Below are 43,079 nucleotides of genomic sequence, written 5' to 3'. Positions count from 1 at the left end.
AATATTATTTTTAAATTGATGGATTGTTTTGCATACCTTTGAGGCTGGTAAATTGACCTACATTCTTTCTTTTAAAGGCGCAAAAAATGCCCTTTCGGACATTTTTTCTATTTTTGTTCTTGTTTATACTTTTCGAGTTCAGCTTTATTAGCCCAGACATAGTGTCCCGGACGAATCTCTGCCATTTCTGGTTTATCAACTGAATAATCGTGCTGTTCAGGATCATAGACCTTCAACACTTTTTTACGCTCCAAGATTGGGTCTGGTATTGGAACAGCCGAGAGCAAGGATTGTGTATAGGGGTGGACAGGATGGTTGAACAATTCCTCTGTCTCTGCCACTTCTACAATGACACCTTTGTAAATCACGGCGATACGATCAGAAATAAAACGAACTACCGAAAGGTCATGGGCAATAAACAGGTAGGTCAAGCCAAGCTCTTTTTGAAATTTTTTCAAAAGATTCAAAACCTGAGCCCGAACAGATACGTCCAAGGCAGAAATCGGCTCATCAGCAATAACGAAGTCTGGTTGCATGACCAAAGCACGAGCAATCCCGATCCGTTGACGCTGTCCACCAGAGAATTCGTGAGGATAGCGAGTTAAATGCTCAGCCAACAAGCCAACTTCATTGATGATATCTTTGACTTTTCTTTGACGGTCTTCTTCACTATCAAACAAATGGTAATTATAGAGACCCTCAGATATGATATAGTCAACCGTTGCACGTTCATTCAGACTGGCAGCCGGGTCTTGGAAAATCATCTGAATCTTGCGAATCAAGTCCGCTTCTTCTGCTTTTGACTTTTTACCATTAATCTTTTTGCCTTCATAGAAGATATCTCCTGCACTGGTATCATTAAGGCCGATAATAGCTCGACCAATAGTAGTCTTACCAGAGCCTGATTCTCCTACAAGAGAGAAAGTTTCTCCCTTGTTAATGAAGAAATTTGCGTTTTTTACTGCTACAAATTTCTTACTTCCTTCGCCGAAGGAAATTTCTAAATCTTTAATTTCAACTAATTTTTCAGTCATTTCCTTCCTCCTAAGCTTCTAATTGATTGAAGCCCATTTTCGAACGAATTTTTTCATGTAGGTTTTCGATAATCTCTGGTTTATCAACCTTAGGCGCATCTTCGTGCAGCAACCAAGTCTTAGCCCAATGAGTATCTGAGACCTTGAAAGCCGGTGCTTCTTCTTCAAAGTCAATTGACATGGCATAGTCAGAACGCAAAGCAAAGGCATCCCCTTTGATTGGTGAATAAAGTGACGGTGGAGTACCAGGAATCGAGTAGAGCGCACCATTCGCATCTGCCAACTGAGGTAAACTGGATAGCAAACTCCATGTATAAGGATGTTTTGGCTCGTAGAAGATTTCTTCAACTGTACCGTATTCTACAATTTCACCGGCATACATGACCGCAACCTTATCTGCAATACTAGCCACAACACCAAGGTCGTGCGTAATAAAGATGGTTGTGAAATGATATTCTTGCTGCAAGGATTTGAGCAAGTCAATGATCTGCGCTTGAATCGTTACATCAAGGGCCGTTGTCGGCTCATCACAGATAAGAATATCAGGACGGCAAGCCAAGGCAATAGCAATAACAATCCGCTGACGCATACCACCTGAGTATTGGAAAGGATATTCTTCGAAACGTTTTTCCGCATCTGGAATCCCGACCTTACTCATATAGTCAATGGCCATTTTTTTAGCTTCTTTAGCTGATTTCCCTTGGTGCTTGATTATGACTTCTGTAATTTGGCTTCCAATCGTATTAATGGGATCCAAGCTCGTCATCGGATCTTGGAAAATAGTCGCAATTTTTGCACCGCGAATTGGCTCCCAATCCTTATTACTACGAAGAGTTGTCAAATCTTTGCCGCGGTAGTCAATAGTTCCTTTGGCCACACGGCCATTTTCTTCTAACATACCAGTAAAGGTCTTGGTCAAGACAGACTTTCCTGAGCCTGATTCACCAACAATAGCCAGTACTTCACCTTCAATCAAGTCCAGAGAGACTCCGCGAATGGCTGTTAAAACTCGGTCGCGAACATCAAATTCCACGACAATATCGCGAGCAGTCAATATTACATTTTCATTCTTTGTCATATTTACTCCTATCTATGTGTACGTGGATCGCTGGCGTCGGCTAAGTTTTGACCAACTACGAAGAAGGTAAGAGATACCAAAATCAGAGTTGTGAGTGGAATCCAAAAGAGGTAGGCATTCGTCGTCACATTTTGAGAATAATCTGAAATCAGGCGTCCCAAACTTGGCACTGTTACAGGAAGACCTAATCCAAAGAAGGACAGAAAGGCTTCGTAAGAGATAAAGCTTGGCAACATCTGTGAAGTGGTAGTCACGATAACAGATACCAACTGCGGCATAATATTCTTCGTAACAATCTTTAGAGTCGGTGTACCAAGGGTACGAGAGGCAAGGTTGTATTCCAAATCCCGATAGCGCATAATCTGCACACGGATAGTGTAGGCAATACCGACCCAACCAGTAATCGTCATGGCAAAAATAAGATTCCAGAAACCAGCACCGATAGAGTAGGTCAAGACAATGACAATCAAGAGGGCTGGGATATTTGAAATGATATTGTAGATTTCCATCATGACACGGTCAACTGTTTTGGAAATTCCCCAGATACCGCCGATGATGACTCCGATGGCCAGATTAATAACCGTCGCAATAATCGAAATAAGAATAGAGTTACGAGCACCAAACCAAACACCATCAAAGAGAGACTTACCATTACTATCCGTTCCAAACCAGTATTGAGAACTTGGTTTGATGTAACGCATGCTAAAGTCGTTTACCTTGCTCACGTCATTAAAGTCGAAGTTTGAAAACATAGGATAAATGAAGCTCATGAGAATAATGGCAATCAGAATCCCCAGCATGGTAATGGTTGATTTCTTTTTCAGAAATTGACGCATGACTGATTTCCAGTAAGAATAGGCTGGAGCATCAATCGTTTCAGAGGCAAAATCGTCACGTTTGACAAATTGGAATTTGCTTTTATCAATTGTAGCCATTATTTACCTCCTTTTGATGTTAACTTAATACGTGGGTCCAGTACAGTCATCAGAATGTCACCCAGCAAGAGAGCAAAGATAGACAGACATGTGAAGATGAATACAAGACCAACAACCATAGAGTTATTGGATGCCTTAACAGAATCAATCAGCATCTTACCCATACCAGGAAAGGCAAAGACAGTTTCTGTCAGAGTCGCACCTGCAATAACACCAACGATAGAAGCTGGGATACTAGATACCAGCGGCACCATAGCGTTTTTAAAGATGTGCTTGTTAGAAATTTCTTTTTCAGAGAGTCCCTTAGCACGCGCAAAGCGGACAAAGTCCTGAGACTGCAAGTCAATCATATACCGGCGAATCCAAACAGCTGTCCAAGGAGCACTCAAAAGGCCTAGGATAACAGCTGGCAAGACATAAGAACGCCAATCTCCCGCTCCCAAGATTGGGAAGGAGTCTGGAAGACCGACAGCAGAGCCAGCCAAACGGACGATGTAGACCAAGGCGATGGTTGGCAGTGACATCATAAAGGTCAAGCCCGCTGTAGAAATGCTATCAAACCATGTGTTTTTGAGTCGAGCCATGTAAGAACCGAGTGGAATAGCAATCAGATAAGACAGAGCCACACCAATCAAACCGATAATGGCTGAGCTGGTAATCATGGATGGATTTTGATAGTTGCTTTGAGTCGCCGTATAGGCATCTCCCTTACCAAACTTAGCAATGTCCTGTGAATCGGCTTTGCTTGGCGTCTTATAGGTACGAGAATAGATATTTACAGACGATGTCTTTTTACCTGTTGGGAATTGAACTTCGGAAGACTTAGTTTGTCCTTGCCCTTGTGTAATAACCTGCAGAACAGGGATATTGGCATAGGTTGGATAAGAATTCCCTAAATTAAAGGTGATAAAGTTCTGGTGGACAAATGGGAACTGACCATTAAAGTAAAGCAAATATTTATGCTTGGTACCAGAACCCACAAGAGACCAGCCAACAGATGGATCATTTTCAAACCGGATATAACGCTCTAGGTTTGGATTTTCCTCATCTTGGATAACATTTGGATGGTCAATTTGAATCAAATTAGCATAGAACTCAAAGACACGTTCATACACAGGTACTTCACGTACAGCGTAGAATTCTCCGCTCAGTGGAAATTTCTGCAATTTCCAGCCATTACCGAGTTTATCAATATACTTCTGATAAATCTTCTCGTTTGCTTCAGTAGCTTCTGTGGTAACAGAAGAATCTTCCTTGCTGGCTTTCTCCTGCAGTTCCTTTGTATCATAATAGTCAATGTAGCCCATCCGCTCAAAGATAGTGTTTTCATAGTTAGTCTTTTTATCTTTATTGGTCGCTATCTTATTATAGTTAGGATCCTGCTTGAAAATCAACCTTCTTGGCACCATAGTATAGATAATGGCATAAGTCAGGGTCGTCACCAAGAAAATCGACACAATTGAGCGTAAGATACGCATAAAAATATATTTTTTCATTTATCGTTTCCTTTAAATTCCAAAAGAACTTTCTCCTCTATTAGAGAAAGTTCTCTTAGCAAGCTTATTTCACGTGGTCTGCTAATTCTTCTTGAGCTTTTTTATTAGATTCCGCACGTTCTTTATTCCATTTTTCCTGAGCGCTATTATAATCTTTTGTCGTTACAGGCTCATCCTGCAATTTCATGTATTTATAACTTGCTGCTTCACGCGCCTTAGCACCAGACCAAGCAAACGGTGCTGAGAAAGGCACTACCTTAGTCAAGGTTGGACGACCTGTTCTAGAAGTTACCGGAATCAACAAAGCACTATCAGTCAGCCAAGCCTGAGCAGCCGCATATTTTTCATAACGCTTGTTCAAATCTTGCTTTTCTGCACCAGCTTCGTCAACCAGCTTGGTATATTCATCCAAACCAACTTGTTTCGCTGCGGCATTATCTGTGCCATCAAATCCTAAGAAGGTCTTGGTGTTTTCACCACCAGGTTTGATAACATCAAGATAGGTAGATGGATCTTGATAGTCCGGAGACCAGCCGACATTATCTGAAATATCCCAGTCCTCTTCAGCAGCAGAAGGAGCAAACAAGGTAATGTTAGTCACTTCATCCTTAGACAATTGGTGAACATCAATCACAACATTATCTGTTCCCAAAGTCTTCTCAATGGATTGCTTGAGGGATTGAACGCGCTGTACTTTAGAAGTAGCTGTTTGATCAACCGGAATGTCCAGATGAATTGGGAATTCCACTCCATCAGCTTTCAAAGCTTCTTTTGCTTTAGCGAATTCAGCCTTTGCTTTGTTCTCGTTATAGAGACCATCTTGACCATCTGAGAAGTCAACGTCTTTCCATTCGTCGCCATAAGTTACTACTTTTTCCTTAACTAAGTCACCGAAGGACTTGTCACCAGCCTGCACAAATGTAGGTGGGATGTAAAGGTTACGAAGAAGTTTGTCTGCTCCGTCCTTACCATTAATCTGAGATGCATAGGACTCACGATTGAAGGCAAAGGTCAAAGCCTGACGGAAGTCCTTGTTAAGCAAGGCTTTCTTAGTTGAAGTCTTTTGAACTTCTGATGTCTTAGCCGTATGATTATAAGACTGGCGATCAATGTTAGTACCTACTAAGAAAGTTGAGGCATCTTGAGGTGTATAGACGATATTATCTTTAAAGTCTTTTTCAACCTTTTCATAAGTCGCACTAGTTGGGAAAAGTCTGGCTGTTGTCAATGCGCCTTGGCTGAACTGCTCAGCAGGTTTTCCTTGATCTTGTCCATCATAGAAAGAGAGTTTAACTGCATCTACGTGAACATTTTCTTTGTCCCAATAATTAGGATTCTTCTCAAATTGGATTTCAGATTTTGAAGTCAATGATTTGAGCAAGAAAGGTCCGTTGTAAAGCAAGCTTGTTGGATCAGTTGCTTGAGCGAACTTATCACCTTGGTTTTCCAAAAAGTCTTTGTTTACTGGGTAGAGAATTCCCATTGTAGTCTTAGAGTTCCAGAAACTTTCTGGCTCATTAAGAGTATACTCAACGGTATGATCATCAACTGCTTTGATTCCTACTTCTGAGAAATCAATCTTCCCAGAAATATAGTCCTTAAGCCCTTTTACAGAATCCTGAACCAAGTAGATTGTTTCAGATTTATTGTCTGCCGCATACTTAAGACCTGTGACAAAGTCTTCTGCTGTCACATCTGCGTACTCTTCACCTTCAGAAGTATACCACTTAGCATCTTTGCGAAGCTTGTATGTATAGGTCTTCCCATCTGGTGATACAGTCCATTCCTCTGCCATTGAAGGAACTAAGTTTCCATATTGGTCGTTTTCTAAAAGACCGTCAATGACATTTGCTGTCAAGTCTGTTGTAGCAGCTTTACTTGAAGTGAGATAGTTCAAGTTTTCAGGATCTGTCTCGTAGATATAATTAAAGGTGTTAGAACTGCCTGATTTTGTGTTTGGCTTAGAGCCTGAGCAAGCTGCAAGAAAGCCAGCCGCAAGAAGAGTTACTCCTGCTAACGCAAGGACTTTGCTTTGTTTCATATGGGTTTCTCCATCTTTTAGATTTTTAGATTTAATTAAGATTATAGCATAGATAGTACTAAAAGTAAAATAAATTTTCAGAATATTAAGTTAGCTCACTAACACCCTCAGATGTTTATGTAATCAGACTTCCTGCATGTCTGTCATCTAGGATTAGACAACATTAGCCTCGCCCATTCCGCCTCTAAAATCATCAAAAATCCCACTGTAGCTACAATGGGATTTTCTTTCTTTATTTAATATGTTCTGCGAGTTCTGCTTGAGCTTTTTTATTGGATTCTTCCTTTTCTTTTGCCCATTTTTCACGCGCTTTTTCATATTCTTTAGTCGTTATTGGTTTATCTTGGATTTCAACATATTTAAAGCTGTATTCACCCTTGTTTCCAGTCCAAGCAAATGGTCCTGAGAACGGAACAACCTTACGGACACTTGGTGTTGCACCAGATGACCATGCCGGCATCAACAGGGCACTGTCTGTCAGCCAAGCTTGAGCTGCTGCATATTTTTCGTAACGTTTGTTAATATCCTCGTTTTCTGAAGCAGCGTCTTCCAAGAGTTTATCATACTCTTCAAAACCAGCCTCTTTAGCTGCCGCATTGTCTGTACCAGGATCAAATCCAAAGTAGCCGTCAACATTCTCACCAGTCTTAGAGCCAGTGATTTCCAAATAAGAAGATGGATCGTTATAATCTGGGCTCCAGCCAAGATTATTATTCAAGTCCCAGTCTTCTTGAGATGCCGAGGTCGCAAAGTAGGTGATGTTATTCAACTCATCATCTGTCATCTGCTGAATATCAATCACTACATTGTCAGAGCCAAGGTTGGCTTCAATAGACTGCTTCAGTGACTGAACACTCTTAACGCCATTGGTATCTGCTGAGCTAACCGGAATATCCAGATGGATTGGGAATTCCACTCCTTCTGCCTGCAGCGCTTCTTTAGCTTTGGCAAATTCTGCCTTAGCTTTTTCTGGGTTATAAAGACCATCCTGAGCGTCGTCTAATTTGACTCCCTTCCACTCATCACCATAGCTAGCCAGATTTTCTTCTACAATGCTGCCGAACTCTTTACCATTAGCTTGAACAAAGGTTGGCGGAACAAAGGTATTACGAAGTTGCTTGTCTGCTGCCTCTTCGCCATTGGTTTGTGCAGAATAGGCAGTACGGTCAAAGGCAAAAAGCAGAGCCTGACGGAAATCTTTATTGAGCAGTGCTTTCTTAGTGGAAGATTTCTGTGCATCCGTTGTCTTGGAGGTATGCTCGTAAGACTGACGGTCAATATTAGTTGTAACGACGAAGGTTCCTGAACCTTGAGGCGTGTAGACGATATTATCGCCATACTGTTTCTTCACACTGGCAAAGTTGGAGCTATTTGGGAAAAGACGAGCAATGGTGTAGTTACCGTCAGAGAAGCCACGCACCAGAGATTCTGTATCTTGACCATCATAGTAAGAGAATTTGACAGTGTCAATTTTTACCTTTTCCTTATCCCAATAGTTTGGATTCTTCTCTAAGCTAATTTGAGATTTCGAAGTGATAGATTTCAAGATAAACGGACCGTTATAGAGGACACTGGTCGGATCCGTTCCCTGAGCAAACTTGTCACCTTTTGATTTCAGGAATTCTTCGTTAATTGGGAAAAGAATCCCCATGGTTGTCTTAGAATTCCAGAAACTTTCTGGCTGATTCAAAGTATACTGAACAGTAGAATCATCCACCGCCTTAACACCAACTTGGGAGAAGTCAGTTATTTTACCATTGACATAGTCGTCCAAGCCTTTAATAGATTTTTGAACGATATAGAGACCATCAGACTTGCTGTCAGCAGCATGCTTTAGACTGGTCACAAAGTCCTTAGCAGTCACATCTGCATACTCTTCACCATCAGAAGTATACCATTTCACTCCCTCACGAAGCTTATAAGTATAGGTCAGACCATCCTTTGAAACGGTCCAATCTTCCGCTAGAGAAGGCACTAAGTTACCATACTTATCGCTTTCTAGCAAACCATCCACTACATTAGCCATAATCTCATTGGTTGCCCGTTTATTGGACACTGTGTAATCCAGCGTATCTGGATCTGCGGTATAAACATAGCTATAGTTTTTCCCAGATGAATTGGAGCCACCAAACGAACAGGCAGCCAAAATTCCTGCAGAGAGAATGACAAGCCCAGTCGCAGCAGCTAACTTAGATGTTTTCATAAACTTCCTCCAGTTTTCATTAAGATTACTTTCATTATAGCACTTCTGCGACAGGATGTAAACGCTTCAATGCAATGGAGGCCGATATAAAAAAAGAGAGAACAAAAATGTTCTCTCAACTAAATAACTTAATTCAGGACAGCCACAATGAGACAAACTTTTGCTGTTCAAAACCTTATTTGATATGTTTTTCTAGCCCTTCTTGGGCTTTTTTATTGGATGCTTCCTTTTCTTTTTCCCATTTCTTAAGAGCTGCTTCATAATCTTTGGCTGTCACAATATCATTTTGGAGCTCCATGTTCTTAAAGACATAGGCATCTCCTTTAATTCCGACATAAGAGTAAGACTTGGTAAATGGCACAACCTTCTGAACGACTGGTGAACCACCACCAGAAACACTAGGAATAACAATGGAGCTATCCGTCAACCAAGCCTGAGCTGCTGCGTACTTGGTGTAACGAGCATCTGTATCTTGTTTTTCTTGATCAGCTTCATCCAGCAAAGCCTTGTATTCATTCAAGCCAACCTTATTTGCCACATCAGCATTTTTCCCTTTTTCTATACCAATATTATCTGCAGCATCACCTGTTTCAGGGTTAAAGATATTCAGATAAGTTGATGGATCTTGGTAGTCTGCTGACCAGCCAGACATGTTGAGATCGTAGTCTTTCTGAGCTGCTGTTTCTGCAAAGTAGGCAGAGTTATCAAAGTCATCTGTAGACATTTGCTGAACATCAATGACGACATTGTCCTGACCGAGTGCTGCTTCAACAGACTGTTTGAAAGAGTTAGTCCGCTGCACTAAGACTTTGTCAGTCTGATCCACAGGGATATCGATATGAATCGGGAATTCAACACCTTCTGCTTGCAAGGCTTCCTTAGCCTTAGCAAACTCAGCCTTGGCCTTGTCAGCATTGTAGATGCTGTCTTGGGCATCTGTCAGTTTGACACCGCTCCACTCATCACCGTATGTAGGAAGTTTGCTCTCTACTACATCTGAAAAGTCTTTGCCATCAACCTGCACGAAGCTAGGAGGAACAAGTAAGCTACGGATGAGTTTAGTCGCCCCATCTTTACCATTCATCTGAGCTCCAAAAGATGTCCGGTCAAAGGCAAAGTTGATTGCCTGACGGAAGTCTTTATTTTGAATAGCCGCTGTAGTTGATGCCTTTTGAGCATCTGATGTCTTAGACGAATGATTATAAGTCTTACGATTCAGATTGAAAGCAAAATAGAAACTAGTTGAATTCTGCGGTGAGAAGATAATATTATCTTTGTATTGCTTTTCTACAGAAGCGTAGTTAGAGCTCGTAGGGTAAAGCCGTGCTTGAGAATAAGCCCCGTCTGAGAAGTTGCGGATCAAGGATTCCTGATCCGAACCATCAAAATAAGTCAGTTTTATATTTTCAACCTTGACATTGTCCTTATCCCAATAGTTCAGGTTTTTAGCATATTCAATGACAGACTTAGAAGTGAATGCTTTCAGAACATAAGGGCCATTATAAAGAATAGAGGAAGGTTTTACGGTCCCAAAATCTTTGCCTTGTGACTTTAAGAAATCCTCATTGATTGGGAACAGAATCCCCATAGTAGTTTTAGAGTTCCAATAACTTTCTGGCTGGTTAAGAGTATACTCAACCGTATAGTCATCGACAGCCTTGACACCGACGGTTGAAAAGTCATTTGACTCACCCTTGACATAGGCATCCAAGCCTTTGATAGAGCTTTGGACGATTGGAAGAGCTTCTGATTTTTCATCTGCCGCATGCTTCAAACCAGTGACAAAGTCTTGAGCTTTAACCTCTGAGTATTCTTCACCGTCTGATGTATACCATTTAGCATCTTTGCGAAGCTTATAGGTATAGGTCAGACCGTCCTTTGAAACAGTCCAGTCTTCCGCAATAGATGGAACCAGATTGCCATATTCATCATTTTCTAAAAGGCCATCCACCAAGTTTGCAATAACATCAGAAGTAGTAGCTCGATTTGAATTGACATAGTCCAAAGTATCAGGGTCATTCGAATAGACATAAGAATAGGTATTGCTTGCGTTGGAATTTCCACAAGCAGCTAAGATTAGTGTTGACACGACTGTTAGTCCAGCAATGGCCAACCATTTTGATTTTTTCATGAGCATTCTCCTTCTCAATTTATATTGTATTATTATACAATATTTTTTTATAAAAACAAACGCTTTATGTAAAAAAATAATAATTTTCTATTTTTCAGTCCGTTTAACTGTGTTTTTTCAAATATTTTTCTATTTTGTGAGATTTTGTGAAAGATGCTTTTATAAAAAATCTTTTAAAAGAGATTGCTCTACTTTTCTTTACATTTATTTTGTAATCTTTTATTATCCTTGATTTATAAAAGAAAAGAGAATTTTATGATACAATGGTTATATCTTGTTTTAGGGGAAAGAAATGAAACGATTATTCCTATGTTTACTAGTTTTGGTCGGAATGACCGCCAGCAAGGTTGCAGCAGATGATTTCAACATTGCCGCTAAGAGTGCAATGGCTGTGGACGCTACTTCTGGAAAGATTCTCTACGAAAAAGATGCTAATACTCCAATCGAAGTCGGCTCCATCACCAATCTTTTGACCGTCTATCTGGTCTATGAAGCCATTGACAGAGGAGACCTGACTGCCGATACCTATGTTGATATCTCAGACTACGCCTACAATCTAACATCTAATCCAAATATCAGCAATGTCCCTTTGGAAGCCAAACGTTACAAAGTCAAAGACTTGATTGCCGCTTCCTTGATGTCCAGCTCCAACAGTGCCACGATTGCCTTGGCTGAGAAGGTTGGAGGCAGCGAAGAAAATTTCGTCGAAATGATGAAGGCTAAGCTTAAAGAATGGGGAATCAAAGATGCTACTATTGTGAACTCCACAGGGCTGAATACTCTTCTTCTAGAATACGCAACTGAAGAAACAGAGTATAGCGCCTCAGCTAGCACATCTAAAAAAAGCAAGGACACTGAAAATAAATTCAGTGCCTACGACTTGGCTGTTATCAGCCGGCATCTGATTATGGACTTCCCTCAAGTGACAGACATCACTTCCAAGTCCACAGCTAAAATTGCAGGGACGAGTCTGGAAAATTATAACTTCATGTTGGAAAACCAGTCCAACTTCCGCTCAGGTGTAGACGGACTCAAAGCCGGCAGTTCGGATAAGGGTGGCTCTTCCTTTGTTGCGACGACTACTGAAAATGGCATCCGCATGATTACAGTTGTGCTGGACGTTGAGCAAACTGACGGCGACCCCTACGCACGCTTTGTAGCCACAGCGTCTTTAATGAACTATGTTTCGCAAAACTTCACCCAGACGACTATTGTGGCTGAGGGGGAGGCCTACAATAAAAGCAAGTCAACCGTTATTGACGGCAAGCAAAAGACCGTTCCAGCCGTTGCCAGAAAGGATTTCACCATCATTGAGCGCATCGCCAATCAGGCTGAGCACAAGGTGGAATTTTCCACCAACGAAAAAGGCTTCCAAGCTCCGCTGAAAAAAAATACTGAGCTCGGAACCTTGACCTATACCGACCCTGAGCCAATCGGCCAAGGTTATCTGGAAAACAAAGCGCCTTCTGTCACGATGGTGGCAGGCCAAGAGGTAGAAAAAAGTATCTTCTTCAAGGTCTGGTGGAATGACTTTGTCCGCTATGTTAACGAGAAATTATAAAAACAACCGCGAATCAAATGATTCGCGGTTGTTTTATATGTTTTGATTAAGAAGAAAACAATTAAATTTCGAAGTAGGGCAAAGCACTATCACTGTCTAACGGATGTGTTGGAATTGCCTCTTCCAAGACAGCCCACCAACCAGCTGCTAATTCTTGAAAAGTGAGACTCGATTCTGGTGAAACAGTCATAATCTTACGACCAAACCAAGCCATCGTTTGAGTTTCAAACTGAAGCATAGCATAATCAATTAAAGGAACACCTGCATCTTTATACTCAGAATTAACCGCACGCGCTACTTCTGGCGCTTGAGGAATAAGCTGATTCTCAAGCTTTTTCAGTACATCCGAATCCATTTCTCTCCACGATATTAGTTTCCCATCAACTTGATAATATAGTTCGAATGTTTCCTGTCCCTGTTTAAAATTAACAAGAACAAAAGCACGCTCCACCTTATCGGGTCCACCCGCTGCCTTAACAGCATTTATCAAAATATTTTGTTCCATTTGAAACCAGTAGTTGTCCGCCTCTTCTTCAAGAATAGGAGCAAAGGATTGGTTCAATTCCTCTATCATCGCCTCCCCCTTATTAACTTCTTCTACCTTACCAAATAAACGGTTTAAAAACCCCATTCTAACCTCCAGATAAGCCAATGTTTTCTTTCATTACTAAAATCAACCAAACACTATTAGCTCTTTTTACCCAACTGATCCTTCCATTTCATAGCTGATAAGGCGGTTAAGCTCAACAGCATACTCCATAGGCAGTTCTTTAGTAAATGGCTCGACAAAGCCCATGACAATCATTTCGGTGGCTTCGGATTCGGACAAGCCACGGCTCATGAGATAGTAGAGCTGCTCTTCGGAAATCTTAGAAACCTTGGCCTCATGCTCCAGAGCCACCTGAGAGTTATGAATTTCATTAAAGGGAATGGTATCTGATGCCGAAATATCATCCATGATAATCGTATCACACTCAATATGGCTGACAGATTTCTGTGAATTCTTTCCAAAGGTCACTTGACCGCGGTAATCCACTTTACCTCCGCCCTTAGCAATAGACTTAGACACGATAGATGAGCTGGTATGCGGAGCATTGTGAATCATCTTAGCCCCTGTATCTTGGTGCTGATTGGTATTGGCAAAGGCAATGGAAAGCATAGTTCCACGCGCTCCAGGTCCATCCAGATAGACAGACGGATATTTCATAGTCGTTTTCGCACCGAGGTTCCCGTCAATCCACTCAACTGTCGCATCTTTCATAGCCCGCGCCCGCTTGGTCACGAGGTTGTATACATTATCGGACCAGTTTTGAATAGTGGTGTAGCGCATATAGGCCCCATCGAGGGCAAAAATTTCAACAATCGCAGCATGCAAGCTATTGCTGGAATAAGTCGGAGCAGTACATCCTTCTACATAATGGACGCTAGCACCCTCATCAACGATAATCAAAGTCCGCTCAAACTGACCCGAATTTTCATTGTTAATCCGGAAATAAGTCTGCAAAGGAACATCTACCTTGACACCTTTTGGAACATATATGAAGGTACCACCTGACCAGACGGCGGAGTTGAGAGCTGCTAGCTTGTTATCTGTCGGAGGAACCAGCTTAGCAAAATACTGCTTGAAGAGCTCTGGATATTCCTTTAGAGCTGAGTCGGTATCCGTGAAAACGATTCCTAGCTTTTGGAACTCTTCCTTCATATTGTGGTAGACCACTTCTGATTCATACTGGGCCGCCGCACCAGCGAGATAAGCTCTCTCTGCTTCTGGGATCCCAATCTTCTCAAAGGTTTCCTTAATCTTCTCAGGCACTTCATCCCAGCTTCTAGCAGGCTTATCAGAAGCCTTTTGGTAATAAATCAAGTCATCAAAATTAATTTCTGACAAATCCGGCCCCCAAGTCTGCATCGGCATCTTCTTGAAAGCCTCGTAGGATTTGAGGCGGAAATCCAGCATCCACTCTGGTTCATCCTTGGCTGCAGAAAGCTCACGAATGACCGCTTCATTCAGCCCTTTCCCTGTCGAGAGAACAGGTTCAACATCGTCATGGAAACCAAACTTGTATTCACCGAGATCAATCGGTTTTGGTTCTACTCTTTCTTCTGACATAATTTCCTTTCACATTCTTACTTTTTATCTTCTTCAATTGCTCGCTTGAGGGCATTCCAACCCAAGGTCGCACACTTAATTCGCTGCGGGAATTTGGCAACGCCTGCTAAAAAGGCTCCATCTCCCAATTCTTTCTGGCGACTGTCTTCTTGACCCTGAACCATCTGCGAGAAAACTTCTGCTAATTCCAGCGCCTGCTCTTTTGTCTTGCCCAGAACCGCATCTGTCATCATGCTGGCTGAAGCCGTTGAAATGGTACAGCCGGAATTCACAAAAGCAATATCCTCAATCTTATCTTCCGCATTAAACTTCACAGACAGGCTGATAACATCGCCACAGGTCGGATTATTGAGAACTACTTGCTCCACATCTTCCAGTTTCCCATGATGATGGGGGTGAGCCGAGTGGTCGGTCACAACCGCCTTGTAAAGACTGTCTAACTTAGAAAGCGCCATTGAAAAACTCCTTTGTCTTTTCTAAAGCATCTACCAGCTTGTCACAATCTGCATAGGTATTATAGATATAAAAGCTAGCACGCACAGTCGCTGGCACCTGTAGATAGGTGAGCAAAGGCTGGGCACAATGGTGACCCGCCCGAACAGCCACTCCTTCGTAGTCCAGAGCTGTCGCGACATCATGCGGATGGAGACCATCCAGGTTAAAGGCAATCACGCCCGAACGCTGGGCCAAATCCTGAGAGCCATAAATGGTCAAGCCTTCCACAGCCTGCAACTTAGGAAATACATAGGCAATCAGGTCCTGCTCATGCTGAGCAATGGCATCCATGCCCAATTCTTCCAAATATTCAATGGCCGCCGCAAGACCGATTGCTCCTGCCATATTTGGAGTGCCGGCCTCAAACTTCCACGGAAGCTCCTTCCAGGTCGCTTCCTGCTCATAGACAAAATCAATCATTTCGCCGCCGAACTCGACTGGCGACATCTGCTCTAGCAGCTCTTCCTTGCCATAGAGAACCCCGATACCAGTCGGGCCTGCCATCTTATGCCCCGAAAAGGCGAAGAAGTCTACATCCAAATCCTGCACATCAATCCTCATGTGCGGAATGGATTGAGCCCCGTCCACCACCAAAAATGCTCCTTGCTGATGAACCAGCTGGGCAATCTCCTTGATGGGATTGATGACACCGAGGACATTAGAAGCATGAGCCAGAGAGACCAACTTGGTCCGCTCATTGAGCTTGGCACGGAAATCCTCCATATCCAGAGCACCATCCTTGAGATAGACATAGACTAACTTGGCTCCGGTCTTCCTACAAGCCTCCTGCCAGGGAATGACATTGGAATGGTGCTCCATGATAGAAATCATCACTTCATCACCAGGCTGCAGCCTTTCAGCTGCAAACTGAGCCACCCAATTGAGACTCGTCGTGGTTCCTCGTGTAAAGAGAACCTCTCTGCTAGAAGCCGCATTGATAAAAGAACGAACTCTTTCCCTGGCTGCTTCATAAGCTGCTGTCGCCCGCTCAGCTAGCGTATGCACACCGCGGTGGACATTGGCATTGTCTCTAAAATAGTAGTCTTCGATAGCCGTCAGCACCTGCTTGGGTTTCTGAGTTGTCGCCGCATTGTCCAAATAAACCAAAGGCTCATCATTGACAATTTGGTCCAAAATGGGAAAATCTTGCTTGATTGCTTCTGCATTAAACATGGACATGAAGACTCCTATCTACTTATACGGGACAAGGCCCAGCTTTTTATCTTTTTGCGAGAATAATATCGATATTTTCAATCATTTCATCACGAACTTCTTTAACAGGGATTTCCACAATCACTGAGCCCAAGAAGCCACGCACGACCAAGCGCTCTGCTGTCGCCTTATCAAGACCCCGACTCATGAGGTAGTACATATCTTCTGGATCCACCTGACCGATAGAAGCCGCGTGACCAGCTGTCACATCATTTTCATCAATCAAAAGGATGGGATTAGCATCTGAGCGCGCTTGGTCAGACAGCATGAGAACCCGGCTTTCCTGCTGGGCATCTGCTCCCTTAGCCCCTTTGATAATATGTCCGATACCATTGAAGGTCAAGGTTCCTTTTTCCAGGATAACCCCGTGCTGCAGGATATTTCCGATAGAGTTGCAGCCATAGTTAGTTACGCGGGTATCAATCCCCTGAACCTGCTTACCGCTTGAGAGAGCCACCACTTTCATATCCGCATGGCTACCCTTGCCATAGAGGTCACTATCAAAGTCAGCCACGACATTGCCTTCGTTCATAACGCCAATAGCCCAATCAATCATAGCATCGTTGTCCAGCTTACCGCGACGGCTGATATAAGCTGTGACATTTTCGCCCAAGCGGTCAATTGCTGAAAACTTAATCTGAGCTCCAGCCTGAGCAATAACTTCGACAGTGATATTAGCTGTTACGGGAACAGAGCCCTCACCGTAAGTTTCCAAGCGTTCCAAGTAGTTAACCTTGGAATGCTTGCCTGCGATAATCAAAATATGCTTGTTAAAAGGAACATCGCTTTCGCTATCCTGATAAAAAATTCCTTCAATCGGCTGGTCAATCTCAACATTGTCCGGTACATAAAGAACTGCTCCGCTGTTGAAATAGGCAGTGTGGTAAGCCGCCAATTTGTCCTCGTCATACTTGACAGCAGACATAAAATGCTTCTCTACCAGCTCTGGAATTTCTTCCAAAGCTGTGTGAAAATCAGTAAAAATCACGCCTTGCGCAGCTAAATCAGCCGGCAATTGCTCCAGAACAGTCTGAGTTCCCAACTGAACAAGCTTGAGATTGTCATCTAAAGCTGTAAAGTCTGGAACACTTGTCAGCGGCTCACTCTCTGAAATACGGCCGTCTCCCAGATTCCAGCGATGAAATTTAACCCGCTCAATACGCGGCAATTCTAACTGGTCAATTTTATCAAAGGCCTGCTGGCGCAGTTGAAAGAGCCAATCTGGCTCTGCATGTAGCTGTGAAAATTCTTGAATCAATTCTTTAGTCATGTCATTCTCCTATCTTTTATAAAAGTCAAAAGAATGTTTGACTAGGCTTCTTCGGTATAGGTGAAGCCCAACTCTTCAGCCAATTTAGCATAGCCTTCTTTCTCCAAGCGGACTGCCAATTCAGGACCGCCAGAAAGAACGACTTTACCATCCATCATGACATGAACCACATCTGGAGTGATATAGTTGAGCAGGCGTTGGTAGTGAGTGATAATCATAGCACCAAAGCCCTCACCGCGCATAGCATTAACCCCTTTGGACACAACCTTAAGAGCATCGATATCCAGTCCCGAGTCAATCTCATCCAAGAGCGCAAAAGTCGGCTCAAGCATGAGCAACTGCAGGATTTCGTTACGCTTCTTTTCACCACCGGAGAAACCTTCATTGAGGTAGCGCTCAGCCATTTCTTCTTTCATGTTGAGCAGTTCCATCTTTTCATCCAGCTTCATGATAAAGTCGCGGACAGAGATTTTTTCCTCATCTTCTTTGCCAGCATTCATAGCTGCACGTAGAAACTCTGCATTAGTAATACCAGGAATTTCACTAGGGTACTGCATAGCCAGGAAGAGTCCCATGCGAGCACGCTCATCCACTTCCAATTCTAAGATATTGACTCCATCAAAAAGCACTTCTCCTTGAGTCACTTCGTAGTTAGGATTGCCCATAATTGCTGCAGACAAGGTGGACTTCCCTGTTCCATTTGGGCCCATAATAGCTGCGACCTCTCCCGTTTTCAGAGTGAGATTCACCCCTTTGAGAATTTTTTTCCCTTCGATTTCAACATGAAGATCTTTAATTTCTAAGACAGACATTTCTTTTTCCTTTCTTTGCTTAGCTGATTTACATACTTTAGTATACCAAAAAAAAGCCCAAAAGGCTTTTATTTTGTTTAGAGCTATTCTTATTTATTCCTCTTTTGACGCCATTTCCGCCGAACTTCCTCACGGTAGTAGGAGTTGCCAATAAAGCGGAGAATATTGAGCAAAGGAGTACGATTAGGCCCCAAAACTCCGACCAGCTCAGCAAAGAGCTCAACACCCAGAAGTAAGCCTATCATCAAGAGCACGCCACCAATTCGACTGGAAACATTCAACAAGAGAGAAATCATGGCAAAGACCAGCGAAATCCCGTAGATAACCAGCACTGTCCCGCGGTGGGTCAATCCCAAGGATAAGAGTCTGTGATGAAGATGATGCTTGTCAGGCGTGTAGAATTTCTGACCAGATAGAGTACGGCGGATAATCGCCAGAAAAGTATCCGTAATCGGCACTCCTAAGATAATCATAGGCGTCACCACCGCAACAGCCGTCGCATTTTTTAGCCCTTGCAAGGACAAGACGGCAATCATAAAGCCGATGAAGAGAGCCCCCGTATCACCAAGATAGATGATAGCCGGGTGGTAATTGTAAGGGAAAAAACCCGCAATTGACAAGACCAAGACGAAAATTGTCAGGGTCAAAAAGAGATTGTGCTGGGGCAAAAAGAAGTAAGAAACAATCCCCATCGTTACCAAGGAGATGATGGACACCCCACTCACCAGACCATCCAGACCGTCAATCAAATTAACCGCATTGGTGATAGAAATAATCCACACCACTGTCAAAATATAGGACAGCCAAGGCTCAAAATGCAGGAAAGGTCCGCCAAAAGGAAGCTTAAAATCATCCAATCGGAAATCCGTCAGCCACCAGATTAGGCTGGCCGCTAGAACAATTCCCCCCATTTTCAGCATAGGCGACAGCTCTTTGATATCATCGACCAGCCCTGTAAAGGCAATAATCAAACCACCAATCACGACCGGCCAAACATAATCAAAATAGGTCTGTCCAAAAAAATCTACAGCAACAATCTGTGGCATCAAGAGCAGAGTAGAGATAGAAAAGGCCGCTACAATCGCCAGCCCGCCACTGCTAGGCATGGGCTTTTTATTGATGCGGCGAGCATTGGGATAATCTACCGCACCAATCTTAAAGGCTAAGAGCCGAACCAAGGGCGTCAGAATCACCCCGATAAAAAAAGTTCCCAGCAATACCAAGATAAACTTTAACGGAAAAGTAATCATAGGCATTCAACCTTCTGCAGGCCGGAGACCGCATCTGTCACCAAAAGCAGATGACCGTGCTCCTGAAGCACCGCCCGAGTGATATCTGAATCATCTGCAAACTCACGCATCTTGGCCAAGAGCCAAGCTGGATAGCGCTCTGGAAAACCCTCAACATCTACTAAAATCGTCAAATAATAAGCAGAATCATGCTTATAAAGCTCTGATAAGTCAATCTTATAGTCCACCGTCTGGGCAAAGGCCGCAGCAGCCTTAATATCTTCAAAACGCAGGATATAGTAAATGTAACGCTCTGCATTTTCTGTCAACTGCTCATCGGCCGCCTGCTGAGAAAATTGCGCCCCTTCCTCTGCTTCGGCTGTTTCCAAAGATTGGACTGCTTCTATGTCTTCCTTACTCTTTTCAAAAATGCTCTTTTCCAATGTCTTGAGGAATTCATCTGGAGACATATGAGACAGCTCATCCATGTCTGGCAGATCTGCCAAATCCTCAAAACTCAGATTCTTATCTAATTTAGACTTGGTAACAAAAACATCTACCTTATCTGGCTTAGGCGTCACACGGAAACTCAGCATACCGCTGTCCAAAAAATTATCCGGCATTTCCAACTCATCTAAGATAGTATAGAAAAACTCTTCCGTCTTTTCTTGGGGGACCAAGAAATCGGCCATTTCCATGCCGCGCTCTTCCAAATCTTCCAGCTGAATCGTGATTTTTATGGTCGAATCACTAATCTGTTTCATTTCCATATCTCTACCTCATACACTTCTAGTCCTACTATTATACTAAAAAATCCCCCGTATTTCAAAAAATAGCTAGTATTGGTCTGAAAATGGAGGTTGCAAGAAAAAACTCTCAGAAAATTCCGAGAGCTTCTTATTTCACTACATGAGAGAGTCAGGGAAACATTAAAATCTCCCCCTTTTATCCCATCAAGGCTTTGAATGCTGCATAAACCAGAAGCACGCCGCCTAGGCCAATCCGATATTTCCCAAAAATTGTAAAGTCATGCTTTTTGACGTAGTCTGTCAGGAAACGAATCACGACTAGACTGACACCGAAGGCCACCCCCATGGCAACTAAGAGCAAAAAGATTTGCCCAAATCCCAGACTGTTCCCATTCTTGATGAACTTGAGAATTTTCCAGCCACTAGCGCCAAACATAATAGGAATCCCCAAATAGAAAGTGAACTCTGTCACGACAGAACGACTGACACCATTCAGGAGACCACCGACAATGGTGGCACCAGAACGGCTAGTTCCAGGGAAGAGAGCTAGAATCTGAAAGAGACCAATTTGCAAGGCAGTTTTGTAAGGAAGAGAAGCTAAATCTGTCACAGCAGGCTCCTCATGCTCGCGCCTTTCCAGATAGATAAAGGCCGCCCCATAGACAATCAGCATCACTGATACAGAGACCAGATTGTAGAAATGCGCTTCAAACCAATCATCCAAGAATAAGCCGATAACAGCAGCCGGCAAGGCTGCCACGACGACCTTAGCCCAAAGTTGCCAAGTCTTTTGAACCTGACGTGCTGACTTGCCTGGTTTAAAAGGGTTGAGCTTATCAAAATAGATGACAACAACCGCCAAAATAGCTCCCAGCTGGATAACGACATTAAACATTTCCATAAAGGCTGGACTTTGATTTTTATACTGGATAAAATCTTGAATCAAAATCAGATGCCCTGTACTGGAAATCGGCAGCCATTCTGTGATTCCTTCGATGATTCCGTAAATAATAGAGATAAAAATTTCAATGATAAACATAGAATACTCCTGAAACAAGGGTTTACTCAAGGAAAGTCACATTTAAATTCCCAAAGAGTATTAGGTCTTATTATATCACAATTTCAATGCTAGGAAAAGCCAGTAATAAGACTTTTCTGGATAGGCGAGGGCTTGTCTATTAGAAAGCTCCACCGCCTCCGCCACCTCCGCCACCGGAGAACCCACCACCTGAACTTCCGCCAGATGAGACGGAGAAATTGCTGGCTGTGGTGGCTACATGGCCGTAGTTTGAGAAACTGTGCATACTGCTATAGAAGGCATAGTGCAAGTTAGCCTGAACATAGCTGTCCATAGATGGATTTTGCAAGCGAATCTGACGCAGAGCCATGACACGGCTGACACGATCTGCATAGCCAAAGAGGGTCGCATAGACCAAGAGACGGTTCCAAAGGATAATACCTTCAATTTCTGTATTGTCCAGATGAGCAATATCTCGCAGCATATTGGAAAAACTTCGCCACAGATAGTAATCATGCGCGCCTTCATCATTCAGGACGCCATCTCGCCAATAAAGCTGCGCCTTACTAGCAAAAATGCAAATCAAAACAAGCCCCATCAGTGCTAAGGGAATATATATCCAGATAAAGCCTCCAAAAGCGCCCAAGTAGACAAATAAAAATCCAAGAGAAAACAGCAAAACAGCACTAGCTAGAATAATGGCAGTAATTAGTAATCTCTTTTCCTGAACTTTAAGAGGCCGGTAGTGACTAAAGAGACCCAAACGCTTGCCTTCAGAGCGCACTTCTTTAGATAAGGAGCGCAAACTGTTAGTAAATAAGGACTTGATATTACTACCAATGTTACGAATATAGGACTCATCCGCAGAAGACTTGTGCTTATAAATATCTTCTGAAATTTGATAGGCTGAAAAGAGATCTTTCACACTGGCTTGGGATTGTTTGTTGAAAGCCATGCCCAGAAAACGTCTTTCAAAGTCCGCCAGTCCATCATAGGTCGCTATTTGCAGAACAGGATTTTCAGCATCTCCCTGCAGGAGGAGATTGCCCCTATCCAGCAAGTCTAACAAAGTCGCCTGAACCATGTTTTCAAAGTTCAGCACTGCCTTGCCGCCCCTAGTCGGATCGACATCCTCCATGTCCACCGCGTAAATATTTTCCGCCAAGACAAGAGGAGACAAGTCCTGAGGAGCCTCATATAGACGGGCATTCTTGGGATAAGACTGCTTAGGCTTGATCTTCTGGGCAAAGACAAAATAAAGAATAGCCGCTGCAAGGATGGCACATAGGAGCAGCAAGGGCATATAAATTTCTCCTAGTTGCCGGTAAAAGACCGTCTTGCGGGCAATTTTTTCTTCTTGAGCTTTAAAGGTTGGCAAGTAGTCGCTCTCGTCTTCATTCTGGGACACAAGAGAGACCGCTTGTCGATCCCAATAGCCGTGGAGCTCGACATTATCACCCGAGCCAATTCCATTGAGTTTGACCAGATAGTCGGTGCCATCCTTATCCACGAAAGGCTGGGTTCCAAAGTAGCCACTATGAGCAAAAAGCTCGCTCTTATCTGGATTGCTCAAGCCAGAAACTGTCAAAACGACTTCTTCTATCCCCTGATCCCAGTCGCTGATAGGAGTCCAGTTGAGCTCAGCAATATCCTTGTGAAGAAAAAGGAGATTTCTCAGCTGCCAAGTCACAGTAACAACAACTCTGTCACCGTCGTTTCCTGAATTATAGATTTTGACCTCATAGCCATCTCCCAAGTCTTTGACTTGGGGGTTAATGTCCATATCTGGCTCACCATTCGTCAGAACCGAGACCGTCGGATTCCCATCAATGGCAAAGCCATTGGGCATCTTTCCAGCAGAGCCCAGCGACACAATTTGACCGTTATAGTCGTCATTAAACTTGTAGGTTACTTTCTCTGTGTAGGTAGCTGTATTGTCCTCACGCAAGGCCAGATCGCCTTGATAGGATTCAATATCATAGTCAACAGCCGAGACAACCTGACCAAAACAAAGACAGGAAAATAAGACTAATAGGAGACAAAAATATCGTTTCATACTCAACCTCTCTTTACAGATATTTTGTTCTATTATATCATTTTTATCAAGTAAGGGCTTACTAGGATTGAAAAGAACGGTAATTTTCGATAGAATAGGAAGAACTATTATTAGATAAGCAGGAGAAACCCATGAAGAAATTATTACTCACTTTATTTACAGCCCTCCTGGTCACCTTAGGAACGATCCATGTTATTCAGGCCGATGACTACCTGAGAATCGGTATGGAAGCAGCCTACGCGCCCTTCAACTGGACTCAGGATGACGATTCCAACGGTGCTGTAAAAATCGAAGGCACCAACCAATATGCCAACGGATACGATGTGCAGATTGCCAAAAAAATTGCTCAAGAGATGGGTAAGGAACCTCTGGTTGTCAAGACTTCCTGGAATGGCTTGATTCCTGCTCTGACTTCCGGCAAAATTGACATGATTATTGCAGGTATGAGCCCAACTGCCGAGCGGAAAAAGGAAATCGCCTTTTCCAACAGTTACTACACCAGCGAGCCAGTTCTCCTAGTTCGTAAAGATGGAAAATATGCATCTGCTAAGACTCTAGAAGACTTCAAAGACGCTAAAGTCACTTCCCAGCAAGGAGTTTATCTCTACAATCTCATTGACCAACTGCCTGGTGCCAAAAAAGAAACAGCTATGGGCGATTTTGCTCAGATGCGTCAAGCCTTAGAATCCGGTGTTATTGATGGCTATATCTCTGAGCGGCCAGAAGCCTTGACTGCCGAGACTGCCAACTCCAACTTCAAAATGATTCAATTTGAGAAAGGCTTTGAAGTCGGCGAAGAAGATGCTTCCATTGCCATTGGGATGCGCAAGGATGACAATCGTATCGAGCAAGCCAATGCAGCAATCGCTAAGATTACTACCAATGACCAAGTCAAGCTGATGGATGAGATGATTCAGAAACAGCCTGTTGATACGGATAGTGAAACAACGAATGAATCATTCTTCAGTCAAGTTGCTAAGATTCTGGCTGAAAACTGGCCTCAATTCCTACGCGGAGCTGGGTTGACCTTGCTTATTTCGATAACAGGAACCATTGCAGGCCTCATCATCGGACTGCTGATTGGAGTTTATCGGACGGCACCAGCTTCTAAGAATAAACTCCTGGCATCACTGCAAAAAATCTTCGGCTGGTTCTTAAATATCTATATTGAGATTTTCCGTGGAACTCCAATGATTGTTCAGTCCATGGTTATCTACTACGGAACAGCCCAGGCTTTCGGAATCTCTATCGACCGAACTATCGCGGCCATTTTCATCGTCTCCATCAATACTGGAGCTTATATGAGTGAGATTGTCCGCGGTGGTATATTTGCTGTTGATAAAGGGCAATTTGAAGCCGCAACAGCACTGGGTATGACTCATGGTCAGACCATGCGCAAGATTGTTCTGCCTCAGGTCGTCCGCAATATTCTGCCCGCAACCGGTAACGAATTTGTCATCAATATCAAGGATACATCTGTGCTGAACGTTATCTCGGTAGTCGAGCTTTATTTCTCTGGAAATACTATCGCTACCCAGACCTACCAATACTTCCAAACCTTTACCATCATCGCTGTAATCTACTTTGTCCTGACATTCAGCGTGACACGCATCCTGCGCTATGTTGAAAAACGCTTCGACACAGACAACTACACGACAGGTGCCAATCAAATGCAGACAGGAGAAGTAAAATCATGACAGAAACCATTTTAGAAATTAAAAACCTCAAGAAGTCCTACGGTGAAAACCAAGTCCTCAAGGACATCTCCCTCACCGTTCATAAAGGAGAAGTGATTTCCATCATCGGCAGCTCCGGCAGCGGAAAGTCAACCTTCCTGCGCTCCATTAACCTTCTGGAAACGCCAACTGGCGGACAGATTTTCTATCGCGGCAAGAATGTTCTGGACGAGAATTACGACTTGACCCATTACCGTGAAAAGCTGGGCATGGTCTTTCAGTCTTTCAATCTCTTCGAGAATCTTAATGTCCTTGAAAACACTATCGTCGCTCAGACAACAGTTCTGAAAAAAGAACGGTCAGAAGCCGAGAAAATTGCCAAAGAAAACCTCAACAAAGTTGGCATGGGCGAGCAATACTGGCAGGCCAAGCCTAAGCAACTCTCAGGAGGTCAGAAGCAGCGGGTCGCTATTGCCCGCGCCCTCTCCATGAATCCTGATGCCATCCTCTTTGACGAGCCGACTTCAGCCCTCGACCCTGAAATGGTCGGTGAAGTTCTGAAAATCATGAAAGAACTAGCTCAGGAAGGGCTGACAATGATTGTCGTGACCCACGAAATGGAATTTGCCCGTGATGTTTCCAGCCATGTTATCTTTATGGACAAGGGCGTCATTGCTGAAGCTGGCAGCCCGCAGGATATCTTCACCAATCCCAAAGAAGAAAGAACTAAAGAATTCCTGCAACGCTTCCTCAGCTAAATTACTTCTATTTTCAAAAACAAAAAAAGGAATCTGGAACTAAGTCCAGATTCCTTTTTTGATTTAATGAGCAATATCAGTTGCACAATTTTGAAGTTTAGTCTTCAAATTTTTCATGGTTTTTGTCGTAGAAATCAATCAAGCCAAGAGCTGTTTCAAAAGAGATATTTTTCACTTTTGCACGTCCTTGAGCAAGAGCAATGATAGACATTTCACGTGCATTTGTTTCTTTACTAATACGGTAACCAGTGATCTTCTTATCACGTACCCAACTAACAACAGATTCTACTTTCTCGAAATTAGATTTAGCCATTTCTTACTCCTCTCTATTCTAGCTACATCAACTACTATAATTGTTTTTATACAGTTTGTCAACTTAAACAAACCAAATTCGAACAAATTAAATAATTCTGAATTTTCTTTACTTAGCTTTGAGGGCTGAAAGTATCTGAGTCCGAATACTTTCGACACCTTCTGGATTTGCTGGAAGGAAGATGGTATTATTACCCGAACTATCTGCAAAATTATTCAGCGTATCCAGGTACTGATTGGTCAAAAGAATAGACATAATCTGCTCTTCTGTCAACTCAATGTTGGCGCCCTTCAATTCCTTGATCGAATCTGCCAAACCATCCACAATGGCCTTCCGCTGCTCGGCAATACCAACCCCATGCAGGCGGTCTTTCTCAGCTTCTGCAGAGGCAGCTGTCACAATCTTAATCTTATCCGCTTCAGCCAATTCCTGAGCAGCCACACGCTTACGCTGCGCCGCATTGATTTCGTTCATAGACTGTTTAACTTCAGCATCAGGCTCAACCTTGGTAATCAAGGTTTTGACAATGATATAGCCATAGGTCGACATTTCTTCAGCTACCTGTTTTTGGACCTCTAGGGCAATTTCGTCCTTCTTTTCAAAGAGCTCATCCAAGGTCAGTTTTGGAACGGAGGAACGAAGGGCATCTTCAATATAGGACTTAATCTGTGCTTCTGGCCGCATAAGTTTGTAATAAGCATCAATTACGTTGTTCTCATTTACACGATACTGGGTCGCAACATTCATAGTTACGAAAACATTATCCTGTGTCTTGGTCTCAACGACAATCTCGCTCTGCAGCAAACGCAGCTGAACGCGAGCTGCTATCTTGTCAATCCCTAAAGGAAGACGGAAATTGATACCACTGCTGCTGGTTTTGTGATAGCGTCCAAAACGCTCAATGATTGCCACAGATTGCTGACGAACCACATAGACTGCACTAAGCAGCAAGAATATTAAGATTATGATCAATATGATAAAGAAAAATGGAATAAACAACATGTTCAAGCCTCCTTGATTCACTATAGTATATTCTAACATATTTAATTTGCAGTTTCAAATAAAAGCATACAAATTAGGCTAAAATATATTTACAATTAGACAAGCATATTGTAGAGTGTTTCATTCCCGTTCAGATTGATAAAGGACGGATCGAACTGCTCAATACGGTTAATTAAAGAAGCATAATCATGCTTATCTGCCAGAGAAATACCAATCAAAACTGGTCCCGTTCCCTTGCTTGCCCGCTTGATATATTCAAAACGAGTAATATCGTCATTGGGCCCTAAAATATCATTCACAAATTCCCTCAGGGCACCCGGACGCTGCGGGAAGTTAACCACGAAATAGTGCTTGATACCATCATAAATAAGTGCCCGTTCTTCCATCTCCGGCATACGGTTGATGTCATTATTACCACCTGAGATAATGCAACAGATAGTTTTCCCCTTGATATACTCGCTCAGGACTTCCAAAGCAGCAACACTTGCAGCACCAGCTGGCTCTGCGACAATCCCTTGCTTGGAATATAGATCAATGATGGTCTCTGAAATAAGCCCTTCATCTACACCGATAAGATTTTGAACATTCTTTTGTGTAACCTCATAGGTTGATGCACCGACTTTCTGAACTGCGATGCCGTCAGCAAATTTATCGATTTCTTTAAGCTTGACCGGACCTCCAGCTTCAAATGCCGCTTTCATACTGCGGGCACCGTTGGCTTCCACACCAATAACTTCGATAGCCGGCTGACTTTCTTTGATATAGGTTGAGACTCCTGATATCAGTCCGCCGCCGCCAACTGGTACCAAAACTGCATCAAAATCGATAGCTTCTCTCTTGGCCTCATCTAAGATTTCATAGGCTACTGTTCCTTGACCAGCTTGGACATCATCATTGTCAAAAGGATCGATAAAGGTCCGGTTTTCAGCCTTAGTATAGTCAAGCGCTGCCTTAGCCGAAGCATCAAAGGTATCTCCAACCAGCTTGATATCCACAAATTCACCGCCAAAGAAGCGAACCTGACCAATCTTCTGCTGAGGAGTCGTGATGGGCATAAAAATAGTTGCTGGAATTTTCATTTCCTTACAAGTATAGGCCACTCCTTGGGCGTGATTTCCCGCAGAAGCACAGACAACCCCACGCTGGCGCTCCTCTTCATTAAGTTGAGAAATGGCATAATAAGCCCCGCGGAGTTTAAAAGAGCGTACCCGCTGCATATTTTCCTTCTTCAGGTAAATCTTGGCATGGTACTTCTCCGACAAATAGTGGTCGTAGTCAAGCGGTGTATTGACAACCACATCTTTTAACACTTTATGAGCATGCGTGATATCTTTTGCTCTGAGCATGTTTCTTCCTTCCCTGTTTTTTCAGTTTATTCTCTATCAAGCAAAACAAGGGGCTGGGAATTCGCATTCCAACCCCTAATGTCTTATCTGCTCTTTATCTTAATTATAAATCTTGAAAGCATCGTCGTCGTTTTTACCAACGAATGGCATTGCTTTACGCAATTCTGCACCGACCTTTTCAATCTCCAGATTAGCAGCTTGCTCGCGGTAAGCAGTGAGTTTTGGACGACCAGCCTTGTAATCATCAACGAAGTCGTTCGCAAATTTACCGTTTTGGATATCAGCCAAGACTGCCTTCATGTTTTCTTTGACTTGCTCAGTAATGACGCGCGGACCAGATACATAGTCACCATATTCAGCTGTATTTGAGATAGATTGGCGCATCTTCTTGAAGCCACCTTCATAGATCAAGTCTACAATCAGTTTCATTTCGTGCAGCACTTCAAAGTAAGCCAATTCTGGTGCATAGCCAGCTTCAGTCAAGACTTCAAATCCTGCTTCAATCAGGGCAGTCAGACCACCACAAAGCACAGCTTGTTCACCAAAGAGATCTTCTTCTGTTTCTTCTTTATAAGTTGTTTCAAGAAGTCCAACACGAGCCGCACCAACACCTTTACACCAGTCCATTGCGATATCTTTTGCATTTCCAGTAGCGTCTTGGTAAACTGCATACAGAGCTGGTACACCAAAACCTTCTTCGAAAGTACGGCGAACCAAGTGACCAGGACCTTTCGGTGCACACATGAAGACATCTACATCAGCAGGAACTTTGATAAATTCAAAATGGATGTTGAAACCATGAGCAAATCCAACTGCATTTCCAGCTTCCAAGTTTGGAGCGATTTCTGCTTCATAGAGATCTTGTTGGATTTCATCTGGAGCCAAAATCATGATAACATCAGCCAATTTAGCTGCTTCTGCTACTGTATAAGTATCAAAGCCATCTTCTTTAGCCTTGTCAAATGACTTACCAGGACGAACACCGATAATCACATCGTGGCCTGTATCACGCAAGTTTTGTGCATGCGCATGTCCTTGTGAACCATAACCGATAACGGCGATTTTTTTACCGTCAAGCGCTGCTACTTTAACATCTTTTTCGTATTCCATTGTTACTGCCATAAGTTTTACTCTCTTTTCTATTTTTATTGCCTACTAGGCGGTTTTAACAAATTAAAAGTTTGATTTAATCTCGGGTAAAGCCTGTTGCTCCAGTCCGAGCAATATTTTTAATACCATATGGGCGAATGACTCGAAGCAAAGCCTCGCTCTTCTCTGCATCACCGGTCATCTGAACGGTAATGGAGCTAGGTGCTACATCTACAACTGTTGCCCGGAATGGCTGGATAATAGATAGAATCTCTGCCCGCTTATCAGCTGGAGCCGAGACCTTAACCAGAATCACTTCACGCTCTAAGTGAGGGCGGTCCGTGATATCTCGAACCCGAATCACATCAATCTGACGATTGAGCTGCTTGATAATCTGCTCGACTTCTGCCAATGAAGCCACATCAATGATGATGGTGATACGGGATACTTCCGGATTTTCCGTCGTTCCGACTGAGATACTCTCAATATTAACCTGACGTCTGGACAGAACACCCGTGAAGCGGTTCAGAACCCCCGAACGGTTTTGAAGTTTAGCTGTCAACATTCTACGCATGGAACTTCACCCCCAACATCTCATGATTGCTCTTGCCAGCCGGCACCATTGGAAGAACGTGCTCCTTACGAGAGATATCTACCTCAATAAACATCGGTATATCTTCTTTAAGCACTTCCAAATCCTGGACAATAGTCTCCGGATCGTCAAATTTATAGGATTTAACACCATAGGCCTGAGCCATGAGCTGGAAATCTGGCAAAGTTTCAAAGACAGACTCAGAGGTACGACCATCATAGAAAGCTTCCTGCCACTGGCGCACCATGCCTAGCGAATGATTGTTAAGCATGATGACCTTAATCGGAATCTTATAGATATTGAGAATAGCCATCTCTTGGTTTGTCATTTGATAGCCACCATCTCCGACAAAGAGCACCACTTCCTTATCCGGATTGGCAATTTTAGCTCCAATGGCTGCAGGTACACCGAAGCCCATGGTTCCTAGACCACCAGACGTTACCAGTTGACGCTCGTTTTTATACGGATAATATTGGGCGGCCCACATTTGGTGTTGACCGACGTCTGTTACAACGATGGCATCACCCTTGGTCAGCTCACCCACGCGCTCAATGACAGCTTGAGGTTGTACGACACGTTCTTTCTTATCATATGAGCGAACCCGCTCCTTGTCCTGGGTTACTTTTTCAATCCACTTGCTGGTATTATTATGCACCTGCTCTTCATTGAGCAGCATCTGCAGGGCTTTCTTAGCATCCCCTACGATAGGAATGTCTACGCTGATAATTTTTCCAATTTCCGCTGGGTCAATATCGATATGTGCTACTTTAGCGTTCTTGGCAAAGGTTTTTGGGTTGCCGGTCAGACGGTCATCAAAGCGACAGCCGATACTAATCATAAAGTCGGCCTCAGTCATGGCAATATTGGCCGCAAAAGAACCGTGCATCCCACCCATACCTAAGAACAAAGGATGGTCTGTCGCAATAGTTCCCTGACCTAACAAGCTAGTGACTACTGGAATCTGATATCGCTCCGCAAACGCAACCAATTCCGCTGCTGCCCCAGCATAGCTAATACCGCCTCCCGAAAGAAGGACCGGCTTTTTAGCCTTAGAAATCTGCTTGATAATCTTCTTAATCTGCAATTCATTAGGCTCAATAGTCGGCTGATAGCTCGGCAGATGCAACTTGCTGTCATAGATAAAGTCCGTTTCCAGAGCGGAGACATCCTTAGGCAAATCAATAACGACTGGACCAGGACGACCTGTCGTCGCAATGTGAATAGCTTCTGTAATGATACGCGGAATTTCTGCCGTCTCCCGAACCTGATAATTGTACTTGGTAATAGGAGTCGTAATCCCAACAATATCCGCTTCCTGAAAAGCATCTTTACCGATCCCAGCCTTGGCTACCTGACCAGTAAAGACTAAAAGGGGGACGCTATCACTCATGGCATCAGCAATGCCGGTAATGGCATTAGTCGCTCCCGGACCGCTGGTCACAACTGCAACTCCGATTTTCCCAGTAGACTTAGCATAGCCTTCTGCTTCGTGAACACAGCCTTGCTCATGGCGGCCTAGAATATGACGGATGCCTTCAAAACTATAAATAGCATCATAAAGCGGCAGTACAGCGCCGCCGGGATAGCCAAAAATCGTATCAACACTAAGATTTTTCAAGGTTTCCAAAACAAGCTCTGAACCTGTCTTAGAAGTTTCTAATTTGATTTTCTCCATTCTTCCCCTTTCATTTATTTACAATTTTCTAAAAATTCAAAAAGCTTTCTACTATGATAACATTTTTGAAAAAAATTGCAAGTCATGCAGAATGTTTTTCTACATTTTTTAGCGATTTATCATATGAAAAGGGAAAATTTTCCAAAGAAACCGAATAAGAGCATGCTGCTTCCATATCAGGGTTTGCCTTTTCTCTGTAAACAGGAAAACAACCTTCTTACAATATTGCTTTTATTTTCTATGGACTTCCTTTTTCTTTAGTGGTATAATAATGCTATTAATTTATCAATGGAGGTCAACAATGGAGAAATTTCTTAATATTTTCAGAAGTCTTGACCGTTCTTGGCTGATTCGTCACTACATTTTCAGCTTTGCTTTCTTTGGGCTACTATTTGTTATGCTAAAAGGTTTCAGCACACCTCTTCCTGTCTGGCTTCTTTATCTGAGTTTCACACTCTTTTATCCTTTTGCCATGTTTGTCTATGAAAGCATCGTTGATTTGATTATAGGGGACAACATTTTTCTCATTCCTGTTCTTATCATGATCATTTGGAAAATCATTCGCTTCTTTATCATCTGGCTTTTTTCCATACCTATCGGCTTGATCGGACTAATTTATCTCTACTTTTCTGTCAATCGTAAGACTGACTAAGGCTGCTTCCCTAAGACAAGCAAAAACTATAACAAGAATGATAATTCATTCTTGAATTATACAAAAGAAACAGGTCTTCTACCTAACTATGGTATAGAAAACCTGTTTCTTTTTTTCAATTTTTTAGTTCATTATCTCTGAATGGTCGATAGCTCGCCTCCACAAGATTGGAGATTAAAGGAAAAGAAATAATGTTTTTTCTTGATATGCCAATATATCTGATTCCTCTCAAGCTCCTGCCAGCTATAACCAGCCTTTCTCTTGGCCGATTCGGACGGCTTCTGTTCGATTTTCAGCATTTAGCTTGGTCAAAATAGCAGACATATAGTTACGAACCGTTCCATTTGACAGGTAGAGTTTTTCAGCAATTTCTTTATTGGACAGGCCAGTCGCCGCAGCTTGCAGGACTAGCCTCTCCTGCTGAGAGAGAGGGTTCCTACTGGTCATTAGCACCTCCATCAATTCCGGCGAATATTCCTTTTGCCCATCTAGAACGGTTTGGATGGTTTTCATCAAATCCGCAATGCTGCGCTCTTTGAGCACATAAGCATCTACATCCGCCTTAACAGCTCGCTCAAAGTAGCCCGGTCGCTTGAAGGTTGTGACGATGATGACCTTGATGTTGGGTCGATTGGCCTTGACCCATTCGAGAACGTCTAGGCCGGTTTGGTGGGGCATTTCCACGTCCAAAATAGCTACATCAACAGTTTCTGAGCTAAGACAGTCAATAGCCTTCTGCCCATCTGCGGCCTGATAGACTTCTTCGACATCTGGCTGCAGCTGCAAGAGCTGAGCTAGAGCATCTCTCAGCATACTTTGATCTTCTGCTAACAAAAGTTTCATGCTTCCTTCCCTCCGTATGGCAATTCAATTCGAATCCATGTTGGATCTTGGCTGCTAAGAATCTCAAGCTTTCCTGATAAGGCAGACAGCCGCTCTCGAATACTATGCAACTCCCGTCCGGTCAGCTTCTGAAAACCACAACCATCATCCTGAATGTCTAAAACAAGTTTTTCCCCGTTCTTTACCAAAGAAAAATTACTCTTTTTAGCCTTGGCATGCTTGATGATATTGGTCGCTGCCTCCAGTAAGATCATACTAATCGTTGACTGCTGACTTGGTGGGATACTGGCAACATTGAACTGGTTATCTATCTTTACCTGAACGCCGCTCATCTCCAGCATGGCTCGAATGGTCACGAGTTCCTCGTCCAGCGTCCGATTCTTTAGATCATTAATAATCCGCCGAACATCAGCCATGGACTTCTTGCTGATCTCTTGCACTTCCTGCAGTTCTTTTGCTGCCTTGTCGTAGGCTTCCATCTGCAAAAACTGCTGAGCCAGCTCCGCCTTAACACTGAGCATAGCAAAGGTGTGTCCTAGACTATCATGTAAGTCTCTGCCAATCCGATTCCGCTCATTTTCTGCTAGAAAGAGATTCAGCTGGGCATTTTGCTTGACCTTTTCTTCCTTGATCTGCTCTGCCGTCTGAATCCGATAGAGACCAAATGTCATACCATCCGAAAAGAGAAAGATTACAATATAGAAAAGCAATTCTGTTGGACCAACATTGCCCATCAAATAATTAGTTAGTACAATAGCAGGCTGCAAGGCGATAAAGGTCAAAAAACGCCAGGATTTAAAAGAAATATCATCCAGTTCGTAAATTAGCAGATTAGATAGATAAAAAATATACCAGGTAAAACCTGTATTTAAGAAGACAGAACTATAATATATGTAAGAAATCAAGAGCCACCAAGAAAAAAACTGGATAAGGCGATGGTTACTTAGCAAAACCGCATAGTAAGCCACAACAAAAATAGCTGTCCAGAGCAAGAGGAAAAGCGGGTATTCCCCGCTGATTACTCCCGCCACTGGAAAGATGATAAAGACCAGCGCAATATGAAACATATAGTGGACTTGTTTAAGCTTTTCCCACATGAATTTATTTTACCTCAATTCGCTTTTTGAGCTGCAGCACAAGAATGCTGACCAAAACCGTATAAATCAGAACAATCAAAGCTGCCTTGCCATTGAACTGATGGTGTTCTAGATAAGAAGACACAACCTGCATCAGTTGATAACTTGGCGTCAACTTACCGATTGGCTGGAGCCATTTTGGGAACATAGTCAGAGGAAACCATAGACCGCCCAGAACAGCCAGTGCCATATAGACGATATTGCCCACTACAGACATAAGCTGAGCACTTGGCAAGAGACTGACCAATACACCCATGGCAATAAAGACCACACTTCCTACCAGAAGGATCAAGGCAATAAGAAGCCAGTCCACCATTGGCAGATTAACCCCGCGAACAAAATGCCCAATCGAGAAGACTACGATAATAGAAAGCATAAAAGTCAACAGCGTACTGCAAAGTTTTGATATATAATATTTTACCATAGAAATCGGCGAGTGCTGAATCATTTTTTGCCAGTTATTATTTTTATCAGACTGCAAAGTGCTTGGAATGCTAAAGAAGGCACTAGACATGATACTAAAAAGAGTCATAGAGAAGAGGTAGCCTCGAAGCACAAGTTCAGACGTATCACTTCCAGACATCATTCCTGAGAAAATCAGGTAAAAGACGCTGGGCAGACCAATAGACAAGAGATAATAAGCAGCCTGCCGCTTCATTAAAATCAACTCAATCTTCATAAGACTTGCCATATTTTTCATGATTACTCTCCTATTCTTGTGTCGTTTCAAAAATACTATCCAAGAGGGTACGGTTACGTACTTCAATCTCTTCGATTGTACAGCCGTTTTCCTGCAGGACTTGCCAGACTTGACCAGCTTCTCTAGTAGCAAAAGATAAAGCCTTTTGCTTGATTTCTATATCAGTCACATTATCCAGCTTTTCCAGCACAGACTGATAAGTCAGTGGCAAGGTAAAGTGTTTTTCCTGCTCTTCACTGCGCATAGCATAAGGCGTCGTGTCCCGAATCAACTCGCCCTTGTGCAGCACCAAAATCCGATCTGCCGTATGCTCGACTTCTTCGATATAGTGCGAAGAATAAACGATGGTCACTCCCTGCTGCTTGAGCTGATTAACAATTTCCCAGAAATGCTGACGAGTGGAAGTGTCCATAGCTGAAGTCGGTTCGTCCAGAAACAGGATCTTAGGACGGCCAATCAGACTTAATACAAAAGAGAAGAGACGTTTTTGCCCACCAGACAGCTTGCTGGCCAACTGATTCTTTTGCTTGTCTGTAAATTGCAGCAAGTCATCAATTTCTTGATCAGACAGACTATTTGGATAAATAGCTTGGAAGAACGTCAAGAGTTCCTTGACCTTCAAATCCTCCACCACTGTATTTTCCTGTGGTAAAATCGCTACCGACTGCTTGAGATGATTGTCAGTTGGTTTGAGCCCCTGAATCCTTGCTTCACCTGCTGTCAGAAACTTATCGCCCAGCAAACAATCCATGAGAGTCGTTTTACCTGCTCCGTTGGGACCAATCAAGGCCACACAGTCACCTTGGGAGATTTCAAACGAAATATCCTTTAAAATCTCCTTACCATGAATGCTTTTTGAAAGCTTCTTTACTTCAATCAGTTCCATTTTACTCCTCCTTTGATTCGATAAAGCGCATGTGCATCTTTCCTTTATTTTTCCAAAGCCGGAAGAAGAATAAAGACCAAATGCTTTTTGAATTCTTACAGCAACCTTTTATCATTTTGTTAACTATATTATAAGGCAAAGAAATTTTTCCTACTAGTTGATTTTGTCACCAGCTGACATGACAAATGTCACTATTCCGCTTTTAGAGCACAAAGCCAGCAAATATTGGAATAATCTGTCTATCTCCCTTCTGCATGAAGACACAAAAAAAGCCGGCCCCCTCGTTGAGAGGAACCGACTAGTTGTATGTCTGTTGCAATTTAGATAGAAACTGGAATTAAAGCAGCCTAATCTAAAAAATTTTTCAATAAACTAGCTACTCAATCTGTAAGATGAGGCGACCAACGCTTTTAAACTTTAGCTCTGTACCTCTTCTTTGAGACCATTGAGCTTCAGACTCAGAATAAACATCTCAGGTGTAATATCCTTAATATCCTTCAGTCCAAAACCTTGGAAGAAACTGTTCTTTTCCACCTCTTCGACATTGACCTTTTGCAAATCAATTTCAATCAAGGTCTGCAATTTCTTCTCTGCTGTAACTGAATAATCAATATTGACACCTTCCAGACTCTTAGCTGCTACATAGTTTGAATCAGACTGCATTCCTTCACGAATGATAGTCGTCATCTCCTCTGGAGTCAAAGTAGCTGATGCCGCACTAGCTTCTTCTGGCAAGGAAGTGAGCAATCCCATACGAAGATTCAAGATTTTCTTGCCCTGATAGGTAATTGTATCACGATGATGGATTCCTTCAATGTCTCCAACCAAGGTTTTAGAGACAATCTCTGTACTTTCAGAAGAAGAACTGGATGACTTGCTAGAGCTGGAGCTAGAGCTGGATTTAGTCCGCCTAGAAGAAGCTGCTGATTCAGAAGAATGTCTAGGACGATGCTTGCTGAAGCTAGGAAGCACACAGCCCGTCAAGAGTACCGAAGCAGAAATAACAAGAATGAAAAATTTTTTCATAGTTCACCTTTTTTTACTTTTTATTTGTTACAGTATAACATAATACCAGTTTCTTGTCTAAGTATTTTCTACAAAATGACAAAAGGCAACCTTTCGATTGCCTTTTTATACTATTCAACACTAAAAATATATGGATAAACCGGCTGACTGCCCTGATGAATTTCTACTTCGACATCCTCGAATTGTTCCATCAAATCTTGAGCAAGACTGCTAGCCAACTCTTCGCTGCCGTCTTCACCGATATAGATAGAGACAATCTCGCTGTCTTCATTGAGCATCTTGCTGAACGTTTCTTTCAAAGCTGTCAGCATATCTGGATTAGAAACAACAATCTTGCCATCCACCATACCGAGGTTGTCATTCTCATGAATTTCCAAGCCATCAATCGTCGTATCACGAACCGCAGTCGTCACGCTGCCGCTGACTACTTCTGCCAAGGCTGCAGTCATACGCTCTTGGTTTTCCTCAATAGTCTTGCTGCCATCAAAAGCTAGGAGACTGGTCAAACCTTGAGGGATCGTGCGAGTCTCAATAACAGCTGCAGGCTGTTCAATCACTTCTGCTGCTGATTGGGCTGCCATGAAGATGTTTTTATTGTTTGGCAAGATAATAATATTACGAGCATTGACTTGCTCCACAGCTTTGATGAAGTCTTCTGTTGATGGGTTCATAGTTTGACCGCCAGAGATGATATAGTCAACTCCCTGAGCCTTAAAGATTTCAGCCAGACCATCACCAGCCACTACAGCAATAATCGCAAATTCTTTTTCTTGAGCCGGCTTAGCTGAGCGCTCTTCCTTTTCAACCTGTGCTTCGTGCTGGTTGCGCATATTGTCAACCTTGACCTTGACCAAACTACCATACTTGAGACCTTCCTGCATAACCAGTCCTGGATCTTCGGTATGGACATGGACTTTGACGATTTCATCATCGTTGACTACCAACAGGGAATCTCCCAAATCATTGAGGTAGTTGCGAAATTCATCATAATCAAAGTCTTTTACATAGGTTGGACCTGTCTTGAGAGCCACCATGATTTCTGTACAGTAGCCGTAAGTGATGTCCTCTGTTGCCACATGGCCAGCTACAGACTTATGATGCTCAGCATTGATCATCTCAGACATGGTCGCAGGTGTCGCCACAAAGTCCTCAGATGCGATATATTCGCCTGTAAGTGCAGACAAGAAGCCTTCGTAGATAAAGACCAACCCTTGACCGCCAGAGTCCACAACGCCGACTTCTTTCAGAACCGGCAGCATATCCGGTGTCTTAGCCAAAGCAGCCTTTGCTCCTTCAAGAGCTGCTTTCATAACTTCTACAGCATCATTAGTGACTTCAGCTTTCTTCTTGGCTCCGATAGCCGCACCGCGGGAAACAGTCAAAATCGTTCCCTCAACCGGCTTCATAACTGCCTTGTAAGCCACTTCTACACCAGACTGAAAGGCCAGAGCTAGATCTTCACCAGTCAGCTCTTCATGCTCTTTCACACTTTGAGAAAAACCGCGGAAAAGCTGGGAAGTGATAACTCCTGAGTTACCACGCGCGCCCATCAAAAGGCCTTTCGCAAAGATACCCGCCGCTTCGCCAACTGTTGAAGCAGACTTATCTGACACTTCCTTGGCACCATTTTCAATGGTCATGCCCATGTTGGTCCCTGTATCGCCATCTGGAACCGGGAAGACATTCAAAGAGTTTACATATTCAGCCTGTTTATTTAAGCGAGTAGATGCCGCCTGCACCATTTCTTGAAATAAACTAGTAGTAATATTTGCCACGATTATTCTCCTACGACTTTAATATTTTGGATATAAACATTCACTGCATGGGCAGTAATTCCGAGCTTGTTTTCCAAACTGAATTTAACACGCTCTTGGATGTTTTTGGAAACTTCGCTGATTTTGACTCCATAGCTTAACACAGTGTAGACATCAACTGCGATATCACCTTCATCAGTCGCTTTCACAACCACGCCCTTAGCATAGTTTTCTTTTCCTAAAAGGGCTTGAAAATTATCCTTGATTGCATTTTTGCTGGCCATGCCAACTACACCAAAAATTTCAGTCGCTGCACCGCCGACGATTGTCGCAATCACATCATCAGTCAGCTCAATTTGACCATCTTTTGTATTAATTTTCACAGTCATAATTTGTACCTCAAAAGTATTTTATAGTTTATTCTACCATATTTTATACAGGGTGTAAAAGAGGAAGGGTCTAAATCAACTGTCTAGGCGGAAATTTACAAGCAAAAAAGGACGGAAAATTTCCATCCTTTTAAATAAAAATTAAACGCGTTCAACTTTACCTGATTTAAGGGCACGAGCTGAAGCCCAAACTTTTTTAGGTTTACCGTCAATCAAAACAGTAACTTTTTGAAGATTTGGTTTAACAGCGCGTTTTGTTTGGTTCATCGCGTGAGAGCGGTTGTTTCCTGATACAGTCTTACGACCAGTAAAGTAACATACTTTAGCCATTATCGTGTTTCCTCCTATTAGATCTAATATTACGGATGTGCTAGCACCACATACCTTCCTATATTACCAAAAAACTTGACGTTTGACAAGTACATTTGTCCAAAGTTTCGAAATTAATCCGTTTTCCTAAACATAGCTAATCTTCAAAGAACCGAAAGCTACGTTGCCTTTGACATAGAGAGTTTTTCTCTTTTCATTGACATTGCGGGGATTGTAGACAGAGCCAAAGGCATTATCTACATCCAGCTCTACACGCCAGTCGCTGGGCACATAAAGCATCACACTGCCAAAAGACAGATCCACTTCAAAAGTTGCTGAGTCCCCTTCGATAGTCGCATTATCAAAATAAACCGATGCACTGCCAAAAGCACAGTCTAACTTTTCATAGGTGAAGTTATCTGAGTTGATATAGCGCGTGCCGCTGCCAAAAGCAATATCATCTTTTGAGGAAGAAGAGGCAGTTGAGAAGATACGCCCCTTAAAAATGCGCCGGGGCTTGAAAATCATATTGAGACCGATGCAAGCCAGAATACCACCCAAAACCAAGGTTCCTGTTGAAATAGCTAAAAAGTGGTAAACGGCATTGGCAATAATCAGCGCAATAACTGCCATGATCAGCCCAGTGCCAAAGTCTCTTTCTAAGAAATTTTCCAAGGCGAAATAGGCAAACATTGCAACTACTAGCATGGGCCAAATATTAAAATTGAAGGCAGGAATCCCAAAATTCCCCTGCAGCAGAACCCAAGCTGCCAAGACTAAAAAGCCGATTCCAAAAATTGTTTTTTTCATGAAAATTACCTCGTTTCGTTTAACTTTTCTTTTAAAATTTGATAGTAGTGTCGGGAAACGTGCACTTGTTTATGTGTGTCATAAAATTGGATAGTACTGGTTCCCGAAAATGATTTATCCAAAGCGTAAATAGCCTTGGCATTGGCAATAGTAGACTTTGAAATGCGACAGAAATATGCCGGAAGTCTCTCTTCTAATTCGTATAGCTTCAATTTGACTTCATAAGCATCATCCCTGCTATGAGCATAAATTTTGGTAGCATCCGTTTCAAAAAATAAAATATTCTTCAAATCGACAAAATATTCACTTGTATCCTTATAGAAAGCTATCGGTTGACGGTTGGCTTGTTCAAGAGCTGCTTGAATCCGAGCCACCTCTTCACCATATTGAGCCGTTCGGATAACGACTTCAGTTTCTGCCATATCTGTATCAAGCTCAATCCTAATCTTCATAGCCACTCCTTTCCTTGCTTCTGACTTCATTATAACAATTTTCAAAAAAGAAACAAGGCATTTTCAGTAAGTGGTTATTTTTGATAACTAAGTGGTAGCTTACCCTTCTCAAAAAATGTTAAGCAAATTTGATTTCTCATCCTAGACTCTCCAATAGATTCGTTTAGTATAAAAGCACGACTTACACATATTGAATATCTGTCTTATTTTATGATCAAACAAATTTGAAAACTTTTTTCCTTCTGATATAATAGTACCTCAGGAGGTACTATATGTCTAAACAAAAAATTAATCGCTTTGTCGGATCTATTGGAGCTTTTATTGGGATTCTTGTCTTTATTGCATATATTCCACAAATTATCGCTAACTTGCAAGGAGAAAAAGCTCAACCATTCCAACCACTATTCGCAGCAGTTTCTTGTTTAATTTGGGTAATCTATGGTTGGACCAAAGAACCTAAAAAAGACTGGATCCTTATCATTCCCAATGCGGCAGGAGTGATATTAGGCGGTCTAACTTTTCTTACTTCTTTATAAGAATTAGATAAACAAAACCAGCAACCCATGAAAAAGTTGCTGGTTTTCTTTCTGCCGATTGCAGGGATCGAACCTGTGACCTACGCGTTACGAGTGCGTTGCTCTACCAACTGAGCTAAATCGGCGTCTTTTCCCCTTTATTTTAGCATCTTGAGTTTTTTTGTCAAGTTAGAATTTCACAATTTCTTAACCCAAATCAAACAAGGGTTGCTTTTATCCCAAAGTTCAGGAAAAATTTCTAACTTTTTAAAGCCCTGAGCCTGATAAAAAGCGTTAGTTCTGTCATAGGTAGGATAATAACCTGGTGCTACCGTTTTTACTTGCAGATAGGATGCTTTTTGACGAGCAGATTTTTCTAAAACTTCTAGAAGTTGACTACCAATTCCCGCTCTATGATAGAATTTCTTAACAGCTAAGCAGTCAATCTCTGCACAATCTTCACTAGAATAAGATAAGCTTACAAAGCCAGCCAATTTACTCTCCTGATAAGCAACCCAAACTTGTAAATCCCTAGCTCCTTCAATGTAAGCTTGTGTACTTTCAGGTATTCCAAACCATTCTGGTAGATCCTTTAAAACTTCACTGACTGCTATCATCTTTTGTTTTTCTTCCTTCACTTCTTCAATCGCTACCATCTTTAAATCCTTTCATGTTTTAAGCTTTAGGACTAAACATATTTTCCATCTTACGAACCCGCACTTTCGTAGGCATCCAATCCCCTATCCCAGAGTTTGAGCGAAATGAAAAAGAAAACAAGGGAAATCAGAATCAAACCACCAATGTTAAAGAGCCCATTTTTGTCCTGCAAGAAATAGCTAGCAGGATAGTAGGCTGTAAAAGCAAAAGGAACGATAAAACTAATCAACCAACGAAGGAGCGAATTGTAAATGGAAATCGGGTACTTGGCAAAATCATTAAACATATAGAAAATGTAAATCATAGCACCTGACTGCTTGGTCCAAAAAGCGATACTGGCTGTCGCGATTTTCAAAGAAGTATAAATCAGGGTCGCAAAAGGAATGCAGACTAGGAAAAGCAAGAACTTGGGAATAGTCCAAGTAATGCTAGAGAACGTTGTCGCTAGTAAAATTCCACCGACCAAGAGCTCACCCAAGGCATCAATCTGAAAAGTCTCGACTAGGATGTGAAAGAGAGGATTGATAGGACGAGTCAGATACTTGTCAAACTCTCCCTTTCTCACCAATCGTTGCCCCAGTGCCCAGAGATTGTCAAAAAAGAGATGGTCCAGTCCCTTGGGAATCAAGGAAAAACCATAGATAAAGGCAATCTCTTGAAAGGTCCAGCCTTCTAGCGAGGGGATGTGTTGAAAGATGACATTGAGAAACAAGAGGTTCAAGCCTTGGGTCAGGAAGACACCTAAAACACCAACCACAAAATCAACCTTGTATTCCATGATTTGCTTGATGTACTGTCTGATAAAAATCAGATGCATGCGCTGATATTTTTTCATACTAACCTCCTTGAATGGTGATAAATGACTGGACTCTTTTCCAAATCAACTGAGACAAGCCCACCATCACTAAGAGCCAGAAAAACTGTAGCAAAAGCGCTTGATGAATCTGACTGGCATCGTATTTCCCAACGATAATCATAACCGGAGTGTAAATCAAGGATGAAAAAGGCAAAAAGGAAAGAATATTTGAAACAATTTTAGGAAAGAAAGCCAAGGGAATCAAACTCCCCG

Annotated in this window: 41 protein-coding genes and 1 tRNA gene (1 of these 42 running past the window's edge); 5 read left to right on the top strand and 37 right to left on the bottom strand. The window is 42.6% G+C overall.

What is annotated here, in order from left to right; all coding sequences use genetic code 11:
- Positions 1-107: 107 nt before the first annotated feature.
- The 7 genes from O3627_RS07765 to O3627_RS07735 all read right to left on the bottom strand — a co-directional run bounded on the left by O3627_RS07765 (position 108) and on the right by O3627_RS07735 (position 10,918).
- The gene (locus O3627_RS07765) at positions 108-1,034 is read right to left on the bottom strand and encodes an ATP-binding cassette domain-containing protein (protein WP_002922228.1); all 927 of its coding nucleotides are present in this window, start codon (positions 1,032-1,034) and stop codon (positions 108-110) included.
- Positions 1,035-1,044: 10 nt separating this feature from the next.
- The gene (locus tag O3627_RS07760) at positions 1,045-2,112 is read right to left on the bottom strand and encodes an ABC transporter ATP-binding protein (protein ID WP_002901221.1); all 1,068 of its coding nucleotides are present in this window, start codon (positions 2,110-2,112) and stop codon (positions 1,045-1,047) included.
- 8 nt (positions 2,113-2,120) lie between these two features.
- Positions 2,121-3,047, bottom strand: coding sequence for an oligopeptide ABC transporter permease OppC (oppC, locus tag O3627_RS07755; RefSeq protein WP_002893621.1), 927 nt, complete (start codon positions 3,045-3,047; stop codon positions 2,121-2,123).
- On the bottom strand, positions 3,047-4,543 hold the full coding sequence (locus tag O3627_RS07750) for an ABC transporter permease (protein WP_002902452.1): 1,497 nt from the start codon (positions 4,541-4,543) through the stop codon (positions 3,047-3,049). The genes oppC and O3627_RS07750 overlap by 1 nt, the downstream gene beginning before the upstream one ends.
- 64 nt (positions 4,544-4,607) lie before the next feature.
- Positions 4,608-6,584 carry a peptide ABC transporter substrate-binding protein gene (locus O3627_RS07745; RefSeq protein ID WP_111675347.1) on the bottom strand — a complete coding sequence of 659 codons (1,977 nt, stop codon included), beginning with the start codon at positions 6,582-6,584 and terminating at the stop codon, positions 4,608-4,610.
- 232 nt (positions 6,585-6,816) lie between these two features.
- On the bottom strand, positions 6,817-8,787 hold the full coding sequence (locus O3627_RS07740; protein ID WP_343092108.1) for a peptide ABC transporter substrate-binding protein: 1,971 nt from the start codon (positions 8,785-8,787) through the stop codon (positions 6,817-6,819).
- Positions 8,788-8,962: 175 nt separating this feature from the next.
- Positions 8,963-10,918 carry a peptide ABC transporter substrate-binding protein gene (locus tag O3627_RS07735; protein ID WP_343092107.1) on the bottom strand — a complete coding sequence of 652 codons (1,956 nt, stop codon included), beginning with the start codon at positions 10,916-10,918 and terminating at the stop codon, positions 8,963-8,965.
- 292 nt (positions 10,919-11,210) lie between these two features.
- Between O3627_RS07735 and pbp3 the strand changes: the two genes are divergently transcribed.
- Positions 11,211-12,479, top strand: a complete 1,269-nt coding sequence (gene pbp3, locus O3627_RS07730; protein ID WP_002925889.1) for a D-alanyl-D-alanine carboxypeptidase PBP3 — start codon at positions 11,211-11,213, stop codon at positions 12,477-12,479.
- A gap of 61 nt (positions 12,480-12,540) precedes the next feature.
- On the opposite strand, the gene O3627_RS07725 is transcribed toward pbp3, so the two are convergent.
- The 10 genes from O3627_RS07725 to O3627_RS07680 form a co-directional block, all read right to left on the bottom strand.
- Positions 12,541-13,110, bottom strand: coding sequence for a hypothetical protein (locus O3627_RS07725; protein WP_125382496.1), 570 nt, complete (start codon positions 13,108-13,110; stop codon positions 12,541-12,543).
- Between the two features lie 66 nt (positions 13,111-13,176).
- Positions 13,177-14,589, bottom strand: coding sequence for a Fe-S cluster assembly protein SufB (sufB, locus tag O3627_RS07720; RefSeq protein WP_002893631.1), 1,413 nt, complete (start codon positions 14,587-14,589; stop codon positions 13,177-13,179).
- Positions 14,590-14,606: 17 nt separating this feature from the next.
- Complete coding sequence (gene sufU, locus O3627_RS07715; RefSeq protein ID WP_002908076.1) at positions 14,607-15,044, bottom strand: Fe-S cluster assembly sulfur transfer protein SufU; 438 nt, start codon at positions 15,042-15,044, stop codon at positions 14,607-14,609.
- Positions 15,031-16,263: a cysteine desulfurase gene (locus O3627_RS07710; RefSeq protein ID WP_343092106.1), complete on the bottom strand. Its 1,233-nt coding sequence runs from the start codon at positions 16,261-16,263 to the stop codon at positions 15,031-15,033. The genes sufU and O3627_RS07710 overlap by 14 nt, the downstream gene beginning before the upstream one ends.
- A gap of 40 nt (positions 16,264-16,303) precedes the next feature.
- Positions 16,304-17,566 (bottom strand): Fe-S cluster assembly protein SufD, encoded by a 1,263-nt coding sequence (sufD, locus tag O3627_RS07705; protein ID WP_343092105.1) that lies wholly within the window; start codon positions 17,564-17,566, stop codon positions 16,304-16,306.
- A 41-nt stretch (positions 17,567-17,607) separates the two neighbouring features.
- Positions 17,608-18,378: a Fe-S cluster assembly ATPase SufC gene (gene sufC, locus O3627_RS07700; RefSeq protein ID WP_002893635.1), complete on the bottom strand. Its 771-nt coding sequence runs from the start codon at positions 18,376-18,378 to the stop codon at positions 17,608-17,610.
- A gap of 89 nt (positions 18,379-18,467) precedes the next feature.
- The gene (locus O3627_RS07695) at positions 18,468-19,634 is read right to left on the bottom strand and encodes a glycosyltransferase family 4 protein (protein ID WP_060976600.1); all 1,167 of its coding nucleotides are present in this window, start codon (positions 19,632-19,634) and stop codon (positions 18,468-18,470) included.
- Complete coding sequence (gene mecA / locus O3627_RS07690; RefSeq protein ID WP_048774117.1) at positions 19,625-20,377, bottom strand: adaptor protein MecA; 753 nt, start codon at positions 20,375-20,377, stop codon at positions 19,625-19,627. Before mecA ends, O3627_RS07695 begins: the two co-directional genes overlap by 10 nt.
- Before the next feature lie 175 nt (positions 20,378-20,552).
- On the bottom strand, positions 20,553-21,395 hold the full coding sequence (locus O3627_RS07685) for an undecaprenyl-diphosphate phosphatase (RefSeq protein ID WP_060976599.1): 843 nt from the start codon (positions 21,393-21,395) through the stop codon (positions 20,553-20,555).
- A 139-nt stretch (positions 21,396-21,534) separates the two neighbouring features.
- Positions 21,535-23,430 (bottom strand): DUF2207 domain-containing protein, encoded by a 1,896-nt coding sequence (locus O3627_RS07680; RefSeq protein WP_023917189.1) that lies wholly within the window; start codon positions 23,428-23,430, stop codon positions 21,535-21,537.
- A 131-nt stretch (positions 23,431-23,561) separates the two neighbouring features.
- Between O3627_RS07680 and O3627_RS07675 the strand changes: the two genes are divergently transcribed.
- Both O3627_RS07675 and O3627_RS07670 read left to right on the top strand, forming a co-directional pair.
- Positions 23,562-25,127, top strand: a complete 1,566-nt coding sequence (locus O3627_RS07675) for an ABC transporter substrate-binding protein/permease (RefSeq protein WP_023917191.1) — start codon at positions 23,562-23,564, stop codon at positions 25,125-25,127.
- On the top strand, positions 25,124-25,864 hold the full coding sequence (locus O3627_RS07670; RefSeq protein ID WP_023917192.1) for an amino acid ABC transporter ATP-binding protein: 741 nt from the start codon (positions 25,124-25,126) through the stop codon (positions 25,862-25,864). The genes O3627_RS07675 and O3627_RS07670 overlap by 4 nt, the downstream gene beginning before the upstream one ends.
- Positions 25,865-25,961: 97 nt before the next feature.
- On the opposite strand, the gene O3627_RS07665 is transcribed toward O3627_RS07670, so the two are convergent.
- The 6 genes from O3627_RS07665 to O3627_RS07640 form a co-directional block, all read right to left on the bottom strand.
- Positions 25,962-26,177, bottom strand: coding sequence for a hypothetical protein (locus O3627_RS07665; protein WP_002893653.1), 216 nt, complete (start codon positions 26,175-26,177; stop codon positions 25,962-25,964).
- Positions 26,178-26,285: 108 nt separating this feature from the next.
- Positions 26,286-27,218, bottom strand: a complete 933-nt coding sequence (locus O3627_RS07660; RefSeq protein WP_125382501.1) for an SPFH domain-containing protein — start codon at positions 27,216-27,218, stop codon at positions 26,286-26,288.
- Between the two features lie 56 nt (positions 27,219-27,274).
- Complete coding sequence (gene ilvA, locus O3627_RS07655) at positions 27,275-28,525, bottom strand: threonine ammonia-lyase IlvA (protein ID WP_125382502.1); 1,251 nt, start codon at positions 28,523-28,525, stop codon at positions 27,275-27,277.
- A 99-nt stretch (positions 28,526-28,624) separates the two neighbouring features.
- Positions 28,625-29,647, bottom strand: coding sequence for a ketol-acid reductoisomerase (gene ilvC / locus O3627_RS07650; protein WP_002902418.1), 1,023 nt, complete (start codon positions 29,645-29,647; stop codon positions 28,625-28,627).
- A gap of 64 nt (positions 29,648-29,711) precedes the next feature.
- Positions 29,712-30,188, bottom strand: coding sequence for an acetolactate synthase small subunit (gene ilvN, locus O3627_RS07645; protein WP_002898887.1), 477 nt, complete (start codon positions 30,186-30,188; stop codon positions 29,712-29,714).
- Positions 30,181-31,881, bottom strand: a complete 1,701-nt coding sequence (locus O3627_RS07640) for an acetolactate synthase large subunit (protein ID WP_002893661.1) — start codon at positions 31,879-31,881, stop codon at positions 30,181-30,183. Before O3627_RS07640 ends, ilvN begins: the two co-directional genes overlap by 8 nt.
- 301 nt (positions 31,882-32,182) lie before the next feature.
- On the opposite strand from O3627_RS07640, the gene O3627_RS07635 reads away from it, so the two are divergent.
- Complete coding sequence (locus O3627_RS07635; protein WP_002893665.1) at positions 32,183-32,533, top strand: hypothetical protein; 351 nt, start codon at positions 32,183-32,185, stop codon at positions 32,531-32,533.
- A gap of 243 nt (positions 32,534-32,776) precedes the next feature.
- Here the strand turns inward: O3627_RS07635 and O3627_RS07630 are convergent, their stop codons facing one another.
- The 10 genes from O3627_RS07630 to O3627_RS07585 form a co-directional block, all read right to left on the bottom strand.
- Positions 32,777-33,376, bottom strand: coding sequence for a response regulator transcription factor (locus O3627_RS07630; protein WP_002893668.1), 600 nt, complete (start codon positions 33,374-33,376; stop codon positions 32,777-32,779).
- Positions 33,373-34,473 carry a sensor histidine kinase gene (locus O3627_RS07625; RefSeq protein ID WP_002917702.1) on the bottom strand — a complete coding sequence of 367 codons (1,101 nt, stop codon included), beginning with the start codon at positions 34,471-34,473 and terminating at the stop codon, positions 33,373-33,375. Before O3627_RS07625 ends, O3627_RS07630 begins: the two co-directional genes overlap by 4 nt.
- Positions 34,474-34,477: 4 nt before the next feature.
- The gene (locus O3627_RS07620) at positions 34,478-35,212 is read right to left on the bottom strand and encodes an ABC transporter permease (RefSeq protein ID WP_002893671.1); all 735 of its coding nucleotides are present in this window, start codon (positions 35,210-35,212) and stop codon (positions 34,478-34,480) included.
- A gap of 10 nt (positions 35,213-35,222) precedes the next feature.
- Complete coding sequence (locus tag O3627_RS07615) at positions 35,223-36,098, bottom strand: ABC transporter ATP-binding protein (protein ID WP_002917704.1); 876 nt, start codon at positions 36,096-36,098, stop codon at positions 35,223-35,225.
- Positions 36,099-36,515: 417 nt separating this feature from the next.
- The gene (locus tag O3627_RS07610) at positions 36,516-37,124 is read right to left on the bottom strand and encodes an SP0191 family lipoprotein (protein ID WP_002917706.1); all 609 of its coding nucleotides are present in this window, start codon (positions 37,122-37,124) and stop codon (positions 36,516-36,518) included.
- 110 nt (positions 37,125-37,234) lie between these two features.
- Positions 37,235-38,899, bottom strand: coding sequence for a DAK2 domain-containing protein (locus O3627_RS07605; RefSeq protein ID WP_002917709.1), 1,665 nt, complete (start codon positions 38,897-38,899; stop codon positions 37,235-37,237).
- Positions 38,900-38,901: 2 nt separating this feature from the next.
- The gene (locus O3627_RS07600) at positions 38,902-39,267 is read right to left on the bottom strand and encodes an Asp23/Gls24 family envelope stress response protein (protein ID WP_002893676.1); all 366 of its coding nucleotides are present in this window, start codon (positions 39,265-39,267) and stop codon (positions 38,902-38,904) included.
- A gap of 141 nt (positions 39,268-39,408) precedes the next feature.
- On the bottom strand, positions 39,409-39,597 hold the full coding sequence (gene rpmB, locus O3627_RS07595) for a 50S ribosomal protein L28 (RefSeq protein ID WP_001140948.1): 189 nt from the start codon (positions 39,595-39,597) through the stop codon (positions 39,409-39,411).
- A gap of 126 nt (positions 39,598-39,723) precedes the next feature.
- Positions 39,724-40,386 (bottom strand): hypothetical protein, encoded by a 663-nt coding sequence (locus O3627_RS07590; RefSeq protein WP_002905297.1) that lies wholly within the window; start codon positions 40,384-40,386, stop codon positions 39,724-39,726.
- Positions 40,387-40,391: 5 nt separating this feature from the next.
- Positions 40,392-40,838: a LytTR family DNA-binding domain-containing protein gene (locus tag O3627_RS07585; protein WP_023917202.1), complete on the bottom strand. Its 447-nt coding sequence runs from the start codon at positions 40,836-40,838 to the stop codon at positions 40,392-40,394.
- A gap of 272 nt (positions 40,839-41,110) precedes the next feature.
- Between O3627_RS07585 and O3627_RS07580 the strand changes: the two genes are divergently transcribed.
- Positions 41,111-41,374, top strand: coding sequence for a SemiSWEET family transporter (locus tag O3627_RS07580; protein WP_002902394.1), 264 nt, complete (start codon positions 41,111-41,113; stop codon positions 41,372-41,374).
- Positions 41,375-41,426: 52 nt separating this feature from the next.
- On the opposite strand, the gene O3627_RS07575 is transcribed toward O3627_RS07580, so the two are convergent.
- From O3627_RS07575 to O3627_RS07560, 4 genes are all read right to left on the bottom strand, one after another.
- Positions 41,427-41,499 (bottom strand) — tRNA-Thr (locus tag O3627_RS07575).
- 51 nt (positions 41,500-41,550) lie between these two features.
- Positions 41,551-42,009 carry a GNAT family N-acetyltransferase gene (locus O3627_RS07570; protein ID WP_002902392.1) on the bottom strand — a complete coding sequence of 153 codons (459 nt, stop codon included), beginning with the start codon at positions 42,007-42,009 and terminating at the stop codon, positions 41,551-41,553.
- A gap of 50 nt (positions 42,010-42,059) precedes the next feature.
- Positions 42,060-42,845, bottom strand: a complete 786-nt coding sequence (locus tag O3627_RS07565; protein ID WP_002905302.1) for an ABC transporter permease — start codon at positions 42,843-42,845, stop codon at positions 42,060-42,062.
- A 1-nt stretch (position 42,846) separates the two neighbouring features.
- Positions 42,847-43,079, bottom strand: the 3' portion of a protein-coding gene (locus O3627_RS07560; protein ID WP_002905303.1) for an ABC-2 family transporter protein. The gene runs 586 nt beyond the window's last position; the window shows 233 of its 819 coding nt (coding positions 587-819); its start codon lies off the right edge, out of view; its stop codon occupies positions 42,847-42,849.

This window comes from Streptococcus sp. 27098_8_82, assembly GCF_041431615.1.
Classification (GTDB): domain Bacteria; phylum Bacillota; class Bacilli; order Lactobacillales; family Streptococcaceae; genus Streptococcus; species Streptococcus sanguinis_K.
This window is presented reverse-complemented; position numbering and strand designations above follow the sequence as displayed.

Coding starts and splice junctions, on each gene's coding strand:
- O3627_RS07765 (WP_002922228.1), bottom strand. CDS start 1,034: ATGACTGAAAAATTAGTTGAAATTAAAGATTTAGAAATTTCCTTCGGC.
- O3627_RS07760 (WP_002901221.1), bottom strand. CDS start 2,112: ATGACAAAGAATGAAAATGTAATATTGACTGCTCGCGATATTGTCGTG.
- oppC (WP_002893621.1), bottom strand. CDS start 3,047: ATGGCTACAATTGATAAAAGCAAATTCCAATTTGTCAAACGTGACGAT.
- O3627_RS07750 (WP_002902452.1), bottom strand. CDS start 4,543: ATGAAAAAATATATTTTTATGCGTATCTTACGCTCAATTGTGTCGATT.
- O3627_RS07745 (WP_111675347.1), bottom strand. CDS start 6,584: ATGAAACAAAGCAAAGTCCTTGCGTTAGCAGGAGTAACTCTTCTTGCG.
- O3627_RS07740 (WP_343092108.1), bottom strand. CDS start 8,787: ATGAAAACATCTAAGTTAGCTGCTGCGACTGGGCTTGTCATTCTCTCT.
- O3627_RS07735 (WP_343092107.1), bottom strand. CDS start 10,918: ATGAAAAAATCAAAATGGTTGGCCATTGCTGGACTAACAGTCGTGTCA.
- pbp3 (WP_002925889.1), top strand. CDS start 11,211: ATGAAACGATTATTCCTATGTTTACTAGTTTTGGTCGGAATGACCGCC.
- O3627_RS07725 (WP_125382496.1), bottom strand. CDS start 13,110: ATGGGGTTTTTAAACCGTTTATTTGGTAAGGTAGAAGAAGTTAATAAG.
- sufB (WP_002893631.1), bottom strand. CDS start 14,589: ATGTCAGAAGAAAGAGTAGAACCAAAACCGATTGATCTCGGTGAATAC.
- sufU (WP_002908076.1), bottom strand. CDS start 15,044: ATGGCGCTTTCTAAGTTAGACAGTCTTTACAAGGCGGTTGTGACCGAC.
- O3627_RS07710 (WP_343092106.1), bottom strand. CDS start 16,263: ATGTCCATGTTTAATGCAGAAGCAATCAAGCAAGATTTTCCCATTTTG.
- sufD (WP_343092105.1), bottom strand. CDS start 17,566: ATGACTAAAGAATTGATTCAAGAATTTTCACAGCTACATGCAGAGCCA.
- sufC (WP_002893635.1), bottom strand. CDS start 18,378: ATGTCTGTCTTAGAAATTAAAGATCTTCATGTTGAAATCGAAGGGAAA.
- O3627_RS07695 (WP_060976600.1), bottom strand. CDS start 19,634: ATGCCTATGATTACTTTTCCGTTAAAGTTTATCTTGGTATTGCTGGGA.
- mecA (WP_048774117.1), bottom strand. CDS start 20,377: ATGGAAATGAAACAGATTAGTGATTCGACCATAAAAATCACGATTCAG.
- O3627_RS07685 (WP_060976599.1), bottom strand. CDS start 21,395: ATGTTTATCATTGAAATTTTTATCTCTATTATTTACGGAATCATCGAA.
- O3627_RS07680 (WP_023917189.1), bottom strand. CDS start 23,430: ATGAAACGATATTTTTGTCTCCTATTAGTCTTATTTTCCTGTCTTTGT.
- O3627_RS07675 (WP_023917191.1), top strand. CDS start 23,562: ATGAAGAAATTATTACTCACTTTATTTACAGCCCTCCTGGTCACCTTA.
- O3627_RS07670 (WP_023917192.1), top strand. CDS start 25,124: ATGACAGAAACCATTTTAGAAATTAAAAACCTCAAGAAGTCCTACGGT.
- O3627_RS07665 (WP_002893653.1), bottom strand. CDS start 26,177: ATGGCTAAATCTAATTTCGAGAAAGTAGAATCTGTTGTTAGTTGGGTA.
- O3627_RS07660 (WP_125382501.1), bottom strand. CDS start 27,218: ATGTTAGAATATACTATAGTGAATCAAGGAGGCTTGAACATGTTGTTT.
- ilvA (WP_125382502.1), bottom strand. CDS start 28,525: ATGCTCAGAGCAAAAGATATCACGCATGCTCATAAAGTGTTAAAAGAT.
- ilvC (WP_002902418.1), bottom strand. CDS start 29,647: ATGGCAGTAACAATGGAATACGAAAAAGATGTTAAAGTAGCAGCGCTT.
- ilvN (WP_002898887.1), bottom strand. CDS start 30,188: ATGCGTAGAATGTTGACAGCTAAACTTCAAAACCGTTCGGGGGTTCTG.
- O3627_RS07640 (WP_002893661.1), bottom strand. CDS start 31,881: ATGGAGAAAATCAAATTAGAAACTTCTAAGACAGGTTCAGAGCTTGTT.
- O3627_RS07635 (WP_002893665.1), top strand. CDS start 32,183: ATGGAGAAATTTCTTAATATTTTCAGAAGTCTTGACCGTTCTTGGCTG.
- O3627_RS07630 (WP_002893668.1), bottom strand. CDS start 33,376: ATGAAACTTTTGTTAGCAGAAGATCAAAGTATGCTGAGAGATGCTCTA.
- O3627_RS07625 (WP_002917702.1), bottom strand. CDS start 34,473: ATGTGGGAAAAGCTTAAACAAGTCCACTATATGTTTCATATTGCGCTG.
- O3627_RS07620 (WP_002893671.1), bottom strand. CDS start 35,212: ATGAAAAATATGGCAAGTCTTATGAAGATTGAGTTGATTTTAATGAAG.
- O3627_RS07615 (WP_002917704.1), bottom strand. CDS start 36,098: ATGGAACTGATTGAAGTAAAGAAGCTTTCAAAAAGCATTCATGGTAAG.
- O3627_RS07610 (WP_002917706.1), bottom strand. CDS start 37,124: ATGAAAAAATTTTTCATTCTTGTTATTTCTGCTTCGGTACTCTTGACG.
- O3627_RS07600 (WP_002893676.1), bottom strand. CDS start 39,267: ATGACTGTGAAAATTAATACAAAAGATGGTCAAATTGAGCTGACTGAT.
- rpmB (WP_001140948.1), bottom strand. CDS start 39,597: ATGGCTAAAGTATGTTACTTTACTGGTCGTAAGACTGTATCAGGAAAC.
- O3627_RS07590 (WP_002905297.1), bottom strand. CDS start 40,386: ATGAAAAAAACAATTTTTGGAATCGGCTTTTTAGTCTTGGCAGCTTGG.
- O3627_RS07585 (WP_023917202.1), bottom strand. CDS start 40,838: ATGAAGATTAGGATTGAGCTTGATACAGATATGGCAGAAACTGAAGTC.
- O3627_RS07580 (WP_002902394.1), top strand. CDS start 41,111: ATGTCTAAACAAAAAATTAATCGCTTTGTCGGATCTATTGGAGCTTTT.
- O3627_RS07570 (WP_002902392.1), bottom strand. CDS start 42,009: ATGGTAGCGATTGAAGAAGTGAAGGAAGAAAAACAAAAGATGATAGCA.
- O3627_RS07565 (WP_002905302.1), bottom strand. CDS start 42,845: ATGAAAAAATATCAGCGCATGCATCTGATTTTTATCAGACAGTACATC.